Origin of the sequence: Levilactobacillus namurensis DSM 19117 (assembly GCF_001434785.1) — a bacterium.
GTDB classification, from domain to species: Bacteria; Bacillota; Bacilli; order Lactobacillales; family Lactobacillaceae; genus Levilactobacillus; species Levilactobacillus namurensis.
In genome coordinates this window covers 1-57,671 of sequence record NZ_AZDT01000016.1, presented here as the reverse complement: position 1 = coordinate 57,671, position 57,671 = coordinate 1, and the positions used below count along the sequence as shown (strand labels likewise).

General features: G+C 50.9%; 55 protein-coding genes and 2 other annotated features (1 of these 57 running past the window's edge). Of the genes, 49 read left to right on the top strand and 6 right to left on the bottom strand.

Annotated elements, in window-relative coordinates:
- The 21 genes from upp to FD30_RS03270 form a co-directional block, all read left to right on the top strand.
- On the top strand, nt 1–566 hold the 3' portion of the coding sequence (gene upp / locus FD30_RS03370; protein ID WP_024746919.1) for a uracil phosphoribosyltransferase. It extends 64 nt beyond the left edge of the window; 566 of the gene's 630 nt are visible here — the last part of the coding sequence; its start codon lies off the left edge, out of view; its stop codon occupies nt 564–566.
- 350 nt (nt 567–916) lie between these two features.
- A complete protein-coding gene (gene atpB, locus FD30_RS03365) occupies nt 917–1,633 on the top strand; it encodes a F0F1 ATP synthase subunit A (protein WP_024746920.1) in 717 nt (238 codons plus the stop codon).
- Between the two features lie 35 nt (nt 1,634–1,668).
- On the top strand, nt 1,669–1,881 hold the full coding sequence (gene atpE, locus FD30_RS03360) for a F0F1 ATP synthase subunit C (protein ID WP_024746921.1): 213 nt from the start codon (nt 1,669–1,671) through the stop codon (nt 1,879–1,881).
- A 46-nt stretch (nt 1,882–1,927) separates the two neighbouring features.
- A complete protein-coding gene (gene atpF / locus FD30_RS03355; RefSeq protein ID WP_056943884.1) occupies nt 1,928–2,443 on the top strand; it encodes a F0F1 ATP synthase subunit B in 516 nt (171 codons plus the stop codon).
- On the top strand, nt 2,433–2,975 hold the full coding sequence (atpH, locus tag FD30_RS03350; protein ID WP_024746923.1) for an ATP synthase F1 subunit delta: 543 nt from the start codon (nt 2,433–2,435) through the stop codon (nt 2,973–2,975). The genes atpF and atpH overlap by 11 nt, the downstream gene beginning before the upstream one ends.
- A 30-nt stretch (nt 2,976–3,005) precedes the next feature.
- Nucleotides 3,006–4,547 carry a F0F1 ATP synthase subunit alpha gene (gene atpA / locus FD30_RS03345; protein WP_024746924.1) on the top strand — a complete coding sequence of 514 codons (1,542 nt, stop codon included), beginning with the start codon at nt 3,006–3,008 and terminating at the stop codon, nt 4,545–4,547.
- 30 nt (nt 4,548–4,577) lie between these two features.
- Nucleotides 4,578–5,477, top strand: a complete 900-nt coding sequence (locus FD30_RS03340) for a F0F1 ATP synthase subunit gamma (protein ID WP_024746925.1) — start codon at nt 4,578–4,580, stop codon at nt 5,475–5,477.
- A gap of 22 nt (nt 5,478–5,499) precedes the next feature.
- Nucleotides 5,500–6,915, top strand: a complete 1,416-nt coding sequence (gene atpD, locus FD30_RS03335) for a F0F1 ATP synthase subunit beta (protein WP_024746926.1) — start codon at nt 5,500–5,502, stop codon at nt 6,913–6,915.
- 13 nt (nt 6,916–6,928) lie between these two features.
- Nucleotides 6,929–7,348: a F0F1 ATP synthase subunit epsilon gene (locus FD30_RS03330; protein ID WP_024746927.1), complete on the top strand. Its 420-nt coding sequence runs from the start codon at nt 6,929–6,931 to the stop codon at nt 7,346–7,348.
- A gap of 210 nt (nt 7,349–7,558) precedes the next feature.
- Nucleotides 7,559–7,789, top strand: coding sequence for a DUF1146 family protein (locus FD30_RS03325; RefSeq protein WP_024746928.1), 231 nt, complete (start codon nt 7,559–7,561; stop codon nt 7,787–7,789).
- Nucleotides 7,790–7,817: 28 nt separating this feature from the next.
- Nucleotides 7,818–9,131, top strand: a complete 1,314-nt coding sequence (gene murA, locus FD30_RS03320) for a UDP-N-acetylglucosamine 1-carboxyvinyltransferase (protein WP_056943883.1) — start codon at nt 7,818–7,820, stop codon at nt 9,129–9,131.
- Nucleotides 9,132–9,260: 129 nt separating this feature from the next.
- On the top strand, nt 9,261–10,265 hold the full coding sequence (mreB, locus tag FD30_RS03315; RefSeq protein WP_024746930.1) for a rod shape-determining protein: 1,005 nt from the start codon (nt 9,261–9,263) through the stop codon (nt 10,263–10,265).
- Nucleotides 10,266–10,301: 36 nt separating this feature from the next.
- Nucleotides 10,302–10,583: a membrane protein insertion efficiency factor YidD gene (gene yidD / locus FD30_RS03310; protein WP_371862346.1), complete on the top strand. Its 282-nt coding sequence runs from the start codon at nt 10,302–10,304 to the stop codon at nt 10,581–10,583.
- A gap of 12 nt (nt 10,584–10,595) precedes the next feature.
- Nucleotides 10,596–10,820: a DUF2969 domain-containing protein gene (locus FD30_RS03305; protein ID WP_024746932.1), complete on the top strand. Its 225-nt coding sequence runs from the start codon at nt 10,596–10,598 to the stop codon at nt 10,818–10,820.
- Nucleotides 10,821–10,949: 129 nt separating this feature from the next.
- On the top strand, nt 10,950–12,155 hold the full coding sequence (locus FD30_RS03300; RefSeq protein WP_024746933.1) for an FtsW/RodA/SpoVE family cell cycle protein: 1,206 nt from the start codon (nt 10,950–10,952) through the stop codon (nt 12,153–12,155).
- Between the two features lie 16 nt (nt 12,156–12,171).
- Nucleotides 12,172–12,474 carry a glycine cleavage system H family protein gene (locus FD30_RS03295; RefSeq protein ID WP_024746934.1) on the top strand — a complete coding sequence of 101 codons (303 nt, stop codon included), beginning with the start codon at nt 12,172–12,174 and terminating at the stop codon, nt 12,472–12,474.
- A gap of 106 nt (nt 12,475–12,580) precedes the next feature.
- Nucleotides 12,581–13,435, top strand: a complete 855-nt coding sequence (locus FD30_RS03290) for an SPFH domain-containing protein (protein WP_056943882.1) — start codon at nt 12,581–12,583, stop codon at nt 13,433–13,435.
- A 30-nt stretch (nt 13,436–13,465) separates the two neighbouring features.
- On the top strand, nt 13,466–14,440 hold the full coding sequence (locus tag FD30_RS03285; RefSeq protein ID WP_056943881.1) for a DUF2785 domain-containing protein: 975 nt from the start codon (nt 13,466–13,468) through the stop codon (nt 14,438–14,440).
- 73 nt (nt 14,441–14,513) lie between these two features.
- A complete protein-coding gene (locus FD30_RS03280; RefSeq protein WP_056943880.1) occupies nt 14,514–15,656 on the top strand; it encodes a D-alanine--D-alanine ligase family protein in 1,143 nt (380 codons plus the stop codon).
- A gap of 405 nt (nt 15,657–16,061) precedes the next feature.
- On the top strand, nt 16,062–17,312 hold the full coding sequence (locus FD30_RS03275) for a glycerophosphodiester phosphodiesterase (protein ID WP_056943879.1): 1,251 nt from the start codon (nt 16,062–16,064) through the stop codon (nt 17,310–17,312).
- A 329-nt stretch (nt 17,313–17,641) separates the two neighbouring features.
- Nucleotides 17,642–18,493 carry a helix-turn-helix domain-containing protein gene (locus FD30_RS03270; protein ID WP_056943878.1) on the top strand — a complete coding sequence of 284 codons (852 nt, stop codon included), beginning with the start codon at nt 17,642–17,644 and terminating at the stop codon, nt 18,491–18,493.
- A gap of 115 nt (nt 18,494–18,608) precedes the next feature.
- Here the strand turns inward: FD30_RS03270 and FD30_RS03265 are convergent, their stop codons facing one another.
- The 4 genes from FD30_RS03265 to FD30_RS03250 all read right to left on the bottom strand — a co-directional run bounded on the left by FD30_RS03265 (nt 18,609) and on the right by FD30_RS03250 (nt 22,037).
- Nucleotides 18,609–19,088, bottom strand: a complete 480-nt coding sequence (locus FD30_RS03265; RefSeq protein ID WP_024746940.1) for a universal stress protein — start codon at nt 19,086–19,088, stop codon at nt 18,609–18,611.
- Nucleotides 19,089–19,185: 97 nt separating this feature from the next.
- A complete protein-coding gene (locus FD30_RS03260; RefSeq protein ID WP_056943877.1) occupies nt 19,186–19,473 on the bottom strand; it encodes a hypothetical protein in 288 nt (95 codons plus the stop codon).
- 797 nt (nt 19,474–20,270) lie between these two features.
- On the bottom strand, nt 20,271–21,554 hold the full coding sequence (locus FD30_RS03255; protein ID WP_056943876.1) for a replication-associated recombination protein A: 1,284 nt from the start codon (nt 21,552–21,554) through the stop codon (nt 20,271–20,273).
- A 21-nt stretch (nt 21,555–21,575) separates the two neighbouring features.
- Nucleotides 21,576–22,037, bottom strand: coding sequence for a YueI family protein (locus FD30_RS03250; protein WP_056943875.1), 462 nt, complete (start codon nt 22,035–22,037; stop codon nt 21,576–21,578).
- 22 nt (nt 22,038–22,059) lie between these two features.
- Here FD30_RS03250 and FD30_RS03245 point away from each other — a divergent pair, with 22 nt between their 5' ends.
- Nucleotides 22,060–22,716 carry a DUF1054 family protein gene (locus FD30_RS03245; protein WP_225426486.1) on the top strand — a complete coding sequence of 219 codons (657 nt, stop codon included), beginning with the start codon at nt 22,060–22,062 and terminating at the stop codon, nt 22,714–22,716.
- A gap of 60 nt (nt 22,717–22,776) precedes the next feature.
- On the opposite strand, the gene rpsD is transcribed toward FD30_RS03245, so the two are convergent.
- Both rpsD and FD30_RS03235 read right to left on the bottom strand, forming a co-directional pair.
- Nucleotides 22,777–23,382, bottom strand: a complete 606-nt coding sequence (gene rpsD, locus FD30_RS03240) for a 30S ribosomal protein S4 (protein WP_056943874.1) — start codon at nt 23,380–23,382, stop codon at nt 22,777–22,779.
- Between the two features lie 197 nt (nt 23,383–23,579).
- The gene (locus FD30_RS03235) at nt 23,580–24,047 is read right to left on the bottom strand and encodes a GAF domain-containing protein (protein WP_056943873.1); all 468 of its coding nucleotides are present in this window, start codon (nt 24,045–24,047) and stop codon (nt 23,580–23,582) included.
- Nucleotides 24,048–24,229: 182 nt separating this feature from the next.
- Between FD30_RS03235 and ezrA the strand changes: the two genes are divergently transcribed.
- The 27 genes from ezrA (at nt 24,230) to yajC (ending at nt 57,592) form a co-directional block, all read left to right on the top strand.
- The gene (gene ezrA / locus FD30_RS03230; protein ID WP_056943872.1) at nt 24,230–25,978 is read left to right on the top strand and encodes a septation ring formation regulator EzrA; all 1,749 of its coding nucleotides are present in this window, start codon (nt 24,230–24,232) and stop codon (nt 25,976–25,978) included.
- A gap of 159 nt (nt 25,979–26,137) precedes the next feature.
- Entirely contained in the window at nt 26,138–27,283 is a 1,146-nt protein-coding gene (locus tag FD30_RS03225) for a cysteine desulfurase family protein (RefSeq protein WP_024746949.1), read from the top strand.
- Nucleotides 27,284–27,303: 20 nt separating this feature from the next.
- Nucleotides 27,304–28,521: a tRNA uracil 4-sulfurtransferase ThiI gene (thiI, locus tag FD30_RS03220; RefSeq protein WP_056943871.1), complete on the top strand. Its 1,218-nt coding sequence runs from the start codon at nt 27,304–27,306 to the stop codon at nt 28,519–28,521.
- A 269-nt stretch (nt 28,522–28,790) separates the two neighbouring features.
- Nucleotides 28,791–29,300, top strand: a complete 510-nt coding sequence (locus FD30_RS03215) for a thiol peroxidase (protein WP_056943870.1) — start codon at nt 28,791–28,793, stop codon at nt 29,298–29,300.
- 24 nt (nt 29,301–29,324) lie between these two features.
- Nucleotides 29,325–29,535 (top strand) — a binding site (T-box leader).
- Between the two features lie 68 nt (nt 29,536–29,603).
- Nucleotides 29,604–32,270, top strand: a complete 2,667-nt coding sequence (locus FD30_RS03210) for a valine--tRNA ligase (RefSeq protein ID WP_056943869.1) — start codon at nt 29,604–29,606, stop codon at nt 32,268–32,270.
- A gap of 183 nt (nt 32,271–32,453) precedes the next feature.
- The gene (locus FD30_RS03205) at nt 32,454–33,779 is read left to right on the top strand and encodes a bifunctional folylpolyglutamate synthase/dihydrofolate synthase (protein WP_056943868.1); all 1,326 of its coding nucleotides are present in this window, start codon (nt 32,454–32,456) and stop codon (nt 33,777–33,779) included.
- Nucleotides 33,780–34,014: 235 nt separating this feature from the next.
- Nucleotides 34,015–35,019, top strand: a complete 1,005-nt coding sequence (locus FD30_RS03200; RefSeq protein WP_024746954.1) for a rod shape-determining protein — start codon at nt 34,015–34,017, stop codon at nt 35,017–35,019.
- An 81-nt stretch (nt 35,020–35,100) separates the two neighbouring features.
- Complete coding sequence (gene mreC, locus FD30_RS03195; protein WP_056943867.1) at nt 35,101–35,952, top strand: rod shape-determining protein MreC; 852 nt, start codon at nt 35,101–35,103, stop codon at nt 35,950–35,952.
- A gap of 12 nt (nt 35,953–35,964) precedes the next feature.
- The gene (mreD, locus tag FD30_RS03190; protein ID WP_024746956.1) at nt 35,965–36,486 is read left to right on the top strand and encodes a rod shape-determining protein MreD; all 522 of its coding nucleotides are present in this window, start codon (nt 35,965–35,967) and stop codon (nt 36,484–36,486) included.
- An 18-nt stretch (nt 36,487–36,504) separates the two neighbouring features.
- Nucleotides 36,505–37,176, top strand: a complete 672-nt coding sequence (locus tag FD30_RS03185) for a septum site-determining protein MinC (protein ID WP_056943866.1) — start codon at nt 36,505–36,507, stop codon at nt 37,174–37,176.
- 2 nt (nt 37,177–37,178) lie between these two features.
- A complete protein-coding gene (minD, locus tag FD30_RS03180) occupies nt 37,179–37,985 on the top strand; it encodes a septum site-determining protein MinD (RefSeq protein ID WP_024746958.1) in 807 nt (268 codons plus the stop codon).
- A 51-nt stretch (nt 37,986–38,036) separates the two neighbouring features.
- Nucleotides 38,037–38,263, top strand: a binding site (T-box leader).
- A 207-nt stretch (nt 38,264–38,470) separates the two neighbouring features.
- A complete protein-coding gene (locus FD30_RS03175; RefSeq protein ID WP_024746959.1) occupies nt 38,471–39,112 on the top strand; it encodes an amino acid ABC transporter permease in 642 nt (213 codons plus the stop codon).
- Nucleotides 39,113–39,131: 19 nt separating this feature from the next.
- Nucleotides 39,132–39,770: an amino acid ABC transporter ATP-binding protein gene (locus tag FD30_RS03170; RefSeq protein WP_056943865.1), complete on the top strand. Its 639-nt coding sequence runs from the start codon at nt 39,132–39,134 to the stop codon at nt 39,768–39,770.
- A gap of 20 nt (nt 39,771–39,790) precedes the next feature.
- Nucleotides 39,791–40,648, top strand: coding sequence for an amino acid ABC transporter substrate-binding protein (locus tag FD30_RS03165; protein ID WP_056943910.1), 858 nt, complete (start codon nt 39,791–39,793; stop codon nt 40,646–40,648).
- Between the two features lie 220 nt (nt 40,649–40,868).
- Nucleotides 40,869–42,149: an EF-P 5-aminopentanol modification-associated protein YfmF gene (yfmF, locus tag FD30_RS03160; RefSeq protein ID WP_056943864.1), complete on the top strand. Its 1,281-nt coding sequence runs from the start codon at nt 40,869–40,871 to the stop codon at nt 42,147–42,149.
- Nucleotides 42,139–43,446 carry an EF-P 5-aminopentanol modification-associated protein YfmH gene (gene yfmH / locus FD30_RS03155; RefSeq protein WP_082604786.1) on the top strand — a complete coding sequence of 436 codons (1,308 nt, stop codon included), beginning with the start codon at nt 42,139–42,141 and terminating at the stop codon, nt 43,444–43,446. The genes yfmF and yfmH overlap by 11 nt, the downstream gene beginning before the upstream one ends.
- A gap of 91 nt (nt 43,447–43,537) precedes the next feature.
- Nucleotides 43,538–44,479 carry a helix-turn-helix domain-containing protein gene (locus FD30_RS03150; RefSeq protein ID WP_056943863.1) on the top strand — a complete coding sequence of 314 codons (942 nt, stop codon included), beginning with the start codon at nt 43,538–43,540 and terminating at the stop codon, nt 44,477–44,479.
- An 80-nt stretch (nt 44,480–44,559) separates the two neighbouring features.
- Nucleotides 44,560–45,147 (top strand): CDP-diacylglycerol--glycerol-3-phosphate 3-phosphatidyltransferase, encoded by a 588-nt coding sequence (pgsA, locus tag FD30_RS03145; protein ID WP_056943862.1) that lies wholly within the window; start codon nt 44,560–44,562, stop codon nt 45,145–45,147.
- A gap of 177 nt (nt 45,148–45,324) precedes the next feature.
- On the top strand, nt 45,325–46,578 hold the full coding sequence (locus tag FD30_RS03140; protein ID WP_056943861.1) for a competence/damage-inducible protein A: 1,254 nt from the start codon (nt 45,325–45,327) through the stop codon (nt 46,576–46,578).
- Nucleotides 46,579–46,667: 89 nt separating this feature from the next.
- A complete protein-coding gene (gene recA, locus FD30_RS03135; RefSeq protein WP_056943860.1) occupies nt 46,668–47,837 on the top strand; it encodes a recombinase RecA in 1,170 nt (389 codons plus the stop codon).
- Between the two features lie 195 nt (nt 47,838–48,032).
- On the top strand, nt 48,033–49,592 hold the full coding sequence (rny, locus tag FD30_RS03130) for a ribonuclease Y (protein WP_056943859.1): 1,560 nt from the start codon (nt 48,033–48,035) through the stop codon (nt 49,590–49,592).
- Nucleotides 49,593–49,719: 127 nt separating this feature from the next.
- Nucleotides 49,720–50,517 carry a TIGR00282 family metallophosphoesterase gene (locus FD30_RS03125; protein ID WP_056943858.1) on the top strand — a complete coding sequence of 266 codons (798 nt, stop codon included), beginning with the start codon at nt 49,720–49,722 and terminating at the stop codon, nt 50,515–50,517.
- 35 nt (nt 50,518–50,552) lie between these two features.
- Entirely contained in the window at nt 50,553–53,234 is a 2,682-nt protein-coding gene (gene mutS, locus FD30_RS03120; protein ID WP_056943857.1) for a DNA mismatch repair protein MutS, read from the top strand.
- Nucleotides 53,235–53,263: 29 nt separating this feature from the next.
- Nucleotides 53,264–55,270: a DNA mismatch repair endonuclease MutL gene (gene mutL / locus FD30_RS03115; RefSeq protein ID WP_056943856.1), complete on the top strand. Its 2,007-nt coding sequence runs from the start codon at nt 53,264–53,266 to the stop codon at nt 55,268–55,270.
- 76 nt (nt 55,271–55,346) lie between these two features.
- Complete coding sequence (ruvA, locus tag FD30_RS03110) at nt 55,347–55,949, top strand: Holliday junction branch migration protein RuvA (RefSeq protein WP_056943855.1); 603 nt, start codon at nt 55,347–55,349, stop codon at nt 55,947–55,949.
- 18 nt (nt 55,950–55,967) lie between these two features.
- A complete protein-coding gene (gene ruvB, locus FD30_RS03105; RefSeq protein ID WP_056943854.1) occupies nt 55,968–56,984 on the top strand; it encodes a Holliday junction branch migration DNA helicase RuvB in 1,017 nt (338 codons plus the stop codon).
- Between the two features lie 161 nt (nt 56,985–57,145).
- Nucleotides 57,146–57,592 carry a preprotein translocase subunit YajC gene (gene yajC, locus FD30_RS03100; RefSeq protein ID WP_056943853.1) on the top strand — a complete coding sequence of 149 codons (447 nt, stop codon included), beginning with the start codon at nt 57,146–57,148 and terminating at the stop codon, nt 57,590–57,592.
- Nucleotides 57,593–57,671: the final 79 nt, after the last annotated feature.

Below are 57,671 nucleotides of genomic sequence, written 5' to 3'. Positions count from 1 at the left end.
AAAACTGTGGGACCCGCAGTTTTCGGGAGGTCGTTAATGAGATCTCAACTTTAATGGCCTACGAAGTCTCTCGCGATATGCCGCTACAGGACAAGGAAATTGAGACGCCGGTTTCCAAGATGACCGCTAAGGAACTCGCTGGTAAGAAAGTAGCCATTGTACCTATTCTCCGTGCCGGTATTGGCATGGTCGATGGCATTTTGGAGCTGATTCCAGCTGCCAAGGTCGGACACATCGGGATGTACCGGGATGAGAAGACGTTGCAGCCTCATGAATATTTTGTAAAATTACCATCGGATATTAATCAACGTCAAGTTTTCGTAGTTGATCCGATGTTGGCAACTGGTGGTTCCGCCATCATGGCCATCGATGCCCTGAAGAAGCGTGGCGCGACGAATATTAAGTTCGTGTGCCTGGTTTCAGCACCAGAAGGGGTCAAAGCTCTACAAGAAAAGCACCCGGATATTGACATCTACACGGCGGCCTTAGACGACCACCTGAATGAAGATGGCTACATTGTACCTGGTCTAGGCGATGCTGGTGACCGGTTATTTGGGACGAAGTAAACGTTAAAGGAGATCCGACTTTGGTCGGGTCTCTTCTTTCGTTATCATTTGAAACCCAATTGTTTGACTGGTCAACTAATGGGCTGATTGCGCACGCAAATAGCGAACGAAACCGGTTTCGTTGCCCGTAGTACGGTAAAGCTAGCTAGGAGACGGACTTAGTAAATACCCGGAATTTTCGGGAAAATTGTTTTGTTTTTTATGTGAATTGGTGGTATGATTTCCAGTGTATTTGAATGGAGCGCTCGCTTCGTTCACTATTCCGTAATTTCTCGGATGGCAAGCTGGTTAGGCCAGTTTTTGTCTCTTAGCAGTTACGTCCATATAGTGTTGAAAAGAGGTGATATTCGGTGAATGATGGTCCAGTTTCAACCTTCCAATTTCTGGGATTGACATTTAGTACTGCAAATGTCGTGTCCGGATTAGTGGTTTTCCTATTGGTGTTTGCTGTGGTGTTCTTTACATCGCGGCATCTGGCTTTGAAGCCTACCAAGGGGCAAAACTTTCTGGAATGGCTGATTGAGTTTACCAATGGAATTTTGAAAGGGTCGATCCCGGCTAACCAAGTTAGCAGCTTTGGGCTGTACGGGTTTACGTTGTTCCTCTTCCTGTTCTTGTCCAACCAATTGGGGTTGTTCCTTCAATTAACGTTCCATGGCGCTACCATTGTCCGCAGTCCTACGTCAGATCCAATCGTGACCTTGACGTTCTCACTGATGACTTTGATGCTAGCGCAATTTGCAGGAGTACAGCGGCTAGGGTATAAGAAGCATTTTGCTAACTACCTTAAGCCGTTCGTCTTCTGGTTACCAATTAGCATCTTCGAAGAGTTCACGAATTTCCTGACATTGGGTCTTCGTATCTTCGGGGTGATCTTCTCAGGTGAAATGTTGTTAAAACTCATTTGGGGGTTAGCAACGTCTCATGGCATCGCGACGATGATTGTCGCTGTTCCAATTGAAATGGTTTGGCAAGGGTTCTCTGCATTCTTGGGGGCCATCCAAGCTTTCGTCTTCGTCACGTTGTCGTCAGTTTATATTTCTCAAAAGATTGAAGTCGAGGAATAGAATCATTTTCAAAATTTAAGGAGGAAACACACATTATGGGAGCAATTGCAGCTGGTATTGCTATGGCCGGAGCCGCTATCGGTGGTGGTGTCGGTGATGGTATCGTTATTTCTAAAATGCTTGAAGGGATGTCTCGTCAACCTGAACTGTCAGGTCAATTACGGACGAACATGTTCATCGGTGTTGGGTTAGTTGAAGCCATGCCTATCATCGCCTTCGTTGTGGCCTTGATGGTTATGAACAAGTAATTCACTTATTTCTCAGTTATTTGACAGTAAAAGGAGGTGTCAATAGATGCTCTCACATTTAGTAGCTGGTCAAACGCTGTACTTCGGTGACTCGTTGTTCTACATCGTCTGCTTCTTACTGTTGATGTGGTTGATCAAGATCTTTGCTTGGAAGCCTGTCACTAAGATGATGCAAGACCGGTCAGATAAGATTGCCAACGATATCGACTCTGCCGAGAAATCTCGGACGGATGCCGCTAACTTGGTTGCTAAGCGCCAGGAAGCTTTAAACGCTTCTCACGCTGAAGCCCAAACGATCGTGCAAACTGCCAAGACCAATGGTCAACAACAGCGTGATCAAATCGTAGCGCAAGCCCAAACGGACGTGCAAACGTTGAAGGCCACTGCCCAAAAAGACATTGCGCAAGAACGTGAAGACGCGCTGGCCAATGCCCGGGACGATGTTGCGGACCTATCTATTGAGATTGCTTCCAAGATCATTCAAAGAGAATTGAACGCTGATGACCAAAAAGCATTGATTGATTCTTACATTGAAGGGTTGGGGAAGCAACATGAGTCTTAATAGGACAACGGTAGCGAAACGCTACGCACGCGCATTGTTTGAATTGTTGTCCGAAAAAGACCAATTGGAGTCAGTTTATCCTGAACTTCAAGAGCTTCGACGTGTCTTCCAGGACAACCCACAATTGGGTACTGTACTCTCAGACGCTAGTCTACAAGCTGCTGATCGCGAGAAACTGGTTAGCCAATTGGCTGAATCAGCTTCGCCTTACGTTCAAAACCTCATTCACATGGTGTATGACTACGGACGGATGGATGCGATGGTTGCCATTCTGGACCAATTCCAGCGCTTGTATGATGATTTGCATCATACCGTTTATGCGCAAGTTACGACGGCAATTGAACTTTCTGCTGAACAGAAAGATAAGATTGCGGCAGCCTATGCGCAACGGGTTGGCGCTCAGAAAGTTATTTTAGACAGTCAGGTCGACCCAACGATCATTGGCGGTGTTGTGGTTCAATCTGCCGGGATGATCCTTGATGGGAGTCTTAAGACGAAAATCAACAAGTTGCGGCGTCAACTGTTGTCATAAAAAATCTGTAGGTAAAGAGGTGAAACTTTCATGAGCATTAAAGCTGAGGAAATCAGTACTCTAATTAAACAACAATTAGAAAACTATAAAGATGAACTCTCAGTTGAAGAAACTGGTACGGTAACTTACGTTGGTGACGGGATTGCTCGGGCCCACGGCCTGGACAATGCCTTGCAAGGTGAGCTGCTTTTATTTGATAACGGGGTTTATGGTTTGGTCCAAAACCTCGAAGCCAGTGACGTAGGTATCGTTATTTTAGGTGATTACACTGGAATCACTGAAGGCGACACCGTTAAGCGGACTGGTCGAATCATGGAAGTTCCCGTTGGAGATCAATTAATTGGCCGGGTCGTAAACCCATTAGGTCAACCAATTGATGGCAAGGGGGACATTAAAACTGATAAGACACGACCAATTGAACATAAGGCACCAGGTGTTATGGACCGGCAAGGGGTTAGCGAACCTCTGCAAACCGGGATTAAGGCCATTGATGCTTTGGTTCCAATTGGACGTGGTCAACGTGAATTAATCATCGGTGACCGGAAGACCGGTAAGAGTTCCATTGCGATTGATACGATCATTAACCAAAAAGATCAAAACATGATTTGTATCTACGTGGCCATTGGTCAAAAGGAATCAACGGTTCGGTCCCAAGTAAATACGCTGCAACAGTTTGGCGCCATGGATTACACGATCGTGGTTTCCGCCGGCCCATCTGAACCAGCACCATTGCTGTACATCGCGCCTTACGCCGGTGCCGCAATGGGTGAGGAATTCATGTTCAACGGCAAGCACGTGTTGATCGTCTACGATGACTTAACCAAGCAAGCCGATGCTTATCGTGAACTTTCTTTGATTTTACGGCGGCCACCAGGTCGTGAAGCCTACCCTGGGGATATCTTCTACACCCACTCTCGTTTATTGGAACGGGCAGCGAAGTTGAATGATGATCTCGGCGGTGGGTCCATGACCGCGTTACCAGTGATTGAAACTAAAGCCGGTGACGTGTCTGCCTACATTCCAACCAACGTGATTTCCATTACCGATGGTCAAATCTTCCTGAACAGTGATTCATTCTATTCAGGGGTTCGGCCAGCCATGGATGCCGGGACGTCTGTTTCCCGGGTTGGTGGGGATGCCCAAATCAAGGCCATGAAGAAGGTTGCCGGGACTTTGCGGTTGGACTTGTCCTCCTACAAGGAACTGGAATCCTTTGCTCAGTTCGGCTCTGATTTGGATGCAGCGACCCAAGCTAAGTTAGCACGTGGGGCCCGGACGGTGGAAGTCTTGAAGCAAGGCTTACACGAATCCGTTCCCGTTGCTAAGGAAGTTGTGATTTTGTTCGCGTTAACGCATGGTCACCTCGACAAGCTCGAAGTTGAAGATGTTTTACGCTATCAAAATGAGTTGTTTGACTTTATGGACAGTTCGCACAAGGATCTCGAAGATTCCATTACGAAGACGGGGAACTTACCAGAAGGTAACGCCCTCGAAGACGCAATTAAGGAATTCGACCAGACTTTCCAACCGTCCAAGCACGCTGAAGCTGCAGCCAACGACTCAGAAAACTAAGATTGCTTGAAGGAAGGATGGTGAGGAACAATGGCTGAATCGATTCATGACGTTCAACGTCGGATTAACTCGACCAAGGCTACCCGCCAAATTACGGCGGCCATGCATATGGTTTCGACGGCGAAGTTAAACAAGATTCAGAAACACGCGACCGGCTACCAAGACTACGTGTCAAAGGTAAAGGCAGTCGTGATGCACCTTTCGCAGTCTCATCTGTTGGATAATTCCTCAAGCAACCTGCAGTCAGATCGTCCAGTTAAGAAAACTGCCTACTTGGTGATTACCTCTGACCGGGGCATGGTGGGAAGCTACAATAGTAGTGTCCTCCGCGATGCCAACCGGTTTATCGACAAGCGGACGCCGAACCCCGACGACTACATGGTGTTAGCCGTTGGTGGGACGGGTGCAGATTTCTATAAGCACCGGGGAGTCAATGTGGCTTACGAATACCGTGGCGTTAGCGACGTTCCTGAATTCAATGAAGTTCGGGAAATCGTCAAGACGGTTACCACGATGTTCGATAACCAAGTGTTCGATGAACTCTTTGTTTGCTACAACCACTTTGTTAACCGGATTTCATCCCGGTTCCGGGCTGAAAAGATGCTCCCAGTGGATAAGGAAACCCTGACCACTGATGCAGCCAACGATACGCCAACTAAGCCGTTAACGGCGGAGTATGACACGGAGCCTTCTGAAGCAGAAGTGCTGCAGGTCGTGCTACCACAGTACGCGGAAAGCTTGGTATATGGCGCGATTCTGGACGCTAAGACTTCTGAACATGCATCTAGCACCAACGCGATGCAGTCCGCTACTGATAATGCCGATGATTTGATCGCAACGTTGCAACTGCACTACAACCGTGCACGTCAAGCCGCGATTACGACTGAAATCACCGAAATTACCGGTGGTCAAGAAGCCTTAAACAAATAATGACGGGAGGAATTAACGAATAATGAGTACTGGTAAAGTTGTTCAAGTTATCGGACCAGTCGTCGACGTTGAATTCCCATTAAATGATGAATTACCTGACATTAACACCGCCTTAAACATCAAAAAAGATGACGGCAGTGTCTTAGTTACCGAAGTTGCCCTGGAATTGGGTGACGGTGTGATGCGGACCATTGCCATGGACGGTACCGACGGTCTTCGCCGGGGCATGGAAGTTGAAAACACGAAAGCTTCAATTTCCGTTCCTGTTGGTGACGACACCTTAGGTCGGGTGTTCAACGTTTTAGGGGAACCAATTGACGGCGGCGCCGAATTTGGTCCAGATGCTGAGCGGATGCCAATTCACCGTGACGCACCAAAGTATGACGAATTAAACCCTACGACTGAAATCCTGGAAACGGGGATTAAGGTCATTGACTTACTCGAACCTTACGTTCGTGGTGGGAAGATTGGGTTGTTCGGTGGTGCCGGTGTTGGTAAGACCGTTTTAATTCAAGAATTAATTCATAACATTGCCCAGGGTCATAACGGGATTTCCGTCTTCACCGGTGTTGGTGAACGGACTCGTGAAGGGAATGATATGTACTGGGAAATGAAGGGTTCCGGTGTTTTGAAGCAAACCGCCATGGTTTACGGACAAATGAACGAACCTCCTGGTGCCCGGATGCGGGTTGCCTTGACTGGGTTGACCATCGCGGAATACTTCCGGGATGTTAAGGGCCAAGATGTGCTGTTGTTTATCGACAACATCTTCCGGTTCACGCAAGCCGGTTCTGAAGTTTCTGCCTTACTAGGGCGGATTCCTTCAGCCGTTGGTTATCAACCAACGTTGGCGACTGAAATGGGTCAATTGCAGGAACGGATTACGTCAACCAAGAAGGGCTCAATCACTTCGATTCAAGCCGTTTATGTGCCAGCCGATGACTACACCGACCCGGCGCCAGCCACGACTTTCGCCCACTTGGATGCCACGACCAACTTGGAACGTTCTTTGACGCAACAAGGGATTTACCCAGCCGTGGACCCATTGGCTTCAACGTCAACGGCCTTGGCCCCAGAAATCGTGGGTCAAGAACACTACGACGTTGCGACGCAAGTCCAACACGTTTTGCAACGGTACCATGAATTGCAAGATATCATTTCCATCTTAGGGATGGATGAATTGTCTGAAGAAGAACAAACGATCGTTAACCGTGCGCGGCGGATCCAATTCTTCTTGTCACAACCATTCTCCGTTGCTTCTCAATTCACTGGTATGGATGGGAAGTACGTTAAGTTGGATGATACGATCCGGAGTTTCAAGGACATCTTAGCTGGGAAGTACGATGACTTACCAGAAGATGCTTTCCGGAACTGTGGGAGTATCGAAGACGCGGTCGCTAAGGCCAAGGAAATGAACGAAGCAGTTGCCAACGACTAGGGAGGGATTCTAATTGGCTGATAATTCATCAGTATTATCCGTTAGTATCGTCACTCCCGATGGTCGCGTGTATGAACACGAGAGTACCTTTTTAGTGGTCACCACGAAATTAGGACAACTCGGGATCATGCCAAATCACGTTCCGGTCATTACTTCTTTGGAAGTTGACGAGGTCCGGATCAAGCATGATGACACGGAAGACAAGGTTGCCGTTAACGGTGGCTTCCTTGAATTCTCGAACAATACGGCCACCATTGTTGCTGACAGTGCGGAACGTCAAGACGACATTGATGTCGCCCGGGCGGAAAATGCACGTCAACGGGCTGAGAAGACCATCAAGCAAGCGCAAGCGGCGCATGATGCGGACTCCTTAGCACGGGCTGAAGTTGCGTTACGACGGGCCGTTAACCGGATTAACGTCGCAAAGCACTAATGAAAAAATTAACATTTAAATAAATGGATTTTTAATGGCAATTCTCATCTGAGGGTTGCTATTTTTTTATACCTAGATAAGGAGGTCCTTAACGAGTTCGGGATTCATTAGTAAATGTAATATTACAACGGCCGATTTTACGGGAATCACGGGGACAAGTCCTAAGAAATATGCTATAGTTAATGAGAATGTTCAGAAGGGATGGAGTCGATGAAACTAATCGGGATGCAAGGAATTTTAACGATTATCAGTCACTTGTTCTTTATTGCGCTAGCTTTTTGGGCTATTTCAGCGCTGCATATTGAGCGATTGATGACCTTTTATCCGCGGCAGTCACGCGTACTGATCGTCATGTTAGCGGTCGCAATTGGCTTTGGCTGTAGCTCATTCTTTTTGGACTTCATTAACAATGTTCGTAATCTAGGCTACCTGGTACGGTAGACGTATAAAATATTTTTGGAGGTATCCCATGGAAAAAATCGTTGTTCATGGTGGGAACCGTTTAACGGGTGAGGTCCAAATCGAAGGCGCCAAGAATGCCGTTTTACCAATTTTAGCGGCATCAATTCTGGCGAGTGAAGGGATCACGCATTTAACAAATGTTCCGGTTCTATCTGACGTTTATACAATGAACAAAGTTCTGCGGTTCTTGAACCTGCGGGTCGACTTTGATGAGGCCAAGCGTGCGATTACGATTGACGCGACCAAGCAGCTTTCGAGTGAGGCGCCGTTTGAGTACGTGTCGAAGATGCGTGCTTCGATCGTGGTGATGGGTCCCTTACTGGCGCGGTTAGGGCATGCCCGGGTCGCCTTACCAGGGGGTTGTGCCATTGGGACACGACCGATTGACCTTCATCTGAAGGGTTTAGAAGCCCTAGGTGCGCGGATCGAACAGCATGATGGGTTCGTTGAAGCGTTTGCCGACCACCTGACCGGTGCGCACATCTACTTGGACTTCCCTAGCGTTGGGGCGACCCAGAACATCATGATGGCGGCCTGCCTGGCGCAAGGGACCACGGTGATCGATAACGTCGCCCGGGAACCAGAAATCGTAGACTTGGCTAACGTCTTGAATAAGATGGGTGCGCATGTTCGCGGTGCGGGTACGGAAACGTTGCGTATCGATGGGGTTGCTGCGATGCACGGGACGGACCACAGTGTGGTTCAAGACCGCATCGAGGCGGGGACCTTCATGGTAGCTGCTGCGTTGACCCGTGGAAACGTGTTGATCAAGGACGGGATTGTTGAACATAACAAGCCTTTGATCTCCAAGTTGCAAGAAATGGGTGCGCAGGTCATGGATGAGCCAGCGGGAGTTCGGGTTATCGGACCCGATGAACTCGCACCAACGGACGTTAAGACCTTGCCGTATCCCGGTTTCCCTACGGATATGCAGCCGCAGATGACGATTTTACAGCTGGCCGCTAAGGGGACCAGTACCATGACCGAGACCGTCTTCGAGAATCGGTTTATGCATCTGGAGGAATTGCGGCGGATGAATGCCCAATTCCAGATCAATGGTCAGACGGTGGTCATGCATGGGCCGACCGACTTTAACGGGGCCGAGGTCGCAGCAACGGATCTACGGGCTGCCGCGGCGCTAGTTTTGGCTGGGCTGGTCGCAGATGGCTACACGCAAGTCACGAATTTAAAGTACTTAGACCGAGGGTACTACGATTTCCATAAGAAACTCGCAGCACTGGGGGCAGAGATCAAGCGGATCTCGGTTCCGGATAATGACGCCGTGGTGTTGAAGAATGCCCGGGTCGATAACGAAGTCTAACGTTGAAACCTAAAGGGGTGGCATCAAGCCACCTTTTTATTTGGTTTAGCAAACCATTTAGAGTTTACGTGGATTGTGGTATAATGAAACGTTGAAAATTGGCATCTAAAATCAGGAGGATTCAAAAGTATGGCGAAAGACATTGGGATTGATTTGGGGACTGCGAATGTTTTAATTTACGTAGTCGGTAAGGGTATCGTATTGAACGAACCATCAGTGGTTGCGATTGATACGAAGACCGATAAAGTGTTAGCGGTGGGTTCCGAAGCATACCGGATGGTTGGTCGGACTCCCGGCAACATTCGCGCGATTCGGCCCCTTAAGGACGGCGTTATTTCCGACTTTGATATTACCGAAGCCATGCTCTCCTACTTTATCAACAAATTAAGTGTGAAGGGTTTCTTATCCAAGCCTAACATCATGATTTGTGCGCCAACGAATATTACGGAAATCGAACGGAAGGCGATTATTCAAGCAGCCGAAAAGTCCGGTGGAGCGAAGGTTTATCTGGAAGAAGAACCTAAAGTTGCGGCCTTGGGCGCGGGGATGGACATCTTCAAGCCTAGTGGTAACATGGTGATCGACATGGGTGGGGGAACCAGTGACATTGCCATCCTGTCCTTGGGTGATATTGTTGCGAGCCAGTCCATTCGCGTGGCCGGTGACCGGATGAACAGTGAAATCGTCAACTACCTCAAACACAAGCACAATCTTATCGTGGGGGAACGGACGGCCGAAACCATTAAGATTAAGATCGGAACGGCCTATCCAGAACCTGATAACGAGAAGAAGACCATGGCTGTTCGGGGCCGGGACTCCGTTTCGGGGATGCCAACGGAAGAAACCATTACGGCGGCAGAAGTTGAAGAAGCCATCCATGATTCGGTGGAACAGATCGTTTCAGCGGCCATGGCGGTCTTGGAAACTACGCCACCAGAATTGGCAGCGGACATTATCGACCGGGGAATCATGTTGACCGGTGGCGGAGCGTTGTTGGATGGTATCGACAAGCTCTTCTCCGAACGGTTGACGGTTCCCGTCATTATTTCCGAGGATCCTTTGGATAACGTGGCTAAGGGAGCCGGCGTCTTATTGGAACACATGAACACGAAAGTCGCTAAGCAAAACAACTAGGTGAGCCAAGGGGGTGGCCGTGTGCGTCGATTCTTAATGATGATGGTTCGCGGATATCAGCGGTGGATTTCACCACTCTTTCCGCCGACCTGTCGCTATTATCCGACCTGTTCAACTTATATGTTGCAGGCACTGGCGAAGCATGGTGCCTTAAAAGGTGGCCTGATGGGGTTAGCACGTATCTTACGGTGCCACCCCTTTGTTCACGGTGGGGTCGATCCCGTTCCGGATCACTTCACCTTGCGGCGCAACGTGGTGGCTGAAAAGGCCTATCGACAAGCAATGCAACTGGATGACAAGCAATCCACAACTAAATGAAGGAGCGTTGGCATGAGTAAACGAGAAAAATCTGTCCAAGTGACGGTGGACGAACAAAAACAATCTGACGGCACCACGGTGTCTGCTCTTAAAATCGGGGATGACACGATTGGAACGGTCAAGCCAGTAGAAGATCGGTTTGAAGCCCAACTAACGGACGGGGATGTCTACCGCGTCAAGACCATTGACGAAGGGGTCGAATTACTGTTGCGGGATTACCATCTGCACCAGGGTTAATAATTTTTGGTAAAATTGGCCGGAGCGGAACAGACCTGTTCCCTTCGGCCTTTATAATAGACTTATTGAGTACTCGGCAGAGCTTACCAGCTCAACGAGACAATTTTTAGGATTAAGGAGAAATCGATTGTGGCAAAGAATGCGACCAGACAACCAGATGAGACCGACTCGCGAATTGACTGGGGAATCATCTTCTGTGTCTTAATGTTGGCCTTGATTGGTCTCGCGTCGATTTACGTTGCGGCGACGCATGATTCTAGTGCAACGAGTATTACATCCGCCGTGGTTTCCCAACTGGTATGGTACATCATTGGGACGATTGCGATCGTGATCATTATGCAATTTGACTCGGAACAGCTGTGGAAGGTGGCCCCGTTGCTCTACGGGATTGGGCTGTTTCTCCTGTTCTCCGTGTGGGTCTTCTACAGTCGGTCCTACTATGCTAGTACGGGGGCCAAGAGTTGGTTTGCGATTGGACCGTTGACCTTCCAACCCTCCGAAGTCATGAAGCCGGCGTTTATCCTGATGCTGGCGCGAGTTGTGGCGGATCATAATAATAATTTTCCGTTTCATACGGTTAACTCGGATTTCCGGTTAATCGGTAAGATCATTTTGTGGACGTTACCGGTCGCCGTCGCTTTGAAGATGCAAAACGACTTTGGGACCATGTTGGTGTTCTTCGCGATTGCGGGGGGTGTCATCTTAGTTTCGGGGATTACTTGGAAGATCCTGGCACCAGCGATGATTGCCTTAGGGGTCGGCGGTAGTGGGGTGCTCGCCCTAGTAACGACGACCATGGGCCGGAAGATCTTGGAAAAGGTCGGTTTTCAGGCTTACCAATTCGCTCGGGTCGATACGTGGCTCCATCCGTCCGCTGATACGTCCAACCAGGGGTATCAACTCTGGCAGAGTATGAAAGCTGTTGGTTCCGGTGGCATCTTCGGGACGGGTTTCAACGTTTCTCACGTCTACGTGCCGGTGCGTGAATCCGATATGATTTTCTCAGTCATTGGGGAGAACTTTGGGTTCATTGGCGGTTGTGTGCTGATTTTCCTTTACTTCTTATTGATTTACCAAATGATTCGGGTCACGTTCGATACCAAGAACGTCTTCTACGCGTACATCTCAACCGGGGTTATTATGATGATTCTCTTCCACGTTTTCGAAAACATTGGGATGAGTATCGGACTTTTGCCACTAACGGGGATTCCGTTGCCCTTCGTGAGTCAAGGGGGGTCGGCCCTAATTGGAAATCTGATTGGGATTGGACTAATCATGTCAATGCGGTATCATTATAAGAGTTACATGTTTAGTCGTAACGAGTCATTCAAATAAAGGAGATTATGAAATCATGAGTGAAATGGTTAAGTATTTCTGGACGAAGGCTACAAACGATGGTACGCGGATTGGGTTGACCACTGAGGGCCAAGACGAATTGGGAACGGTTAAGTTCGCTAAGTTGCCGGCCGTTGGGGACCAAGTGAAGAAGGGCGAGAACCTTTTGAGCGTGGAAGCTGACAAGGCGGTCTCTGATATTCCAAGTCCTGTTACGGGTAAAGTAACGGCTGTTAACCCAGCCTTGGCTGATAGCTTTGACGCGTTAAACGGCAGTGACACTGATGCTGCTTGGTTTGTTGACGTTCAAGAAGACTAAGTCATTGAAAAACCGGTTATTCTCTACGGAGATTAGCCGGTTTTTTAGTGGTTTCAGGGGTTGTCGGGTATAATAGAGGTATCGTGATAGAAATGGAGTGGGCGATATGACGGAAAAAAACGTGTTTCACATTAACGGCTACCTAGGCTTGTTGCTAGTCCTGGTGCTACTGGCAGGGGGTGGCTTACTGGTGTTCCAGGGAATGGGCATGGCGATTTTAGGAACCCTCTTAATTATCGTGGGATTATTGGGTGCCAGCAGCTTGACTATCGTTGGGCCCAACCAATCGAAAGTCTTAACGTTCTTTGGACGTTACGTCGGAACGATTCGGGAAGCCGGCCTGTACTTGACGATTCCGTTGACCAATAAGGCAACGGTTTCGTTGCGGGTTCGTAACTTTAACAGTGCTATCTTGAAGGTCAACGACCTACAAGGAAATCCGGTGGAGATTGCCGCCGTGATCGTCTTCAAGGTGGTGGATACCAGTAAGGCCTTGTTCGCCGTCGAAGACTACGAACAGTTCGTGGAGATTCAAAGCGAATCGGCTATTCGCCACGTTGCGTCCGAATACGCTTACGATAATTTTGGCGACCATCAAGCGTTGACGCTACGGAGTAATCCCACGGAAGTGTCTAACCATTTAACGGAAGAACTTCAGGAGCGGTTGGATGTCGCGGGGGTCGAAGTGGTTGAGACTCGGCTGACGCACCTGGCCTATGCGACTGAAATTGCTTCGGCAATGTTACAGCGTCAGCAGTCACAAGCAATCCTGTCGGCCCGTAAAATCATCGTGGAAGGGGCCGTCTCGATCACTGAAGGTGCCATTAGCCGGTTATCGGCGGAAACCAATTTGGAACTGACCGATAATCAGAAATTGCAATTGATTAATAACATGATGGTCTCAATCATTAATGAACGGGGTTCCCAACCCGTAATCAATACGGGAAAAGTTGACGATTAAGGATCACGAGGTTTGGTCTGGAGGATTTTGATGGACGAACAGATAAGGACGTTACAAGCAAATTTACGGGCGCTCAATGATCAGCTGCGTCACGGGGAGGTCTACCAATCGTTGGGGGATCGCCTGGGGCAACTGATGGATGGTCTACAGCGGCACCGCCGTACCGCCATTGACTTTCCGGATGATCAAGATGGTATCGAAGAGCTCTTAGACCAGATTCATCAACGGTTAGCGGCTGACCAACCGGCAACGGTCTCACTGGCAGAACTAAGCCAGCTGTTGGATCACCTGCGCTCGGTCGACCCGCGGGTCCGCTATACGGGCGTTCATTTTACGCTGTATGATGCACTGGAAGCTGATACGTTTACCTCGGAGCAGCTCCAGTGGTTGACTGAGCAACTATTAGCCGACCACCGGCTGTTCGCGCACATCTTAGAACCCGCTAACCAAGCCGTTTTTGGTCGGTCAACGACCACGTCCTTTTTAGCCACGGTACTGCACTACGGTCAGGGCCATCCCCAATTATTCCAGATTGACTATGATCGGGTGGTGATTCAGATTGCGACGTACCTGTGTTTGGAGACCGATACGCGGGGGTTCATCAACGGTCAGGGATGGGCTCACGCTTTCACGTCGGTGACCGCTTTAGTGACAGCTTTGAACGATAATACGGTGATTCCCCGGGCTGATAAACTCTTCTTGATGATGACGTTTATTGAGCGGTTTAAACGGTTAGCGACACCGTTGATTTATGGTGAGACTACCCGGATGAGCAATTATCTAGTGTCATTGACCAACCGCCATCCACTGTACACGGACGCGTGTGTGGCGGCCTTGAAGCAGTGGCGGCGTCAGGTTGCCTTACAGCGGCGGTCGACGGAAACGTCGGCGGGCTGGAATCGCTACTACAATCGGCAGCGTTTACTGGATGCCTTGCAGCTCCACCGGGATTTAGCTCCCCAGATTCGAACGTATTTATCCGCAGCCATTGATTTTTTGGCGTAGTTTGTAGGCAGATTTTATCAGAAATGGTATACTGAAGGCTAACCGAAAACTATACGATAGGATGAGTGACATCATGGAAAAAAATAAGTTACACGTAGGTTTACTATTCGGTGGCAATTCCTCGGAACACGATGTTTCCAAGCGTTCCGCACACAACATTTACGATGCGATGGATAAGACCCATTATGATGTGAGTCTGTTCTTATTGACCCGCGATGGGTTCGTGTTAAGTGACGCGGCTTCCCGCCGAGTCTTCAATGGTGAAGATGAGGGGACGGTAGCGGCAGAGGAACAAGCGAAGGTAGATGCTTCTAATCCATTGGCACCCATTTGGAACCTATCCCAAGCGAAGGATATTGATGTTTTCTTCCCGATTATTCACGGTAATCTGGGTGAAGACGGTACGATCCAGGGGCTTTTCCGCTTATTGAAAAAGCCTTATGTGGGGAGTGGCGTCTTGGCATCAGCGACGGCCTTCGATAAGGATCGGACAAAGCAGGTCTTGACGGCGAACGGTATCCGGAACACCAAGTACGTGGTGGTGACGCCGGCTAACCGGGACCACTACGATTACACCACGGTCCAAGCCGAGCTGGGGACGGACGTCTTCATTAAGCCAGCTAACCAAGGTTCCTCCATTGGGATTCATATGGCGACCAACCAACAGGAGTACATCGATGGCATGGCAGATGCCTTCCGGTACGACTACAAGGTCTTGGTTGAAGAGACGATTGCCGGCCCAGAAGAAGTGGAAATTTCTATTCTGGGGAACGAACAGCCCCAAGCTTCCAAGTTGGGAGCAATTCGGGTTCCTAAGCAGGATGTCTTCTACGACTATAACAATAAGTTCGTTGACGCCAGCGGGGTGACGTTCGAAGTACCCGTCAAGTTGGATGATCAGCTCACGCAAGAGATCACGGACATGGGACTCAAGACCTATGCTGCCCTGGGCTTAACGGGGATGGCGCGAATCGATTACTTAGTTTCTAAGGACGGCGTGCCGTACGTGGGTGAGGTGAACACCTTGCCAGGCTTTACCAACATCAGTCTGTACCCACAACTATGGGAAGCCTCAGGCATCAGTTATGCGGATCTGATTGACCGGTTAATCGACTTAGCGATTGCTGAGTTTAACCGTCAGGATCAATTAGCTTATGACTTTATTCCGTTGAGTGATAATTCCGCCGCTTCAACTTATCAACCTAAGCAAAAGTAAGCAATCAACGAAAGCCGGTGGGATTTTCCCAGCGGCTTTTTTCATGGAGGCGAGTAGCGAATGAGCACGGGATTCACAGAATTGAAACGCGCGTGGTTCTGGGGTTGGCGAACCCCTCGCGTTTTAGGGGGCTGGCTACTCCTTGTGGGCGCGTTAGGTAGTTTGCGGTGGTTGGGTCGTTTTCCAGGGTGGCAGCCACTCACAGTCGTTTTAAGCCTATTTACGCTAATCTGGGCCGGTCGGCAATGGTGGTGTCTGTTACAAGCTTGGTGTCCGGAGTTAAGCGTCGCGTGGCGGCCTAGGCGACACTGGCGGGCCTGGACAGGGCTGGTCATTGGCGGTGGTATTTTAGCATTGCCATGGGGGCTCTGGGGATTAAGCAGCCGTTTTTGGGTCCGGTTACCCATGGACGCTCACGTGGTGAACTGGGTTACGTTGAACCGGCGACCGTTTCTGGTGGTCGCGGCGTTGATTTATCTGGGCATCTTGGGGTGGGGACTGCTCTGGGGACCGCAGCACTTGCGAATAACCCCCCGTAATCGACGGGGAACGCCCTTACAAATGTTAGCCGCCGTGGGTGTTCAGGTAGGCCTATTAGCGGTGTGGCTCCTGATGAGCGGGGGCATCATCTGGGGTAATTATTGGCTGGATCAGCGGGCAACGTTACTAACAATTCGTTGGGTGACGGCTGGCTCCTTATTGCTCATTTTACTGGGCTTCACCGTCGCTAGTCTCTTGGGCAGCACGACTCTGGCTTGGAGTTGGGTGGGCCAGCCGAAGTTAGCCGCGTCGATCAAGAAAGATAACCATTATCGCTGGTGGACGTTAAGCTTGGGGGTGGTCTGGCTGGTCGTTAGCGGTGCCGTTGTGATGCAGACCATGACCAGCCCGCGGTTGGGAGCCACGACCCTGATCAGTCACCGGGGCGTCGATCATCATCGCGGGGTACAGAACACGCTAGGGGCGCTACGGGCTGTTCATGCCGAACACCCGCAGTACGTGGAAATGGACCTGCATGAGACCCAAGACCACCAGTGGGTCGTGTTACACGATGAATCGTTACAAGCGCTGACTGGCCGGGATGTCCGGCCGGCCCAGCGGCCGTTGCGTGCTTTAGTGGGTTTACCCCTCCATGAACAGGGGCAGACGGGTCGACTAGTCAGTTGGCAACGGTACTTGAAGGTGGCGGAGGATCTTCACCAGCCGCTACTAGTGGAACTGAAGACCACGCCGCAGGATTCACCGGGAATGGCAGCGCGGTTTGCCCGCCAGTACGGGAAGCGCCTGCGTCGCGATGGCTCAGCAGTACATTCGCTGGACTATCGAGTGGTCGCGACTTTGCGCCAGCGGTGCCCGCAGTTGCGGACGGGGTACATTACGCCCTTCAACTGGGTCGATCCACGCTCCGTGCCCGCGGACTTCTACTCGTTTCAGCGATTATCGGTGAGTGATCAGTTCATCTTGGCGGCCCACCAGCAACACGCGACGGCCTATTTATGGACCCCGGACCAGCCGCTTGCCATGACCACCCTTTGGGCGTTGGGGGCGGATGGCCAGATCACGAATGAGTTAGCCGAATTGCGCAGAGTAGTGCGGCAACGCCCTCAGCAGGCCTATTGGGCAATCTTGTGGAACTTTACCCTTAGTTACATATAAGTTAATGGATAAGTAGCTAAATGGGTTAAGGACGAACAATTGTAAAGGTTATGTAAAAATAGTTTCGTAACGGTGACTTTACTAACAGCTAAATGAAAAAATGGTATAGACAGATTAGAGTTCCTTAATCTAGCAGTTTATTACTTGTGTTTCCCGTTAAATCACTTATTATTATATTTAAAGATAAAATAACGAACCGGCTTGGGGAGAACTATTCGAGAAAAAGGGGGATGATGGGTGGTCACCAATCGCCAGCCTGGTTCTCAATCGTTCGGATTTTATCAATGAGTGATAGAAAAGCAGAGGCTTATCGACAAGGGAGAAATTAGATGCGCTTATTAGGGGATAAGGTAAAGCAATATCGTAAGCAGAAAAATTTGTCGCAACAGGAGTTGGCCAGTGGGATTTGTACGCAAGCAACGGTTAGTTTGATGGAGAAGCGAAACAAGGTACCTAGTATTAAGATCATTCTCCAGATTTGTCGACGGTTGAACGTGTCATTGGATGATATCTTAGCGGGCGTAGGGAGTAGTCTGGATGAACAATTCGACCGGATCTCCTTAGCCGTCCGTGCCGATGACTATGACCATGCCAGTCAGTTGATCGATCAACTGGATATGGGCAGCGTTCAAAATGCTTTCGACCGAGAACGCTACCATTACTACCGGGGATTTGTAGAATTACGGGCCCATCATCGTTCGGGGGAAGCTATTTTTCATTTTAACCTCTTATTACACCGTTCTTACCGGATGCCTTGGGACCTCTATGCCATCGTTGGAAATGTGGGGATGGCGGCGGCCTACTTAGACCGGAACGAGTACGAGAAGGCCCATTATTATTTGCGAGAAGCGATGACTTACCTCGAGAACTATGAGTGGCATGAGAAGGAAGAATTTTGTCGATTGATTTGGGCCCGTTACCAGATTGCGCAACTCTACTTAAAGCTGGAGCAACCGCAATTGGTCAATGAGAACGCTGAGGCGGCACTTCGGGTGGTCAAGCAACAGGCGTCCCTGTACTTAATCGATGTTTTGTATGAATTAAAGGGTGAGGCGGAGACAGCCTTGTTAGCAACGCCGGCGGCTAGACGGAACTTTACGATTGCCAAGACCTTGGCGCTGGTGACCCACAACGTGGCGTTACAACAGCGTTTGGCCCATCAACAGGCCTTAGTTGAATAAATTGAGCCAGCTTTTAAGGGAGTCGTTGATCCGTTACGGGGTCAGCGGCTTATTTTAGTGGCGTCAAAAAAAGCCACACCGCCGAAGCAGTGTGACTTGATGGAATAATAGCTGGTTAATTTTCAGGGCGGGTCGCCTTAGCGGGCTTGTTTTGCAAGTCAGTCCGTACCACGATCACGTCGCAAACAGCCGTCCGAGTAACGTATTCGGTCACGGATCCGATTAAGAGCCGTTCAACCGCGTTCAACCCGGTAGCCCCAATCATGATCAAGTCGGTATCGTTATCCCGTGGGACGTCCCGAGCGATGATAGTCTTAGGTGCCCCGTATTCGATGGCGTAATCGATCTTATCTAAGCCATCGGCCTTGGCATCGGCAACGTACTTATCGAGGGTCTTCTTAGCCGTCTCGGTCACTTGTTCCACCATACTGGTGTCGAAGCTCGAGATGTTCTGAAAAGCGCGGGTATCGACAACGTGAACGAGATGTAAATCAGCATCGTTACGTTTAGCGACCGCTACGGCTTTCTTGAAGGCTAATTCGGCTTCGTAGGAACCGTCAACGGGAACTAAAATGTGCTTGTATTGTTGTAACATAATTATTCACCTCTCATTACTTGATACTTTCATGATACGTTATTTACACTGAAATAAAAAGTAAAATGGCAGAAATTAGGTGAAAATTTGGAACCGGTTACCCCTTAGGGAACCAATGCACTAGGATTAACTGGATGCTAATAATGGCGATGACACCAACCAGTAGAATGACGGAAATGAAGATGGTGTTGTTTAGAATGGTTGCGACAGCCGAAATGAGGCCAATCACCATGAGCACAATTCCGCCGCCGCTGAGAACGTGGCTGAGAGCGGGCGTGTTTTCCGGATGAAAAACTAAGAATGGTCGGCGTCGGTGGCTATAGAAGTACCACCCGATGCCGAATGAGAGTAGGGTGTAAAGAATCATAAGAATGGTGATAACCATGGGTCTGAGTTCCTCCTTAAAAATAGTGACGCTTAAGTATGCGGTTTTTCGGGTTCTAAGTCAAACACGGGGGCTGAGCACGCTTAGTATCGCCAAAAGAAATATCCTGAGATTAGTTCTGTAAAAACCAACCGTTGTGATGGTCATCCGCCTTACCGGACGGCCAGACAAGGCTAGAACGCCGTGGGCACAACTTGGAGCCCCCAGTGCAGGTCTCCAAGCTTGGCCTTTTCCTAGGCGAGCTGAAGAACGCTCACCAAGGAAAATTTTACGGCTGAGCCTTGTCTGACCGTCCTCACGGCTTACAGTTGCGTAACCATGGCGGAACATGATTCGCCATTAGGACGGTTCCTAATCATATTAGTGACGATGATGATTAGTTAAAAAATTTATCTTAGACAGGATAGGGTCACGGTGGTCGTTTGTGTGAATTGCCGTCAACCATTTGTAACATTAAGTGTATGGTGATACATACTATGGATTCGGGGCCCAGTAAGGCTTGCCTGACTAACCGCCTTTGGCCCACTCCCAAAAGAAAAGGGCCATTCAGAGGAATGGCCCTTAAAGCACGTGGCTTTAGAAGATCTAAGTGGTGCCGTTAATTGTCTAGTCATGTTGACCCGCGATGACAATGCAGGGGGGAAAGCCGGTTAAGGCGTCTGACTTCCAAATGAAAAGGCCTGCCATCTTCCTTAACGTTGAGCAATCCCGTTTCAAAATTACTTGATCGGCAACTTGTAGTGAGACAACGCGTACACCTTAGAACAACTGTAGTCTAGCATATAAATATTTAAATATCAATTATCGTGATAGTTGGCTTGGCGTAATCGTTGGTACTGCTCAGCGAACCGCTGCTCAAACTTTCCGTTTTGCTTCGGTTGGTAATATTGCGCGTGCCGCAGGGTATCGGGGAGGTATTGCTGGGCGACCCAGTCGTTAGGAAAGTCGTGGGGGAACTTGTAGGTGGTTCCGTGGCCGAGCTTTTTGGCTCCCGCGTAGTGGGCGTCCTTGAGATGGTCCGGGACGATGCCACTATGACCGCTGGTAACGTCGCTAAGGGCGGCGTCAATGGCGGCGATACCGGAATTCGACTTGGGCGACAGACAGAGCTCGATGACGGCATCCGCTAAGGGGATGCGTCCCTCGGGAAGCCCCAGCTGTTGAGCCGCTTGAACGGCGGCAACCGTGCGGGCGGCCGCCGGCAAGTTCGCCATGCCAACGTCTTCGTAGGCGATGACCATGAGGCGCCGGCAGATGGAGGGTAAATCGCCAGCCGCAATCAATTGGGCCATGTAATGGAGGGCCGCATCGGTGTCACTCCCACGAATCGACTTTTGAAAGGCGGAAATCACGTCGTAGTGGGCGTCGCCATCTTTGTCGCCCATCAACGCCTTTCGTTGAAAGCATTCCTCGGCTACCTGCAACGTGACCTGAATCTGATCAGTGCCGGCTGTGGGCGGGGTGGATTGGGCTGCGAGTTCCAGTCCGTTCAAGGCACTTCGTAGGTCGCCGTTAGTGGCATCGGCCATGAACGCCAGGGCCTCCGGGTCAACGGTGAGGTTGAGCTGACCTAGACCACGGTCGGGGTCAGTGATGGCCCGTTGTAGGGCGGTCACGATGTCGTCGTGGGTCAGGGGATGCACTTCGAAAATCTGGGTTCGACTACGGATGGCCGGGTTGATGTTGAGGTAGGGATTTTCGGTGGTCGCGCCAATCAATACAATGCGGCCACTTTCCAAGTGTGGCAGTAGAAAATCTTGCTTAGTTTTGTCCAGCCGGTGGATTTCGTCTAGGAGCAGGATCACCGTCCCGCTCATTTTCGCTTCTTCGGCGACCACTTGGAGGTCCTTTTTAGAATCGGTGGCCGCGTTGAGTTTGCGAAAAGCGTACTTGGTGGAGCCGGCAATCGCACTGGCGATGCTGGTCTTACCGGTACCCGGGGGGCCGTAGAGAATCATGGATGATAGGAGCTTGGCGGCGACCATGCGACGAATGATCTTGCCGGGGCCCACCAAGTCCTGTTGCCCAACAACGTCCTCTAGTCGTTGAGGACGCATGCGGTAGGCTAAGGGTTGTGCCAAAGTAAAACTCCTTTCAAAAACTTAGTTGTCGTGAAAGAGACGGTCTAGGAGCCCCTTTTTCTTGGGGATAGGTGTTGCGGAAGGCGTCTCGGTCGGATACTTCTGACGTAGGGCGACGGGCGCCACGTTGATGGCCGTCGCATTGGTGCAGACGACCAACCCAATGTCGCTATCACTGATTCCGTAGATCGTATCTTGTTTAATGCTGAATTGAACGTTATTTTGACTGGCGACCTTCATATACGGGCCTAAGTCGGCTTGGTCGATGTGGCCGTTCAAGATGACCTGGTAATCGGGATGGGCCGTGATTTCGGTGATGAAAGCCTCTAGATTGTTACGGTCGCGAACCTCGGCGATGGTCATAGTCAAGGAGACCCGTTCACGAAAGGTCCCTAAGTAGTGGCGCTGTTCGTCGGGATTGATCTTGGGGGTCCCGTACATCGCCGATTGCAAATGTTCTTCCATTGGACTCTTGTCAGTCATGTAAATCCCTCTTTCCAACGTATTGGCATTAGTATACCATGGAATCAACGATGCCGTTGGAAAGACGGTAGGGGGTGATTTCATCTATCAAGATCGAGATTTTGAGATTTTTGCAGACCCAACTCTGCCGGGGCGATTGGGGAAGATTCGGCAGCGGTTGGACCCTAAGTTTGAGCAAACCGTTATCGACCTGCAGGCCACTTTGGCGGCGTTTCCGGTTCCGCTATACGCCCACGTGGCCCAACATCGGCGCCGAACCAAGAATCCGCCGCCGGATAGTTGGGTGGCGTTCAGTACGTCAAAACGGGGGTACAAACGGTTACCACACCTGGAGATTGGCCTCTGGGAGGACCGTCTGTATATCTGGTTGGATGTCTTGGAAGAGGCTACGGATCGACGGGACCACTTAAATCAGTTACCGGCAACGCAGGTATTGGCGTTACCGGCGACGTTTAAATGTGCCGATGATCATACGGATAAGTTAGCGGAACGGCCGTTGACCGCCGCGACTTACCAGGATTTGATGGCAGTTCAAGCCACGCAACGACACGCAGAGTGGTTGGTGGGGCGGACCTTTTTACGGGGCACGGCTTTCTTTGAAACCACGCCGGACCAGCAACGAACCATGATTCAACAGACCGTGGCGGCGTTACTGCCGCTGTACCGGCAATTAATTTAGGACAGCAAAAAACCTTGCCCAAACGGCAAGGTTTTTTGAACAACGATTAAGAAGTTGATCTTAACGGTTGTAGTATTCAACGATTAAGGAATCGTCGAGTTCAGCATCGAGCTCTTCACGTTGTGGTAAACGGGTCAAAGAACCTTCCAGCTTGTCGGCGTCGAAGTCAACGTATTGTGGACGACCCACAACGGCTTCAACGGCACCCTTGATAACAGCTAAGTCCTTGGACTTTTCGCGAACGCTGACAACTTGGCCAACTTCGACTTCGTATGAAGGAATGTCCACACGCTTGCCATTAACAGTGATGTGACCATGGTTAACCAATTGACGAGCTTGACGACGAGTCGTTGCCAAACCTAAACGGTAAACCACGTTGTCCAACCGACGTTCGAGCAAGATCATGAAGTTGGTCCCGTGGGTACCTTCCTTGATCTTACCTGCGCGCTTGAACAGGTTGTAGAATTGACGTTCAGTTAAGCCGTAAGTGAACCGCAGCTTTTGCTTTTCGCGTAATTGCGTCCCGTATTCAGAAAGCTTTTGACGACGGCCTTGACCGTGGTCACCAGGAGCGTAAGGACGACGTGCTAATTCTTTACCAGTGCCGGAAAGGGAAACCCCTAAACGACGTGAAATCCGCCAACTTGGGCCAGTATAACGTGACATAAATTGAAATCCTCCAATAAATATTATTTGGAGTAAAATAAGGCTATTTATGGGTTTAGTATTCGTGCAGGTCATTTTGCAAGTTTCACCCTTGCAGCCGCAGGTTACTCCTTGAGCTGTAAAACGCAATGATCTGTTGACGAGCTTACCGCCCATTGCTGCATTATTTTACACGACGACTAGTATAACCGGAAGACCTAGGCTTTGTCAACATGGGCGACGAAAACCCGGGCAAACTCTTCGAGCACGGCTTGATCTTCGGCTGAAAAACGGTTAGTCGATGGGGAGTCGATGTCTAACACCCCGAGTTTGCCTTGCTGAGTCGTCAACGGGATCACGATTTCGGCGTTGCTAGCAGAATCGCAGGCAATGTGTCCGGCAAATTGGTGGACGTCGGCGACCCGTTGAACTTGTTGTGTTGCCAGTGCGGTCCCACAAACACCGCGGTTGTTTTCGATGTGCATGCAGGCCACGTTACCTTGGAAGGGGCCCAGGATCAGGTCATCGGTGGCCGGTTGATAGAGGTAGAAACCGGCCCAATTAATGTCTTCGATCGTTTGCTTAAGCAGTGCTGAGGCGTTTGCCATGTTGGCAACCAGGTTAGTCTCGCCGTGAAGCAGTGCGTCTAGTTGTTCGGAAATTAATGGATTGATTGAAGCAGTCATATCAGTGACCTCCTTAAAAATGGGTGCCCGTCGGTTTCATGAAAATGCAAACGGAATCACGAAACCTAGTGAAGCGTATGCGGGACTTATGCTATAATCGAAATTAGATTAAATTGTAAAATGAACCGAGTTGTTTTGCAACTCGTTAAACGTTGAAATGTGGATGAAGGATGGGGTCAATCATGTTAGTTGTGCTAATTGGAATCGTCATAATTGCGATTGTTGTCTATATCGGCATTCTCGCTTATCAGCAACGAATTCGGCGCCAGGTCGCAACGTTGGCGGAAAAGAAGGCTTCTTTATTGAAGATCCCGCTAGCTGACGAGTTGCACCTAGTGGGTCAGTTAAGCCTGACGGGACAGTCCCTCGAACAGTTTGAGGCGTTGCAAAGCGACTATGACGAGATTACGAAGCATCGGTTGCCCCGAATCGATGAACAGCTGACCGAGTTGCGAAACGCGTCCCGGGGGATGAACCTGTTACAACTACGTCAAGATCTGGCGAAGGCGGCCTTGCTGGTTGACCAGACTGATGAATTAGTGCAAACGGTCCAGTCCAAGTTGGCGGAGCTTCAGGAAATTGATAAGCAGCACCGGCAGGCTGTGCACGACCTCGAACAAAAGTATCAAGAGTTGCGCAAAACGTTACTGGCTAAAAACTTTGCCTTTGGCCCCAGTATTGATGGCCTAGAAGAGCAGTTGAGTCACCTTGAGGATAACTTTGATACCTTTACCCAATTGACCCAAGAAGGGGACCACGAACGGGCCAGTGATGTTTTGAGCCAGTTAAAGGAAGATACCAGTGCGTTGGAGAACTTACTGACGGCCATTCCACCCCTATACAAGGACTTGACGGCAATCTATCCGGATCAGCTAAAGGAACTCCAGTCGGGTTATCAACAATTAAAGGCCCAAGATTTTCAGTTCAGTGACCACGATATTCCCGGCAGCATTCAGGAGGTCACGGACCAGGTGAAGGATAACGTGGCGACCCTGGCGGCTTTGCGTCCGGATGATGCCAAGATTATCAACGAGCGGATTGCAACGCGCATTGACGCACTTTATGCGGTCATGCAAAAGGAAATCGACGCGAAGGGTCCCGTTGAAAAGAACCTGGATGGGGTGGCTAAGTTTATCGCGCACGCGCAAAATCAAAACCATACGTTGCTCAACGAACTCGACCGCTTGAGTCAAAATTACACCTTGGACCACCAAGAGTTGGAAACGGCTCGGGAACTCAATGAGCAGTTGCGGAACATCGATGGGGTCTACCAACGCGATGTACAGGATCTGACTGGGAAGTCGGCTACTTATTCGGTCGTTTTGGGACACCAAGAGCAACAGCAAAAAGATCTGCACCAGATTGAGGAGCAGCAAGCGCAGATTTTAAAGAGCGTTGCGGGCTTAGCCGATGAAGAACGGCAGGCACGGGAGACGCTCCGTCAATTTGATTTCAAACTACATAGTTTACGGCGTCAAATTGAAAACTTGAACTTACCGGGGGTTCCCCAGAGTTACCTAGATTACTTCTTCGTGGTCCGGGACGAAGTTGAACAGTTGGCGACTGACATGGACCAGCCCCAGATCGACATGGAGCGGATCACCAAGCAGCTCTTGATCATCCAAACGGACTTAGACACGTTGGAAGAGAAGACCAATGACCTGATGGACAGCGCTGAGTTAGCGGAACAGTTGATTCAATACGCCAACCGTTACCAGACCAGTCACGAAGACGTTGCGGCGGCGAGTCAGCAAGCCGCTGAACTATTTGAAAAGCAACACGAGTACGGCCAGGCCTTGGAAACCATCGCTACGGTCTTGGATAAGGTTGAACCGGGTTCCTATAAGCGGTTAGAAGATGCCTATTACGAACGTAAGGGGCGTCAGAAACCAGCGGAACGGGATGCGGCGGAAACCACTAAGAAAAAATAAGGATTGAACGGTCGGTCTGAAGACGCCCAGCGGGTGGTCAGGCCGATTTTTTAATCCGTGAGTCGGGTCTTGGACTTGTGAGATTGACGGATTGTGTTTATAATAGGTGAGAATTTCTATCGGAGTCGAACCAATAGAAAAGAGATAAGAGGGTTCAGCATGATTTATTTTGATAATAGTGCGACAACGAAAGCCGCACCGGAAGCTGTCGATACCTACGCTAAGGTCAGTGCGAACTACTGGGGCAACCCGTCTAGTCTGCATAACTTTGGGGAACAGGCCTTCAACCTCCTAGAACAATCGCGACAACAGATTGCGGACTTAGTCGGCGTGAAGTTGAGCGAGATCCTATTCACCAGTGGCGGGACCGAAGGCGATAACTGGGCCATTAAGGGCACGGCGATGGCGAAACGGGAATTTGGTAAACATCTGATTACCACGGCCGTGGAACATCCAGCCGTGCATAACTCGATGGAGCAGTTGAAACAACTGGGGTATGACGTGACCTACCTCCCCGTCGATGAAAATGGTCGGGTGTCGGCCGATGATTTGCGGGCTGCAATTCGGCCGGATACGATTCTGGTATCGACTATGGCCGTCAACAATGAAATCGGGGCCGTCCAGCCGTTAGCTGAGATTGCGGACGTGCTGCGGGACTTCCCTAAGATTCATTGGCACATTGATGCTGTCCAGGGAATTGGTAAGGGCCTGCATGATCTGATCTTTAATGATCGTGTCGACTTTGTGACCTTCTCTGGCCATAAGTTCCACGCACCGCGGGGCATCGGCTTCATGTATAAGCGGCAGGGTCGGAAGATTGCGCCGCTTATGGCGGGTGGCGGTCAGGAACGGAATTTACGTTCGGGGACCGAAAACTTACCAGCCATTGCGGCCATGGCCAAGGCGTTACGGCTCCTCTTGGCGGATGAACCCGCTAAGGTTGCCCAGCAGCGGGCCATTCGGCTAGCCATCTTGCACCACATCGAGACCTTCGATCACGTGACGGTCTTCTCCAAGGACTTGCCCGTTTTCGCGCCCCACATTCTGTGCTTTGCGATTGAGGGCGTTCGGGGAGAGACCATCGTGCACGCGTTCGAAGAACACCAGATCTATATCTCGACGACCAGTGCGTGCTCCTCGAAGAAGCACGTGGAATCAAGTACGCTGCAGGCCATGCAGATCAACCCAGACGTGGCGACGAGTGCCGTCCGGATCTCACTGGACGAACACAACACCATGGCTGAAGCCGAAGAGTTTAACCGCGTCTTTGACGTGCTTTACCAACAATTTGCGAAGTTACGCTAAATCACGAAAGGGGTTGCGCAATGGAATATAGCGAAATTATGGTCCGCTACGGCGAATTGTCGACGAAGGGGAAGAACAAGAAAGACTTCATCCGGCAATTAGGACACAACGTTAAAAATGCGTTGAGCCAATTTGAGGGCTTAGAAGTACATGCCCAGCACGACCGGTTACACGTTACCCTGAACGGGGCGGATTCTACGGCTGTGATGGACCGATTGAAGGGCGTTTTCGGGATCGAAAACTTCTCGCCATCGGTTAAGACGGAAAAGGATCTGGAAGCCATCAAGGCAACGGTCTTGGCAATGGCTAAAGAGGCCTACCAACCAGGGATGACCTTTAAGATCAACGTTCGGCGGCAAGATAAGAACTTTGAATACGATACCTACCAACTGAATGATATCTTGGGTGGTGTGGTGCTTCACGGAGTACCTGGCATCCAAGTCAAGATGAAGCATCCCGACCTGGAGTTACGGGTTGAAATCCGCTTAAACGGGGTCTTTGTCTCCGGCCAGACCATCCAAGGTGCTGGTGGTTTGCCCGTCGGGACTGGTGGCAAGGCCGTGATGATGCTCTCTGGTGGAATCGACTCACCGGTTGCGTCCTACTACGGGATGCGACGGGGCGTCAAGCTGGATATGGTGCACTTCTTTAGTCCGCCATACACCTCAGAACAAGCGTTGGCTAAGGCCAAAGAACTGACGGCCAAGTTAGCGAAGTACTCGGGGAGTATTCAATTCATCCAAGTGCCGTTCACCAAGATTCAAGAGACCATTAAGGAAAAGGTTCCGGAAGGGTACTTGATGACGATTCAACGGCGGATGATGCTCCGGCTGACCGTAGCGGTGGCCGAGATGCGGCACGCCAAGGGGGTTTTCAACGGAGAATCTCTGGGGCAAGTGGCTTCACAGACGTTGGAAAGTATGGCGGCCATCAATGATGTGACGTCCATGCCGATCCTGCGGCCGTTGTTGTCGATGGATAAGACGGAAATCATCAAAGTGGCGGAGGACATCGACACCTATGACTTGTCGATTCTGCCATATGAAGATTGCTGCACGATCTTTACGCCGCCGGCACCGAAGACCAAGCCCGATTTGGAAAAGTCGCGAAAGTACGAAAAGTTCATTGACGTTGAAGGGCTGATGAAGGAAGCACTCGACGGAATCACCATCACGGAGATTCGGCCCGGCGATAATTGCCTGAATCAAAATGAAGACGTCTTTGCGGAACTGCTCTAACCCGTACGACATTTTAAATAACCAGACACAACCACAAATGACCGCTTTGAGCCTGAATCTTATCAGGTACAAGGCGGTCGTTTTGTGATTATGGCGTTACCGTAGCGGGGCCAGAACTGGTTGGTGGCCCTCACGCTGGGTCACCGATGCACTACATTGTTTTTTCTAAAAATCCCCTTCAAATTACTTGTTTTTTCGGGGGTGCCTGCGTCATAATTAATCTAATAACCAGTGTGATCTGGTTAAACAATCTTTAAGGAGTGATCTGTGTGGAAGTCACGAGACTCGGTAAAAAAATGTCTCTGGCGGGGGAATTACCCGCAGTGGGCGATCGGTTACCCAAGTTTAAGCTTTTTGATCAACAGAATGAAAAGGTGAAGACGGCTGATCTGATTGGCCAAGTTGCCCTGATCAGTGTTGTTCCCGACTTAAATACCCCGGTTTGCACGTTACAGACGCGAAAGTTCACCCAACAGGCGGACCATTATCCAGCCGCTAAATTCTACACGGTGTCGAATAACTCCGTTGCCGAACAGACGGGCTGGTGTGCCGCTGAAGGGGTCAACAACGTCGACCTCCTGTCTGACGAAGAGTTGTCGTTTGGTTACGAAACGGGCTTATACGTGCCGAACCTTGGCAACTTGGCCCGGTCCATCTGGATCATCGATGACACGGGGAAGATTGTTTATCGTCAAGTCGTCGTTGAACAGTCGGATGAGCCAGATTATCTGGCAGCGTTGGCGGCCTTAGAAAAGTTGGTGCCACGTGTTGACGACTAACTAAAAATTCGTTACACTACAAGTTAAATAGCTGTGAGCAAGAGAGTAGCTAGTGGGAACCGCAGTAGAGAGCCGTGTTGCTGGGAGACGGTCGGAACGCACTAGTGAACGTAGCTTGTGAGCTGGTTAGCTGAAATCAGTAGGCTAACACCGGAGCACACTCCGTTAACAACGAAGATAAGTGGGGCATTAACGCCCAATTTAGGTGGTACCGCGAAGAGACTTCGTCCTAATGTTTAGGACGAGGTCTTTTTTTTGTGCCAGTGTGACCGGCGTCGTTTTTGAAGAAAGGGATTGAGAGATATGGCAGATAAGCAAATTGACATGCCGACCAAGTATGATCCGACCGCCGTTGAAGCGGGACGCTACCAGACTTGGTTAGACGAAGATGTGTTCAAACCAAGTGGTGATCCAGAAGCTAAGCCTTATTCGATTGTTTTACCACCGCCGAACGTTACTGGGAAATTGCATTTAGGTCACGCATGGGATACCACGTTGCAAGACATGCTGATTCGGCAGAAGCGGATGCAAGGATACGATACGCTGTGGTTACCAGGGATGGACCACGCCGGCATCGCCACCCAGGCTAAAGTGGAAGCCAAACTGCGTGAACAGGGGATTTCCCGTTACGATTTAGGACGGGAAGCCTTCATCAAGCAAGTCTGGGACTGGAAAGACGAGTACGCGGACACGATTCACAAGCAATGGGCTAAGTTAGGCCTCTCGTTAGACTACTCCCGGGAACGGTTCACCCTGGATAAGGGGCTCTCGGATGCGGTTAAGAAGGTCTTTGTGGCGCTCTACAAGAAGGGCTTGATCTACCGGGGCGAGTACATCATCAACTGGGATCCACAAGCCCGGACGGCCTTATCCGATATCGAAGTCATTCATAAGGATGATAAAGGGGCCTTCTACCACGTCAAGTACCCATTTGTGGATAAAGATCAGACCTTTAACGGTAAGCACTACATTGAGATTGCAACGACGCGGCCGGAAACCATGATGGGGGACACTGCCGTAGCGGTCAACCCTAATGATGACCGGTACAAGGCGTTAGTAGGCACCAAAGTGGTCTTACCGTTAGCGAACCGTGAGATTCCGATTATCGCGGACCAATACGTTGATCCCGACTTCGGAACGGGGATGGTAAAGATTACCCCAGCCCACGACCCGAACGACTTCTTGGTTGGTAATCGTCACAACTTGGAACGAATCAATACCATGAACGAAGACGCGACGATGAACGCTAAGGCTGGTAAGTACGAAGGAATGGACCGGTTTGAAGCCCGTAAGGCCATGGTTGCGGACCTGGATCAACAAGGTTTATTACTGAAAGTTGACCCTATCGTGCACGCCGTAGGTCATTCCGAGCGGACGGGGGTTCAAGTTGAAGCCCGGTTGTCGACTCAGTGGTTCGTTAAGATGAAACCATTGGCTGAGGAAGCCATGGCGAACCAAAAGAGTGACGACGCGGTGGACTTTGTACCGAAGCGCTTCGAGCACACCTTTATGCAGTGGATGGAAAATGCCCATGACTGGGTCATCTCCCGGCAACTCTGGTGGGGACACCGGATTCCAGCCTGGTACCATAAAAAGACTGGTGAAATCTACGTGGGTGAAACGGCACCTAAGGATCCGGAAAACTGGGAACAAGATCCCGACGTGCTGGATACCTGGTTCTCCAGTGGGTTATGGCCATTCTCCACAATGGGTTGGCCCAATGAAGACAGTGCCGACTACCAGCGGTACTTCCCAACCAACACCCTGGTAACGGGATATGATATCATCTTCTTCTGGGTTTCCCGGATGATCTTCCAAAGCCTTGAATTTACGGGTAAGCGGCCGTTCAAACACGTCCTGTTACACGGTTTGATTCGTGACGAGGAAGGCCGCAAGATGAGCAAGTCCTTAGGGAACGGAATTGACCCGATGGACGTGATCAACAAGTACGGGGCCGATGCCTTACGGTGGTTCCTGTCTACGGGTTCGACGGCCGGCCAAGACGTGCGGTTCAGTTACAAGAAGATGGACGCTGCGTGGAACTTCATTAACAAGATCTGGAACGCCAGCCGGTTCGTGATCATGAACTTGGGTGACGACACGAAGCCAGAGGTTCCTGCTGAAGACCAATGGGACTTAACGGATCGGTGGATCTTGAGCCGGTTAAATGCCACGGTCAACCACGTGACGGAGATGTTTGATAAGTTCGACTTCGGTGAAGCGGGGCGTGCTCTGTACAACTTCATCTGGAACGACTTCTGTGACTGGTATATCGAAATGAGTAAGAGTGTGCTGACCGGGGATGACGCTGCGGCGAAGGCCGTTAAACAAGACCTGTTGGCTTACGTTCTGGATCAGACGTTACGCCTCTTACAACCAATCATGCCGTTTGTCACGGAAGCCATCTGGCAAGCAATGCCGCATAAGGGACAATCCCTGGTTACGGCGGCGTACCCGGTTGACCATCCAGAATTCGACAATGCCACGGCTGAAAACGACATGACCAGTCTGATCGACCTGATCAAGGCGGTACGGAACATCCGGGCGGAAGCCAACGCGCCGATGTCTACGCCAATTGATTTACAGATCAAGACTAGTGATGCGAAGCTCCAAGCCGTCTTTGACAACAACCGGGACTACATTGACCGGTTCGTTCACCCTAAGAACTTGGAGATTGGTGCCGACTTAGTAGCGCCGAAGCTCGCGATGACGGCGGTGATTACGTCTGCTGAAATCTCCGTGCCATTGGCCGAGTTAGTCGACTTGAAGGAAGAAGCTGCCCGTCTGGAGAAAGAAGTGGCGAAGTTCACGAGTGAAGTTGAACGCGCGACTAAGAAGTTGAGCAACGAACGCTTCGTTGCCAACGCCCCAGAAGACGTGGTTAATGCGGAACGGGAAAAGCAAGTGGATAACCAAAAGAAGTTAGCCGCAACCAAGGACCGTTTAGCTGAAATTCAAGCCCAACTTTAAGCTAAGTTAAAATGAAGCCAAGCCCGCCGATTCCCGGTGGCTTGGCTTTTTTGTCGTGCTGAAATCTGCTAAACTGGATAAGGATTTTGCGGTCTAAACGGGGCTAAATTGGTACCCGGCAGACCGTTTTAACGGAAAATTAGTTAATCGAGACGATTAGCGGGATGGTAGGAGGCCAAAATAGTGGTTAGAACTTATCAAGAAGCTTTAAACTTTATTCATGGTCGGGACCGGTTCAAGAAGGCGCCGACCCTAGAACGGATGCGGCATTTTATGGCGTTGTTGGGGAATCCCCAAGAACAACTACAAATGATCCACGTTGCGGGGACCAACGGTAAAGGGTCAACGGTGGCGTTCTTACGAGATCTGTTGATGGCCGATGGTCAAACGGTCGGGACGTTTACCTCGCCGTTTATTACGCGGTTCAACGAACGCATCAGTCGCGATGGGGAACCGATTTCGGATGACGAATTGGTCGCGTTGGTGCAGCGAGTTGAACCCGTGGTGGCGCAGCTGGACCAGGAGTTAGCCGAAAAGGGCCCTACCGAGTTTGAAATTGATACGGCCCTGATGTTTTGCTACTTTGCCAGTCATCCGGTCGACACCGTGGTGGTCGAAGTGGGGCTAGGCGGTCTGTACGATTCGACAAATATCATAACACCGTTAGTTTCCGTGATTACCACAATTGGGATGGATCACATGAAAATTTTGGGCGATACTATCCCTAAAATTGCGGCGCAAAAAGCGGGAATCATCAAACCGAACGTTCCCGTGGTGTGTGGTCGCTTATCCGCAGATGCCTTGGCTGTGATGGATCAAACGGCTGCTCGTCAACAGACTCAAGTCGTTGCGTTGGGTCGTGACTATACGGTGACCAACCAGCCACACGAGGCGTGGGGGGAACGGTTTGCTTACCGGTATGCGGCGTGGCATTGGCAACATTTGCAAATTGATCTTTTGGGACCATACCAGATGGATAATGCTGCAACGGCGCTGACGGCGTTTATTACCTACCAGCAGCTCCGGCACGGGGCGGTAACGCCGGCGACGATTCGTCAGGGATTGGCCCACACGGCTTGGCCGGGGCGCTTTGAACGGTTGAACGACCAGCCGTTGATCGCTATTGACGGGGCCCATAACGAACCCGCTATGGTCGAAATGGCCGCGCTGTTGCGCCGCCACTTCGCGACTAACGAGGTCTACATCGTGTTAGCGGTCCTCGCAGATAAGCAGTACACCCAGATGGTTCGGACGTTGTTGACCGTTCCGAACGTTCACTTAATCGTGACCCAGTTCAGCGGACCAGGCAAACGGGCGGCAGCAACGCCCGTTGAATTGGAAGAGGCGGTAACCGTCCATGACCGGGTGACCATGGCCGCAGACTGGCCGACCGCTTTGCGGGAAGCGTTAAGCAAGATGTCGGCCGAGGACCTGTTGTTGTTGACGGGGTCGTTGTACTTTATCTCGGAGGTTCGGCACTACTTCAAGGATCCGGATGATCCGGCCTAATCAAGCGGAAGCGGGGGGCTGATAACTGATGAGCGGCGGCCCCGTGACCGGGAAAAGGTGGGGAACCCTTAAAATCTAATTAAAATCATCTTTAGGTATTTCTTTCTGCTTAAAAGTTCGGTATTCTTAACGTTGACGACGTGTTTTCACGTAGATAGGTATGTTATAATACGTCTATCAATGAATAAGACAAAAATCCATTAATATTTTGTTGACAATGAAGGGATGAAACACAGTGTTCGGATTAGGAACGAAAAATATTGGAATCGATTTGGGTACCGCCAATACGATTGTCTACGTTGACGGTAAGGGAATCGTTCTACGCGAACCTTCCGTTGTCGCCAAGAACACAAAGTCTGGGGAAATTGTGTCCGTTGGTGAAGACGCACGCGCAATGATTGGACGGACGCCAGCTAGTATTGTGGCGATTCGCCCAATGAAAGACGGGGTCATCGCTGACTATGACACGACGGTTGCCATGATGAAGTACTTCATCGAGAAGACGGTTGGGCGTTCAGGCGGTAAACCTTATGTCATGGTCTGCGTACCTAGCGGCGTTACGGAAGTTGAAAAACGGGCGGTCATCGATGCTACCCGGGTTGCAGGCGCACGCGATGCTTACGTGATTGAAGAACCATTTGCCGCAGCGATTGGTGCTGGTCTCCCCGTCATGGACCCAACCGGGAGCATGGTTGTCGACATGGGTGGTGGAACCACCGATGTGGCCACGATTTCCTTAGGTGGGATCGTTTCCAGTCGGTCCATTCGGATTGCTGGGGATAAGTTGGACGATGCTATCTCGACTTACGTTCGCTCTAACTTCAACCTGTTGATTGGGGAACGAACGGCTGAAAAGCTGAAGATGGACATTGGTTCGGCTTCCGTCAAGGACGCTGAAAAGATCGAGGGTGCCACGATTCGTGGCCGAGATCTGGTTACGGGCTTACCCAAGGCCGTTGAAGTCTCCGCCATCGATGTGGCGAAGGCCATTCAAGAACCCGTTCAAGCCGTGATCACGGCGATCAAGGAGACCTTGGAAGAAACGTCGCCTGAAATCGCTGCCGATGTGATCGATCACGGGATCGTCTTGACCGGTGGTGGCGCATTATTGAAAAACTTATCTGAAGTGATTGCTGATGCAACCAAAGTTCCGGTTTCCATTGCGAACGACCCATTGGATTGTGTGGCTGCAGGTACTGGAGAATCCTTAAAGAGTATCGATGTCATGAAGAAGAAATAGGGACTAGCGGGAAGGCAGCTTCCCGCTTCTTTATTGTTTAAGGTCGGATCCTCAGTGGATCGAACCAGATGGAGGTCAAACATGCAGAAATTTTCTTTCAATCGGCGGCTGGTCATCATCATCGTCTGCTTGATTGTTAGCTTTGCTTTGATGACGTTGTCCGTAGCCATTCGGAATAAGCGTTCGACGCCGCCATTGATTCAACAATTCGGTAACGATATTGTCGGGTTAGCCGACCGGGTGGTGGCTTTACCAGCCAATGGGTTGAGCGGGTCCGTCAGTTCGCTTTCAGAACTCTTAAATACGTACCAAGAAAATCAACAGTTAAAGAAACAAGTCGGTGAATTGGCCCAGACGAAGGTTCGGGACCAAACGTTGGCTAAGGAAAATAAACAGCTGAAGAAGCAGATTGGGTTAAACGCCTCGTTAACGGACTACACCGCAATTACGGCGGCGGTTATTACCCGGACGCCTTCATCCTGGCAGAATCAAGTCGTCATCAATAAAGGTTCTTCCGCGGGCGTGGTCAAGAACATGCCCGTCATGTCCGGTTCTGGATTAGTGGGGCGGATTGCGGAAGTCAACAAGACAAATTCGAAGGTTGAACTGATTACGGATAATAACGACTCGGCGAACCGGTTCGCCGTTCAGATTACTACCAAATCCGGCAAGACGGTCAACGGTGTTTTGAGCGGGTTCAATGCGAACAGTGGCGAGATCACCATGAACAACCTGACGACTAAGGCTAAGATCAGCAAGGGCGACAAGGTCGTCACCAGTGGTTTGGGTGGCGTGACACCTAAGGGCTTATACGTCGGCCAAGTCGCGAAGTCAACGGGTGACGATTACGGACTGTCGACTAAGCTGTACATTACGCCAGCAACCGACTTAAGCAGCCTGAACATTGTAACGGTTGCCGTTACCAAACAGTAGGGGGGACGCGGCGTGTATCGACTATCAAAGTTACGATTTGGCTTTCCGATTGGCCTCTTTTTGTTTCTGTTTTTAGACGGGTCAATCAGTCAGGTCTTTAGTACGCACCTCTTTCGTTACTCGGCGGTTATGGTCAGTCATCTGGTGGTTCTGTGGCTAATTTGTGCCATTTTGTTTGAAGACCGGATCGACATGCCGTTAGCACGGTGGGCTGCCGTGATGGGGGCCGTTTTCGATTTGTACTATACGGGCATCTTCGGGGTCTACGTCTTCATCTTTCCGTTAGTGGTGTACTTGACCCGGGTGTTAACGCGGTACATCAGTCCGAACTTTTTGAGTGGACTATTGATTTACTTTATTGATATCACGTTGGTTGAGGCCTTAGGGTACTTGGCTAGCCGCATGGTTCATTTGACCAATATGGCAGGGAGCACCTTTCTAGTCACGACGCTGGGGCCCACATTGGCCTTGAATCTTGCGTTGTTTGTGATTTTATATTTTCCCATTCGATGGGTGTATAATTGGTTAAACTAGGTGGAGGGAAAGAACGCTATGCAAGCTGCCGTATTACGTGGAACGCAAAACGGCTATGATTTAGTCCTCAAGCAATCTGCAAGTCTGGACCAGATCCTAGTCGACTTAAAGACTTTACTCGAAAATCTCAAGGTTGATCCGCAGGCCCAAGAAACCAGCAAGGTATCGCTGGACGTGTTAACGGAAGATCGAATCTTGACTGCGGAAGAGAAACAGCAAATTGAACAAATGGTGGGGAACTATCCCCGGTTTGAAATCCATAAGATTGCCGCCAACGTCATCACGGTTGCGGACGCACAACAGTTGCGGGAACGGGAAAACGTCCATTTGCTCAGTAAGGTGATTCGTAACGGCCAAGAGGTCTCTATGCAGGGGGATGTCCTGTTTTTAGGTACCATCCATGAAGGGGGCAAACTCTGTACGACCGGAAATATTTTTTCCATGGGTAACGTTAGCGGTATCTTGCAGGCGGGGTATCCCGACGACGAGTCAAAATTGGTCATGGGAAATTTAGAATCTGCTCAACAAATTCGAATTGCCGAACAATTTGATATTATTGAACCTGATGAGTTACAACCTTCACCCCAGACCATTGCCTACGTGAATGACCTTCACGTGTTGAGCTATGGTCACTTGGATAAACTAAAAAAGATTAATCCCAAGCTGTATAACCAGATCGGAGGAATTTAGAAATGGGAAAAGCAATTGTCATTACCTCTGGTAAGGGTGGCGTTGGTAAGACCACGACCAGTGCGAATATCGGGACGGCGCTTGCCTTAATGGGCAAGCGGGTCTGCCTGATGGACCTTGATATTGGGTTACGGAATCTAGACGTGGTCTTAGGCCTCGATAACCGAATCATTTATGATATCGTGGACGTGGCGACGGGCCGGGCGAAGTTACCGCAAGCTCTGGTGAAGGATAAGCGCTTTGATGATAAGCTATACCTGTTACCGGCCGCACAAAATACGGATAAGACGGCGTTGCAACCAGAGCAGGTCAAGGAAATCGTAGACGAATTAAAGCCAGAGTACGATTACGTGCTGATTGATTGTCCTGCCGGTATCGAGCAAGGTTTCATGAACGCGGTCGCTGGTGCGGATGCGGCCATTGTGGTCACAACGCCAGAAATCTCTGCGGTTCGTGACGCTGACCGGGTCGTTGGTCTGTTGGAACAACACCCATTGACCGAAGCGCCCCGGTTATTGATTAACCGGATTCGGCGTAACATGATGCAGGATGGTTCGATGATGGACATTGATGAGATTACGCACCATCTGGGGATCGAACTCTTGGGCATTATCTTTGACGATGATGCGGTCATCACCACTTCTAACCAAGGGGAACCTGTGGTCTTGGATACGGATAACCCGGCTGCTCAGGGCTACCGGAACGTGGCCCGGCGTCTTGAAGGGGAGACGGTGCCGTTGATGAAGTTGGAAGACCAACCGGAACCGGGCTTCTGGCACCGGGTCAGCAACTGGTTCCATCGCGGTTAAAAATTAACGCTTGACGAACTAGGAAAAACATCGTAGTATATTGTCAATGAATTTAAAACGTTGAACAGAAGAGTAGGACTCACAAGCGTCTCCAGAAAGCCCGGCCGATGGAAGCGGGTGACCTTGTTGTTTCGAAACACATCTGTGAGTGGTTGTCTGAATCTTAGTAGGATGGCTCGGGAAAGCCCGTTACAGCTGGAGTTGCTTGCAACTCACTGAGGTCGATTCAGTAATGGATCGGCGAACAGGGGTGGAACCACGATGTGATCGTCCTCTTAGGCCAGTTAGGTCTAAGAGGACGTTTTTTATTTCGGGGAACTGGTGCAGGTAACTCCACGAGTCGGTCGATGTGAGTCGATCGAGAATTGAGGTGGCACCGCGGTGAAACGTCCTCTTGGCTTTAAGCCAAGGGGGCGTTTTTTAGGTTCAGCGCCGATTTGCTGGCAGGTACTGGTTAACGTGGATAAAGGAGGAAACAAGTGATGATGACTTATATTAGTGAAATTTTACCGTCGTTGATTTCTGGGACGGGGATGACGTTGTCGATATTCTTCTGGACGGTGATTATTTCCATCCCCTTAGGTATCTTGGTGGGCTTGGGGATGTTGACCAAGTTCAAGCCCTTAACTTGGGTGATTAACGTCTACGTCTTACTGATGCGGGGAACCCCCTTGTTACTGCAATTAATTTTTGTTTTTTATGGGTTACCCATCATCGGTATTGTCTTTCAACGGTATGACGCGGCACTCTTCGCGTTTATCTTGAACTACACGGCGTACTTCGCCGAAATCTTCCGGGGGGGCTTGCAAGCCATTCCGGAGGGACAATATGAAAGTGCCCGGGTTCTCCGGTTGACAAATTGGCAGACGTTACGGCGCATCGTGATTCCTCAAGTGGTAAAGATCGTTCTTCCGTCCATTGGGAATGAAGTTATCAACTTAGTCAAGGATTCGTCCTTAGTCTACGTTATCGGGTTAGGTGACCTGTTACGTGCAGGGAACGTCGCCATGGCGCGTGATGTGACACTGTTACCGTTGGCCTTAGTCGGCGTGATCTACCTGTTACTCACGGCGGTCTGCACCCTGGTCCTACGGCGGTTGGAAAAACACTACAGTTACTGGCGGTAAGCTAAAGGAGGTCGTCTAAATGTTAGAACTTAAAGGAATTACCAAGAAGTTTGACGGTAAAGTCATCTTAGATAATGTGAATCTCACCGTGCAAGATGGTCAGATCTTGACCATTGTAGGCCCTTCTGGTGCTGGGAAGACCACGTTGCTGCGGTGTATCAGTGGTTTGAGTCCAGTGGATGGCGGTCAGTTTCGGTTAGATGGTCAGGCATTTGACCCAGCGACCAACCGGGATAACGACGCGGTGATTGGGGTAGTCTTCCAAGACTTTCAATTGTTCCCGAATTTAACGGTCTTACAAAACGTGACGTTGGCCCCGACCATGGTTCTGAAGAAAACCACGGCTGCGGCCGAACAGGAGGCCCGGGAGCTGCTCAAACGGTTGAACCTGGATGGCAAGGCTGACTTGTACCCGTACGAATTATCTGGGGGGCAAAAGCAGCGGGTTGCCATCGTGCGCGCTTTGGCCATGCACCCGAAGCTGTTATGCTACGATGAACCAACGTCTGCGTTGGACCCGGACTTGCGGAAGGAAGTCGAGCAGATCATCCTTTCTTTGAAACAGGAAGGCATGACACAGATCGTGGTCACCCACGACATTCCCTTTGCGGAAAATATTGCGGATCAGATGTTACGGGTTGAACCCAAGCAAGCTTAGAGAGGGGGACCAGAATGAGTATGAAACGACTGTTACGGTTGCTGGTCGCCGGTCTGCTGGTGATTAGCCTGGGAAGTGTCTTAGCGGGATGCACCAACGTGACCCAACGGGCCAACACCCAGGATACTTGGCCGAAGATCGAAAAGCGGCAACGGGTGGTTATCGGGTTAGATGACACCTTTGTCCCCATGGGATTTCGTCAGAAGAGCGGGAAGTTAGTGGGGTACGATATTGACCTCGCCCGCGCGGTCTTTAAGTTGTACCACATCAAGGCTGATTTCCAGAGCATCGATTGGAGTATGAACGTGACGGAGTTGCACAACGGGACCATTGACTTGATCTGGAATGGGTTCTCGATTACCCCGCAACGGCAAAAGCAAGTGGCCTTTTCGGACACTTACCTCAACAACGACCAGGTTTTAGTTACGTTGAAGAAAAATCACATTACGTCGTTTGCAGGGATGCAGGGGAAGGTCTTGGGGGCCCAAAGTGGGTCGTCGGGCTTCAACGACATCGATGCTTACCCAAAATTACTGAAGAACCGGATTAAAAATCACAGTGCGATTCAGTACGATAACTTCACGAACGCGTTTATTGACTTGAACGCTGGTCGGATTCAAGGCCTGTTGATCGATAGTACTTACGCGAATTACTACATTAAGCACCAGAAGAATCCTGGTGCTTACCAGACCACGGTCGGCAGTTTCCCTAAGGAAAAATTTGCGGTAGGGATGCGTAAGGGCGATACGACCATGCGCAAGAAGATCAATGCAGGGTTGAAACGTTTGGCGGCTAACGGGACGTTGGCGAAAATCAACGAGAAATGGTTCGGTCAAAACGTGGATACGCCATTATTGAAGAATCAAAAGACCCAATAGGGATTACTAAAAGTTAAATAAGCTGAGACTTAAACGGCGTGCTACGGATTGGTTCCGTAACACGTCGTTTGATTTATGCCGGATAATTGGGATTCAGAGAGGAAAATAGTGGGTAAAACCGGTGTCATATCTCGCACATTTGGGGGAGGTCGGCTTGTATTTAAGCGTTATTTCCCTTATCATTAAACACCGTTAGTGATTTGTTAAGGAGGGCCCACGCGTGCATTTACAGATAAAAGACGGGGTAACGTTAGACTTGTTACCTTCGAAGCAATTCAAGACCATCGGCATCAAGGTGGACTTTGTCACGCCGCTGAAAGCAACGGCGATTACCGCCCGCGCCTTGTTGGCTCAGGTCTTAGAGACCAGTACGGCAGACTATCCGACCCAAACGGCACTGGCACGTCAGCTTTCGCTGATGTACGGGGCAAGCTTTGGGATTACGGTGTTGAAGGTGGGGACCCAACACATTCTGCGGTTAACGTGTTCGGTAGTGGATGAACAGTACCTGACGGCCTATCAAGACGACCAGCCGCTTTTTGAGCGGGGAATGGCGTTATTGCGGTCGGTCTTATTTGCCCCCTTGTTACCACAGGGGAGTTTCGATCCTACAACGTTTACACAGCAACGGCAGAATTTATTGACAGCGATTAAGTCATTAGACGATGATAAACAGTATTTAGCTAATCGCCGGTTACAGGAGCTACTCTTCGCGGGTCAACCCACGCAAGCAATGAGTGCGTTGGGGGATGTGACCACGTTAGGGGCGTTGACGGCTACGGACGTCTTGGGGACGTACCACGAGATGTTGGCTCATGATGCCGTTCACGTGGCAGTGATTGGTGACGTGACGGCAGAACGCGTACAAGCGGCACTAGCTCAGTGGCCACTAACGCCACGGACGGTGGCTGATCAGTCTCCGTATTACCGGTGGACGCCCAAGTCCCAAGTTCAAGTGGGGGATGATTTAGCGCCGGTCGTGCAAGCCAAGCTGAATCTAGGCTACAGTCTGCCCATCTATCGGGATGATCCCGACTTCATGGCAGCGGTGGTCTTCAACGCGGTCTTCGGGGGAACGCCCCTGTCCCTGTTGTTTACCAATGTTCGTGAGAAGGCGAGCTTGGCCTATTACGCTAGCAGCAGTTACAATCCTTTTACGGGGACGTTGAGCGTCCAGACGGGGATTCAAGCGCAAAATCAGCAACGGGTGGAGACCATCGTCCAAGAGCAATTGGCTGCGTTGCAAGCAGGACAGCTTGAAGCACAACTCTTGGCTGAGGTGAAGGCGAGCCTACTGAATGCGCGGTTATCCGCGCTAGACAGTCCCCAGCGGTTGTTGAATGAGCGGTTGAGTGCCCAACTAACACATGCGGGCCTATCAGTGGCTCAATGGCAGACGGCGTTGGCAGCGGTCTCGGTGGCGGATGTTCAACGGGTCGCGCAGCGAGTTCACCTGCAAGCGACGTATTGCTTACACGGAGGTGTTGCGGATGCTGACTAAGCAAAATTATGAACAATTAGGCGAAGCCGTTTACCGGACGACCCTGGCCAATGGGCTCAAGGTGGTGTTGGTTCCTAAAGCGGGCTTCCATAAGACGTTTGCCATTATGACCACGAATTACGGTTCGATGGATAATGAATTTGTACCTCGCGGGCAAGAAACGGCTGTCCGGTATCCGGACGGAATCGCCCATTTTCTTGAGCATAAGTTATTTGAAAAGAAAGACCACGATGCGTTTGACCTGTTCGGAAAATTTGGGGCAAGCGCCAACGCGTTTACCAGTTTTACGCAGACCAGTTACTTGTTTGCGACGACCAGTCACCTGCATGAGAACTTAGATATTTTGTTAGACTTTGTGCAGGATCCCTATTTTACGCCGGCTACGGTGAACAAGGAAAAGGGGATTATTGGTCAGGAAATTCAAATGTACGATGATGATCCGGGATGGCAAGGGTACTTTGGGATGATCGGCAACCTCTACCCTAAGGAACCGTTGCATATTGACATTGCGGGAACGGTGGCATCGATTGACCAGATTACGGCGGATGACCTATACGCGGCTTACCAGACTTTCTATCATCCTAGCAATATGAGTTTGGTGATTACGGGCCAGTTAGAACCTGATGAAACATTGGCGTGGATCACGGCGAACCAGGCCAAGAAGACCTTCGCACCAGTAACGCCGATTCAACGAATTGCAAGCCCTCAGGCGGCGCCAACGGAAGTGATTGCGCAAACCACGCGGCACTTAGCCGTAACCCGGCCTAAGGTCAACATTGGGATTCGTGGCTATGACCCGGCACCGACGGGAACGGCAGCCCTAACGTATAGTGTGGCCGTTTCGTTGATTTTTGACTTGCTTTTTAGTGATACCAGCGACCATTATTTGCGACTTTACGACGCTAACGTGATCGACGACAGTTTTGGTTATGATTTTCAGATTCAACGGGGCGCGCACTTCGGGCAACTCGCGGGAGATACCGACCATCCGGAAGCCTTTGTGAGTGAATTAAAGGCGATTTTGGCTGATGCGCCTGCGCAGGTTCAAGCAGCTGAACCACAGTTTGATCTGGTCAAGCGTGAGGCCATTGGCCGGTTGATAGGCGCTATTAATTCACCAGAAGCGATTGCCAATCAATACTCGGGGCCGCTCTTTGGCGAGACCATGTTGTTTGACGAACTAACCGTATTGGAGCAGATGCAATTTAGCGACCTGTTACCCGTTGCCCATGCGTTCTTTGATCAGAGCGTTCAAACGGTTGCAACGATTTTGCCGGAAGAGTTAAGAAACGGTTAAATCCTGATTTATGGGGCTTGTGGCTGAAAATGGGGCGGTGCCTATGCTATACTTCAATAGAGAAAACTTAAATAGGTGGAGAGTTTAAAAAATGAGTGAGAACAAGATTACGCTGGGAAAGACGTTAAAGGATGCGCGGATTGCCAAGGGGTTTACCCTGGATGACTTGCAACAAGCCACTAAGATCCAAAAGCGTTATCTGATTGCGATTGAAGACCAGCAATTTGATGAGTTACCTGGGGATTTTTATGTCCGGGCGTTCATCAAGCAATACGCGGATATGGTCGATTTGGATGGGGGCGAGCTGTTAAAGCAATTTGACAGCGCGTTGCCCAGTACGCAGACACAAGAGTATGTGGATAAGGTCAACGAGAACAATCCAGAGACCCGTTCCCAACAACGGAAGGTGGATGACCGGTCCCTACGGTTACGGCGGTTGATTCCGTTAACCGGAATCGTGGTCGTGGTTTTGGCCGTCTTAGTGGGTATCTGGATCGCTGCTGCGCGGAGTGGCCACTCAACGGCGCAACAGAACGTTGACAGTAGCTCCGTGAGTGTTTCGGGCAGCTCGAGCAGTAGTTCTAGCAGTTCTAGCAGCAGCTCGGCGGCAAAGAAGTCTTCTTCTAAGAAGAAAGCAACCAAGAAGGGCACGTTCAAGCGACTGAGCGCGACGACTTCCGGGTCAACTTGGCAGATGACTAACGCATCTAGCAAGCCGAAGATTAACCTGTCCGCAACCGGGAACAGCTGGATGTCCGTTTCCGTTGGGGGCTCCACGACTTGGCAAGGTACGTTAACGTCGTCGACGACCCACGCGCTGACGCTCCCTAGCGGCACCACTAGTGTGACCTTCAACTTTGGGAACGCCCCTGTGACCACGGTGAAGGTCGATGGTCAGAAGTTTAACTTCAATTCGGCCACGGCAACTAGTAATGTGTCCAGCAGTAGTAGTACTACGACCACAACGACTTCGACGAGTTCAAGCACCACGACCTCATCGCAAGTTCAACGGGTCACGTTGGAATTTAAATAAACAACCTGTCAGCGGGTCGGTCATTGACGACCGGGCCGCTTTTTGGTGAGAAATTAGCTTTTTAAAAGGAGGAGTTAGTTGTGAACGTCCCGAATCGGTTGACGATCATGCGAATCATTTTGATTCCAATTTTCATCTTGGTATTAGTGTTGCCCCTTGATTGGGGAACGGTGACTTGGTTAGGTACCGATATTCCAGTTACCCAAATTTGGGGGGCCTTGATCTTTGCGGTGGCCTCAATTACAGATTTCCTAGATGGTCAGATTGCGCGGCGCCAGCACTTGGTCACGAACTTTGGTAAGTTTGCGGACCCCCTGGCCGACAAAATGATCGTCATGACGGCGTTCATCATTCTGGTCGCCATGGGTGCAGTTCCAGCATGGGGTGTGGCCATCATCGTCTGCCGGGAATTGGCCGTAACGGGATTACGGTTGATTGTCGTGGAAACCGGGGGGCGGGTCTTAGCTGCGGCTTGGCCGGGCAAGATTAAGACCACGACCCAGATGGTCGGCATCATTCTCCTCTTGTTGAACAACGTTGGCTTTGGGACGATTCACGTGCCAATGGCTCTGATTTTCTTCTACATTTGCTTATTCTTCACGATTTACTCGGGAATCGATTACTTCGTGCAGAACCGGCAGGTCTTTGCTGAATCTTCGGCTGAATAGGTTAAACACCCCCGTTGGCTAACGGGGGTGTTATACTTTGACCAGCAGGTTTTGTCCGTGATGACCAGTTAATGGCTGAGTGCGTCCGGACGATGAATGAGCAAAAATAAACCCGTTATCGAAAAACGGTCACCCGTTATCGGAGTTATCAGGTGTGACCAGCTAGGAGGACATGGCGTGCAAGCAGAAATTATTGCAGTGGGAACGGAAATTCTATTGGGACAGGTCGCGGATACGAATTCTGCGTTTATTGCGCAGGAACTCGCGAGTGCCGGTATTGAAGTCTACTATCATTCGCTGGTTGGCGATAACGCAGATCGGTTAACCGCACTGGTGACGCAAGCTCGTTCGCGGAGCGATTTAGTCGTGATCAGTGGCGGCCTGGGCCCCACTAAGGATGATTTGACTAAGCAGACCGTCGCTCAGTTGTTGGGGGTCAAGTTGGTGCAAGATGATTCGGCGATGGCTAAGATTCGTGACTTCTTTGCAACGACTGGTCGAGAAATGACGCCTAATAACCGTTTACAGGCGTTATACCTCGCGGGTAGTCATCCCCTGAAGAATGAGACGGGGATGGCCGTAGGGGCCTTTTATCAGGCACCAGACGGCGCTGACGTGATCCTGTTACCCGGACCGCCTAGTGAGATGCAGCCAATGATGGTCCACCAGGTGTTGCCCCTGATTCGGAAGACGTATCAGCGGCAAGAGTATCTGACCTCTCGGGTCTTGCGCTTTTACGGGATCGGTGAGAGTCAACTCGTGACAAAGTTAGCGGACTTGATCGACCAACAGACGAACCCGACGATTGCCCCTTACGCTAAGCGTTATGAAGTGACGTTACGGCTGACAGCTAAGACCACCCAACAAGCGTCGACGGAACAGTTATTGACGACCATGATTGCGGAGATCAAACGACGGGTTGGAACCTACCTGTATGGCTATGGCGATGAAAATAGTTTGGCTAACGTGGTAGTCCAACAGCTTATCGAGCGGCACCTAACCATTACGGGGGCGGAGAGCCTAACTGCTGGTGAATTTCAAAGTACCTTGGGAGCCGTTCCGGGGGTTTCGGCGGTCTTTCCGGGGGGCTTTGTGACTTACGCTAACCGCGCGAAGCATGACCTGTTAGGGGTCCCACAGGCCACCATTGACCACGATGGGGTCGTCAGTGAAGCCGCGGCTAAGGCGATGGCGGAACGCTCGCGACAGATCTTAGATACGGATCTAGCGGTCAGCTTTACGGGAGTTGCGGGTCCGGACAGCCTGGAAGGCCAGCCGGCGGGAACCGTTTGGCTGGGCTTGGCCCAACGGGGACGGGCACCACAGGCAAAGCTGGTCCATCTGGCGGGTAACCGAGCAGATGTTCGGATGCGGGCCGTCATGAGTGGCCTGGATTGGGTCCGGCAGACGGTGCAAGCTTCTAAAAAATAGGGGAACTATTGTTCTGTTTTCGCTTGCATTTTGTTCGTTAAATCGGTATAGTGTTACTTGGAAATGAGAGCAACTAAAGGAGGATTTGGATGGCTGACGAACGACAAGCGGCGCTGGACAAAGCGCTGAAAAAGATTGAAAAAGACTTCGGTAAGGGGTCGATTATGCGGATGGGTGATGACACCAAGACGCAGATCCTGACAGTTCCATCTGGCTCCCTGGCGTTAGATGTCGCCTTGGGTGTGGGTGGTTATCCCCGTGGTCGTATCGTTGAAATTTATGGTCCTGAATCTTCAGGGAAAACCACGGTTGCGTTACACGCGGTAGCGGAAGTGCAAAAGCGCGGTGGTACGGCAGCGTACATTGATGCCGAAAACGCGTTGGATCCGGCGTACGCGACGGCCTTAGGGGTCGATATCGATAACTTACTGTTATCACAACCAGACACTGGGGAACAGGGGCTGCAGATTGCGGATGCCTTGGTTTCCTCTGGTGCGGTGGATATCGTCGTGGTTGACTCCGTTGCGGCTTTGGTTCCCCGTGCCGAAATCGAAGGTGAGATGGGTGATGCCCACGTGGGGTTGCAAGCCCGACTCATGTCGCAAGCGTTGCGGAAACTTTCGGGAACTATTAACAAGACCAAGACGATTGCCCTATTCATTAATCAAATTCGTGAAAAAGTGGGTGTGATGTTCGGGAACCCTGAAGTGACCCCTGGTGGTCGTGCCCTGAAGTTCTACTCGACGATTCGTTTGGAAGTTCGGCGAGCTGAACAGATCAAGAACGGGACCGACGTTATCGGGAACCGGACGCGTATCAAAGTGGTCAAGAACAAGGTTGCGCCGCCATTTAAGAAGGCTGAAGTGGATATCATGTACGGTCACGGGATTTCCCAGACCGGTGAACTGCTGGATATGGCGGTCGAAAAAGACATCGTGGATAAGAGCGGGTCTTGGTACTCTTACGGTGAAGATCGTATCGGCCAAGGACGTGAGAACGCTAAGCAGTACCTGGCCGATCATCCGGATATGATGGCAGAAGTTAACCGCCGTGTGCGGGTAGCCTATGGTGTTGCGGATGAGGACGAGACTGCTACGACGGCTAAGGATACCAAGGCAACCGATAAAAAGGCGGACCAGGCGGATTCGACAGCCAAGGCTGCGGATAAGTCAATGGTTAAGCAAACGTCGTTGGATACCGATACCCCTAAGGATACAACCCCGGGGGCCAAGGTGATTCAACCTAAAACCCATAAGTAATTCAAGGACACGATGTGGTGAAGGCCACGTCGTGTTTTCTTTTGACCATCCAGCGAACTTAGCGATAGTTTCTGATGAGTTTAGTTGACAGTCTTTGTGGCAACTATTAAAATTGAGTTTGTGTCAGTTATCATACAAACATCTTGAAAAGTCTGATTACAAATTAGTCATTTTTGATGATGCGGAGGTGGAATCATGAGTGTTCCAATTATAATCCTCGCAATCATCGCTATCGTTGTTGGTGTCGTGGGTGGTTATTATTTTCGGAAGTCCGTCCATGAACGCAAGTTAGATGCTGCTAAGTACACGGCCAAGGGTGTGCTGGCGGAAGCGCGTAAGCAAGCGGAGACGTCGACTAAAGAAGCACTGTTGAGTGCGAAGGAAGACAGTCATAAGTATCGTGCAGAAGTTGAACAAGAGCTCAAGCAACGGCGAGCGGAAGTTCAAAAGCAAGAAGACCGGTTAATTCAACGGGAAGAAACGCTGGATCGTAAGGACAGTTCCTTAGAGAAGCGGGAAAATTCATTGAATCGACGGGACAAAAAGCTGAGCGCTGAAGAGCAGAACTTAACCAAGAAGCAACAGCAAGCAGACTCACTGATTGAAAAGCGGCAAGCAACGGTGGAATCCGTTGCGGCGCTATCCCAGGATGATGCACGTGACCTGATTTTATCTGAGGCGAAGCAAGCCTTAGCGGGTGAACGTGCTAAAATGATTCGAGAAAGCGAAGAGACTGCGCGAAAGACGGCTCAAGAACGTGCCAAGGATCTCATCGTTTCGGCAATTCAACGGAGTGCCGCGGATATGGTCACAGAGACCACCATCACGGTCGTGACGTTACCGAACGATGACATGAAAGGGCGCATTATTGGCCGCGAGGGTCGCAATATTCGGACCTTAGAAACGCTGACCGGTATCGATTTGATTATCGATGATACGCCGGAAGCAGTCGTCTTAAGCGGCTTCGACCCCTTACGGCGCGAAGTTGCCAAGATTGCGCTTGAAAAGCTGATTCAAGACGGGCGGATTCATCCCGCGCGGATTGAAGAAATGGTGGCCAAGGCGAAGAAGGAACTCGGCGAACACGTTCGGGAACTGGGCGAGCAGGCGACCTTTGATTTGGGAATTCATTCCATGCACCCCGAGCTGATTAAGCTGGTCGGGCGGTTGAATTTCCGGATTTCTCATGGGCAAAACGCTTTGGCCCATTCAATTGAAGTTGCGAAGATCACTGGGGTCTTAGCAGCGGAACTCGGTGAGGATGTTACGTTAGCAAAACGTGCAGGATTATTACATGATATTGGCCGCGCTGCAGAGCATGAAGATGATAGTTCGTACATTACCTTAGGAACGGAACTGGCAAAGAAATACCGGGAAAGTTCCACGGTAGTGAACGCCATTGCTGCGCAAGCGGATCAAACGGCGCCGCAATCTGTGATTGCGGAACTGGTCGGGACAGCTGATACGATTTCAGCGACTCGGCCAGGCGCACGTTCAGACTCCTTAGTAAGCTACATTCACCGCTTAGACAAGCTGGAAACTATCGCCAATAGTTTTGATGGTGTGGATCACAGCTTTGCCATTCAGGCGGGACGTGAAGTTCGAGTCATCGTGCGGCCCGAGAAAATTTCCGATACGGATGCCGTGGTCTTGGCCCGCGACATCAAGAAACAAATTGAGGGTGATCTGGATTATCCAGGACACGTCAAGGTTTCGGTTATTCGGGAAGTTCGGTCAGTTGAATATGCGAAATAAGTCAGAGAAGCTAGGCCTTAGGGTCCTAGCTTTTTTACGTCACTGCCGGAACAATCATGGTAAAATAAGTAGTATTTATAAGGGCGTCGTCTGAAAGTAAGGGGCGCGCCAAGATAGGGGCATAACGATGCGGATTCTTTTTGTTGGCGACGTAGTTGGTGATATGGGGATGGCGATGATTCACGAGTACCTTCCTCAGTTGAAGCGGGACTTAAAACCCCAAGTTACCATTGTGAATGGTGAAAATTCAACGCCGGTAGGTCGCGGCATTAGCTATAAAATTTATAAACAACTCCTGAAAGACGGAGCTGACGTGGTGACCATGGGAAACCATACCTGGGATAACGCCGAATTATTCGAGTTCATCGATGACGCTAAGCGCCTGGTCCGGCCCGTGAATTTTCCGGGAAAGACGCCGGGACAAGGTTGGACTAAGGTTAAGGTCAACCAGCAGACGTTGGCGGTCGTGAATATTCAGGGCCGGGTCTTTATGAACCAACTGGTCGATGATCCCTTTGCCACGATGGCTGACCTGGTACCGGAACTCGATACACCGTTCGTGTTCGTAGATTTCCACGGTGAGGTGACCAGTGAAAAGCGGGCTTTTGCGATGCGCTTCACGGGGGATGTCTCAGCCGTTGTGGGGACCCACACGCACGTTCAGACCAGTGATGCCCAGGTACTCGACCACCAGACGGCCTTTTTAACGGAAGTGGGTATGACGGGCCCGGCAGACAGTATCTTAGGGATGCAGGCGGATAGTGTTATCACCCGTTTTGAGAATCAGCGCCCCGCACGGTATACGGTTCAGACGCAAGGCCCAGGCCTGTTGTCTGGTTGCGTCATTGACCTGAATGATCAGACGGGGCATGCACGGTCGATTCGGTCGATTCTGATCAGTCCCCAACACCCCTATCAAAGTTAACCAAGTGTTTTTAACGGAAGGATGACTCACGCTTCATGACCAAGACAAAATTGACACCCATGATGGAACAGTACCAAAAGATTAAAGATCAATACCCGGATGCGTTTTTGTTCTATCGCCTAGGGGATTTTTATGAAATGTTTAATGACGACGCCGTGAAAGGGTCACAGTTATTGGAACTCACGTTGACCACGCGGAGTCACAGTGCGAAGAATCCCATCCCCATGTGTGGGGTGCCTCACAAGGCCGTCCAGAACTATATTGATATTCTGGTGGACCAAGGGTATAAAGTGGCCATCTGTGAGCAGATGGAGGATCCTAAGCTGGCCAAGGGCATGGTCAAACGGGAAGTGATTCAACTGGTCACGCCGGGGACCCAAACGGATACGGGGGCGGCGGGCGCCAAACGGAACAACTATTTGACCGCCTTAACCATGCCCACGGCGGACCACTACGGCTTAGCCTATACGGACCTTTCAACGGGTGAGTTGAAGGTGGCCGCAATCGACAACCTCACTACGGTCATGAACGAGTTGATGAGTCTTCAGACCAAGGAAGTCGTGGTTAACGAAAGTATTCCAGCGTCTCTGACGGAGCGGTTCAAGAAGCTAGGACTGCTGGTCTCACGGCAATTGGAGATTGAGCCTAGCTCTGAATTGAGTTACGTGCAACAGGACTTGACGGATGAACGAATGATCCAGACGGTGGGGATGCTGGTCACCTACGTGACGGTCACGCAGAAGCGGAGTTTGGCGCATCTTCAGCGGGCGGTGGCGTATCGGCCGACCGCTTTCCTTAAATTTGACCATTCATCACAAGCAAACCTTGAGTTGACGCAGAACTTACGGACCAAGAAGAAGTCGGGGACCCTCCTATGGCTGCTTGATGAAACCAAGACGGCCATGGGTGGCCGGCTGTTGAAGCAGTGGCTAGACCGGCCGTTGATCGATCAAGCCATGATTGAGGACCGGCAGGCTAAAGTTGGGGCGCTCCTCGACCATTATTTTGAACGGAATAGCTTACAAGCCGAACTGGTCAAAGTCTATGACTTGGAACGGTTGGCTGGCCGGGTCGCTTTCGGCAGCGTCAACGGCCGAGATCTGATTCAACTGCAGACGTCGTTGGAACAGGTTCCCCAAATCAAACACACCCTCAGCGAACTGGATGAAGCCGTTTTTGATCCGATGCTGGACCAACTAGATCCCGTTGAAGACGTCGCAACGGCGATTCGCGACGCCATTGTGCCGGAAACACCTTTATCGGTCACGGATGGGGGCGTGATTCGCGACGGCTATAACGACCAACTGGATGACTATCGGGATGCGATGCGCAATGGCAAGCAATGGCTGGCCGAACTGGAAGCACACGAACGCGAAGTTACGGGCATCAACAACCTAAAAATCGGCTATAATCACGTCTTTGGGTACTACATCGAAGTCACCAAGGTCAACTTGGACAAGTTGCCAGCTGACCGGTATCAGCGCAAGCAGACCTTAGCTAACGCGGAACGGTTCTCAACGCCAGAGTTGAAAGAAAAGGAACGCCTGATTCTGGAAGCGGAAGAAAAATCCACGGCGTTGGAATACCAGCTTTTCGTGGATCTACGGGAGCAGGTCAAGAAGGCCATTACGCGATTGCAGAAGTTGGCGGCGGCCATTGCTAGCCTGGACGTTCTCCAGAGCTTCGCGGTGGTCAGCGAAGACTACCATTTCGTTAAGCCGACCTTTACGCAGGGCCACCAGTTGGCAATCAAACAGGGACGGCACCCCGTGGTTGAAAAGGTCTTGGGGCGGCAATCTTACGTTCCTAACGATGTCTTGATGGACGATCAGACCAATATCCTGCTGATTACCGGACCGAACATGTCCGGGAAGAGTACCTACATGCGTCAGTTGGCGTTGACGGTCATCATTGCGCAGATGGGGTGCTTTGTGCCCGCCGAATCCGCACAGATGCCGATCTTTGACCAGATTTTTACCCGTATCGGGGCGGCAGATGACCTGATTTCCGGGCAGAGTACCTTCATGGTCGAAATGCAGGAGGCTAACCGGGCACTCAGTCAGGCCACGGCCAACAGTTTGATCTTATTCGATGAGATTGGTCGAGGAACGGCCACCTACGATGGGATGGCGTTAGCCCAAGCCATCGTGGAATACGTTCACAACAAGGTTCACGCCAAGACTCTGTTTTCGACCCACTACCATGAGTTGACGGCGTTAGACGACGTGTTACCGCAGTTAAAGAACGTTCACGTCGGGGCGGTCGAACAAGATGGGGACTTGGTCTTCTTGCATCAGGTTCAACCAGGTCCAGCTGATAAGTCCTACGGGATCCATGTCGCGAAGTTGGCGGGGATGCCGGATTCCTTACTACAACGGGCAGACGTGATCTTACAGCAACTGGAACAACAAGCGGCGGATGCGCCGACCGTTGCTAAAGAAACTGACAGTCAGACCAAACCCGCAGCACAGTCACCGACTGCCACAGCGCCAGAACCGGCGACTCCCGTGGCACCAACTCAACCAGCAGCGCTCGTGAGTGAAACACAGCCGGTGGCAGATACGGATCAACAGCTGTCGCTCTTTACGGATGAGCCGGAGCTGAATCCCGTTCAGGCTAAGGTATTAACGCAATTAAAGGATTTAAACCTGATGGGGATGACGCCAATGGCCATCATGAACCAGGTTTACCAGTGGCAACAGAAGCTAAATAAGTAATTGACCGTACACGGAAAGGATGAGCAGCGATGGCGAAAATACATGAACTCGCATCGGTCTTAGCGGACCAGATCGCGGCGGGAGAGGTGGTCGAACGACCAGCTTCAGTCGTGAAAGAACTAGTGGAAAACGCCATTGACGCCCACAGTACCCAGATTGATATTGTTGTCGAGGAGTCTGGCTTGAAACGAATCACGGTGGTAGACGACGGTGACGGGATTGCCGACGAAGATACCGAGATGGCTTTCAAACGGCACGCTACCAGTAAGATCACGGACCGCCGGGACCTCTTTAAAGTGAAGTCGCTGGGGTTTCGGGGCGAAGCCCTTCCCAGTATTGCGTCGGTGGCGGATGTGACGCTGACCACCTCGACGGGTGGCGTCGGGACCCTGATTCACAACGTCGGCGGTCAGATTGTGGAACACGCACCGGCCGCGGCGCGCAAGGGAACGGAGATTACCGTGACGGACCTGTTCGGTAACGTTCCGGCACGCTTAAAGTACCTAAAGTCCCCCACGACGGAGCTGGCAAAGATCACGGATATCGTGAACCGAATTGCCTTGAGCTATCCGCAGATTGCCTTCTCGCTGGTGCATAATGGTCGCGAACTGACCCGGACCAGTGGCCGGGGGGACCTGCAACAGGTGATTGCGGGGATCTATGGGGTCCAGAGTGCGCGAAAGATGGTGGCCATTAACGGCGAGAATCCCGACTTCAAAGTGACTGGGTACGTCAGCTTGCCAGAATTGACCCGCGCAAGCCGTCAGTACATCTCATTGCTCCTGAATGGTCGGTACATTCATAACTTTCATCTCAGTAAAGCCTTGATTGCCGGGTATGGGTCTAAATTGATGGTGGGGCGTTATCCGATTGCCGTTTTAGCCATCACCATGGACCCCTTACTGGTCGACGTGAACGTCCATCCGACCAAGCAAGAGGTTCGGATTAGCCAGGAACCGGAATTGACCAAGCTTATCGAGACCACGGTCTATCAGCGTCTGTCACAGGAGAACTTGATTCCGGACGTTTTCAGTGAGTTGCCTCGTAAACGGCAGAACCAGCCCGCTAGTGATCAGCTGACCATGGCCTTGAATCAGGCGTCCCAGAAGCATCCGTTGCCGAGTGCCCGGGAGACGACGCCAGCGACCACGGTTGACACCACCGCTGAAGCGACACCGGTGGCTCCTAAGCAACCAGTAGGTAATGCGGTCGATTATACGGGACCGGCACCGCTGACGACGCCGACAGCCAGTCCGGTGGAACCGGTGATGATTCAAGCTGAATCGGACCTCCAGTTACCGGCCGTTCAGGCGTTTGATCAGAAGTATCAGACGGAGACGCCGGCGGCTCCCTTAGGCCGACCGGCCGCACAACCGGCACCGGACTCCTCGCTGGCGGCGTCGCCCGCCCCGGAACAGCCGCGGTTCCCACAGCTACGGTATTTAGGCCAGGTTCATGGGACCTATCTGTTAGCTGAAGCCGACGATGGACTATACTTGGTCGACCAACACGCTGCCCAAGAACGGGTCAACTACGAGTATTATCGGCAGGCCATTGGGCAAGTTAGCGACGATGAGCAGAAGCTGTTGGTGCCCATCGTTCTGGACTACCCAACCACCGATATTTTGGCGTTGAATGACCACCTGGAGACTTTGGCAAGTGTTGGGGTCCACCTGGAGTCGTTTGGCCCGAACAGTCTGATTGTGCACGAGCACCCGACTTGGTTTAAAGCGGGGCAGGAGACGGCGACGATTAAAGAAATGATCGATTGGGTCTTAAAGGACGGTAAGCTATCCGTTGCCGCTTTTCGGGAGAAAACGGCGATTATGATGAGCTGTAAGCGGGCCATTAAGGCCAACCATCATCTGGATGATCAACAAGCACAAGCCTTGCTCGCTAAGCTGGCAACGGCGGAGAACCCGTTCAACTGTCCGCACGGCCGCCCCGTTTTGGTCCACTTTACGGATCAGGATTTGGAACGACTATTCAAGCGTATTCAGGATCCACACCAGAGTGGGGATGACTGGGAAGCCTGATGGGGATACTCTTTGACGGACGAGTATGGTACAATTTAAAGGCAAACATATGTTTTTTTAAAGGAGCTTACAACCCATGTATGAATACCTACGAGGGACCGTTGCGGCGGTAACGCCGGACCACATCGTTGTGGACGTGAACGGGGTCGGGTACTTAGTCAACACGGCGAACCCGTACCGTTACACGGAAGACCAGACGGTGACGATTTATGTTTATCAGGCCGTTAGTGATACGGCGCAGACTCTATATGGGTTTGCGGATTTTGCTGAAAAGCAGTTATTCTTAAAGCTGATCAACGTCAGTGGTATCGGGCCGAAGAGTGCCTTGGCGATTCTGGCGAATCCAGATCACGATGGTCTAATGATGGCCATTAAAACCAATGACGTGAGCTTCTTGACTAAGTTCCCTGGCGTGGGAAAGAAGACGGCTGGGCAATTGGTCTTGGACTTACAGGGTAAGCTCGATGACCTCACGCCGGCTGCGAGTTCGCAGCTCTTTGAACCGGAAGCCGTGGCAACCGGCGAAGGCAATCCGCAATTGGATGATTGCTTAGCAGCGTTAGCGGCTTTGGGGTACCGGGAAGCGGCCATCAAGAAGATTACCCCGCAATTGCGTCAATTTGCGGGTCAGAGTACGAACGATTACTTGAGTGAAGGCTTACGGCTCTTAACCAAATAAAGAAGGGAGGGGTCGCCCATGGCAGATGACGACCGTCTTGTATCACCAGAACCGGCCGATGATCGTGAAGATTCCGTTGAAAAATCATTACGGCCCCAAACGCTGGCCCAGTATATTGGCCAGGCGCCCATTAAACACGAGTTACGGGTTTATATTCAAGCCGCGAAGCAACGGGAGGAATCCTTAGACCACGTGCTGTTGTACGGACCACCGGGTCTTGGAAAGACCACGTTGGCCTTGGTGATTGCCAACGAGATGGGGGTTCAGATTCGAACCACCAGTGGTCCCGCAATCGAGAAGCCGGGAGATCTGGTTGCGTTGTTGAATGAGTTGCAGCCCGGCGATATCCTGTTTATTGATGAAATTCATCGGCTGCCTAAAGTGGTGGAAGAAATGTTGTACTCCGCGATGGAGGACTTCTATATCGACATTGTGGTGGGGCAGGGCCCGACCGCCCATCCGGTGCACTTTCCGTTACCGCCGTTTACCCTGATTGGTGCGACCACCCGTGCTGGGCTGTTATCGGCGCCGTTACGAGACCGCTTCGGAATCGTTGAGCACATGGCCTACTATGATGCCGATGATTTAGAAGATATCGTGGTTCGGTCAGCGGAGATCTTCCAGACGCCGATTGCCCCGGCAGGTGCCAAGGCGATTGCGTTGCGGTCACGCGGGACACCCCGGATTGCGAACCGGTTGTTGAAGCGGATTCGGGATTTTGCGGAAGTGTCACCGGATCACGACACCATTGATCCTGTAATCGTGGACCACGCCCTGACCCTCTTGCGGGTTGATTCGGCGGGACTAGATCCCATTGATATCAAGTTGTTGACCACCATGATCGATTATTACAACGGGGGGCCGGTTGGCCTGAATACGTTGGCGGCAAATATCGGTGAAGAGACCGAAACGGTCGCCGCCATGTATGAACCGTACTTACTTCAGCGGGGCTTCTTGAAGCGAACCGCGCAGGGACGTGTCGTGACCCCCGCTGGGTACGAACATCTGGGTCGGCCCTATCCACAGCAAAATTAAGGAACGACTGGCGGAGTGGCCGTCATTGATGTTGGGGAGGCGTGCAGTGTTTTTGCGGAGATAATGCCGAACATCCTTAGAATTTTTAGAAATAATTGGACGGATTCCCCGGATTCTGGTAAAGTTGTCCATTAGATAGGACACGAAGGAGTGAACGAATAGTGTTAGGAAATCTTGCAATCGCTGCCGGTGCTGGCGGCTCATACTCCACGTTGATCATTTTAGTGGTCTTCTTGGCGTTGATGTACTTCTTGATGTTACGGCCACAACAAAAGCAACAAAAGCAACACCGTGACATGATGAGTAAGTTAAGTAAGGGAGACCACGTCATTACGATTGGTCGTCTGCACGGGGTCATTGATGAAATCAACGACGCTGACAAGACGGTTACGTTGGACTGTGACGGAATCTACTTGGTCTTTGACTTACGGGCCATTGCCCAAGTAACGGCCCAGGCACCCCAAGCTGTCACGACACCAGCTGCTGATAAGGCTGATGACGCGGCTGACAAAGATGCTCAGGAAGACACCAGTGCTGCTGAAACGTCAGCAACTGATGATGCCGCTAAGCCAGCTGACGACTCTGCCGCTGACGATACGACGAAATAAGCCGATAAAAACGACTCCGTGGGGGTCGTTTTTCTACGTCTTGTCAATAAGAATGTTGTTAAATCAATGTTTTATGATG

What these genes read in the sequence shown, in the direction of transcription:
- atpE (WP_024746921.1), top strand. Translation starts at nt 1,669, where the DNA reads ATGGGAGCAATTGCAGCTGGTATTGCTATGGCCGGAGCCGCTATCGGT.
- atpF (WP_056943884.1), top strand. Translation starts at nt 1,928, where the DNA reads ATGCTCTCACATTTAGTAGCTGGTCAAACGCTGTACTTCGGTGACTCG.
- atpH (WP_024746923.1), top strand. Translation starts at nt 2,433, where the DNA reads ATGAGTCTTAATAGGACAACGGTAGCGAAACGCTACGCACGCGCATTG.
- atpA (WP_024746924.1), top strand. Translation starts at nt 3,006, where the DNA reads ATGAGCATTAAAGCTGAGGAAATCAGTACTCTAATTAAACAACAATTA.
- FD30_RS03340 (WP_024746925.1), top strand. Translation starts at nt 4,578, where the DNA reads ATGGCTGAATCGATTCATGACGTTCAACGTCGGATTAACTCGACCAAG.
- atpD (WP_024746926.1), top strand. Translation starts at nt 5,500, where the DNA reads ATGAGTACTGGTAAAGTTGTTCAAGTTATCGGACCAGTCGTCGACGTT.
- FD30_RS03325 (WP_024746928.1), top strand. Translation starts at nt 7,559, where the DNA reads ATGAAACTAATCGGGATGCAAGGAATTTTAACGATTATCAGTCACTTG.
- murA (WP_056943883.1), top strand. Translation starts at nt 7,818, where the DNA reads ATGGAAAAAATCGTTGTTCATGGTGGGAACCGTTTAACGGGTGAGGTC.
- mreB (WP_024746930.1), top strand. Translation starts at nt 9,261, where the DNA reads ATGGCGAAAGACATTGGGATTGATTTGGGGACTGCGAATGTTTTAATT.
- yidD (WP_371862346.1), top strand. Translation starts at nt 10,302, where the DNA reads ATGATGATGGTTCGCGGATATCAGCGGTGGATTTCACCACTCTTTCCG.
- FD30_RS03305 (WP_024746932.1), top strand. Translation starts at nt 10,596, where the DNA reads ATGAGTAAACGAGAAAAATCTGTCCAAGTGACGGTGGACGAACAAAAA.
- FD30_RS03295 (WP_024746934.1), top strand. Translation starts at nt 12,172, where the DNA reads ATGAGTGAAATGGTTAAGTATTTCTGGACGAAGGCTACAAACGATGGT.
- FD30_RS03290 (WP_056943882.1), top strand. Translation starts at nt 12,581, where the DNA reads ATGACGGAAAAAAACGTGTTTCACATTAACGGCTACCTAGGCTTGTTG.
- FD30_RS03285 (WP_056943881.1), top strand. Translation starts at nt 13,466, where the DNA reads ATGGACGAACAGATAAGGACGTTACAAGCAAATTTACGGGCGCTCAAT.
- FD30_RS03280 (WP_056943880.1), top strand. Translation starts at nt 14,514, where the DNA reads ATGGAAAAAAATAAGTTACACGTAGGTTTACTATTCGGTGGCAATTCC.
- FD30_RS03275 (WP_056943879.1), top strand. Translation starts at nt 16,062, where the DNA reads ATGGACGCTCACGTGGTGAACTGGGTTACGTTGAACCGGCGACCGTTT.
- FD30_RS03270 (WP_056943878.1), top strand. Translation starts at nt 17,642, where the DNA reads ATGCGCTTATTAGGGGATAAGGTAAAGCAATATCGTAAGCAGAAAAAT.
- FD30_RS03265 (WP_024746940.1), bottom strand. Translation starts at nt 19,088, where the DNA reads ATGTTACAACAATACAAGCACATTTTAGTTCCCGTTGACGGTTCCTAC.
- FD30_RS03260 (WP_056943877.1), bottom strand. Translation starts at nt 19,473, where the DNA reads ATGGTTATCACCATTCTTATGATTCTTTACACCCTACTCTCATTCGGC.
- FD30_RS03250 (WP_056943875.1), bottom strand. Translation starts at nt 22,037, where the DNA reads ATGACTGACAAGAGTCCAATGGAAGAACATTTGCAATCGGCGATGTAC.
- rpsD (WP_056943874.1), bottom strand. Translation starts at nt 23,382, where the DNA reads ATGTCACGTTATACTGGCCCAAGTTGGCGGATTTCACGTCGTTTAGGG.
- FD30_RS03235 (WP_056943873.1), bottom strand. Translation starts at nt 24,047, where the DNA reads ATGACTGCTTCAATCAATCCATTAATTTCCGAACAACTAGACGCACTG.
- ezrA (WP_056943872.1), top strand. Translation starts at nt 24,230, where the DNA reads ATGTTAGTTGTGCTAATTGGAATCGTCATAATTGCGATTGTTGTCTAT.
- FD30_RS03225 (WP_024746949.1), top strand. Translation starts at nt 26,138, where the DNA reads ATGATTTATTTTGATAATAGTGCGACAACGAAAGCCGCACCGGAAGCT.
- thiI (WP_056943871.1), top strand. Translation starts at nt 27,304, where the DNA reads ATGGAATATAGCGAAATTATGGTCCGCTACGGCGAATTGTCGACGAAG.
- FD30_RS03210 (WP_056943869.1), top strand. Translation starts at nt 29,604, where the DNA reads ATGGCAGATAAGCAAATTGACATGCCGACCAAGTATGATCCGACCGCC.
- mreC (WP_056943867.1), top strand. Translation starts at nt 35,101, where the DNA reads ATGCAGAAATTTTCTTTCAATCGGCGGCTGGTCATCATCATCGTCTGC.
- FD30_RS03185 (WP_056943866.1), top strand. Translation starts at nt 36,505, where the DNA reads ATGCAAGCTGCCGTATTACGTGGAACGCAAAACGGCTATGATTTAGTC.
- minD (WP_024746958.1), top strand. Translation starts at nt 37,179, where the DNA reads ATGGGAAAAGCAATTGTCATTACCTCTGGTAAGGGTGGCGTTGGTAAG.
- FD30_RS03175 (WP_024746959.1), top strand. Translation starts at nt 38,471, where the DNA reads ATGACTTATATTAGTGAAATTTTACCGTCGTTGATTTCTGGGACGGGG.
- FD30_RS03170 (WP_056943865.1), top strand. Translation starts at nt 39,132, where the DNA reads ATGTTAGAACTTAAAGGAATTACCAAGAAGTTTGACGGTAAAGTCATC.
- FD30_RS03165 (WP_056943910.1), top strand. Translation starts at nt 39,791, where the DNA reads ATGAAACGACTGTTACGGTTGCTGGTCGCCGGTCTGCTGGTGATTAGC.
- yfmH (WP_082604786.1), top strand. Translation starts at nt 42,139, where the DNA reads ATGCTGACTAAGCAAAATTATGAACAATTAGGCGAAGCCGTTTACCGG.
- FD30_RS03150 (WP_056943863.1), top strand. Translation starts at nt 43,538, where the DNA reads ATGAGTGAGAACAAGATTACGCTGGGAAAGACGTTAAAGGATGCGCGG.
- recA (WP_056943860.1), top strand. Translation starts at nt 46,668, where the DNA reads ATGGCTGACGAACGACAAGCGGCGCTGGACAAAGCGCTGAAAAAGATT.
- rny (WP_056943859.1), top strand. Translation starts at nt 48,033, where the DNA reads ATGAGTGTTCCAATTATAATCCTCGCAATCATCGCTATCGTTGTTGGT.
- FD30_RS03125 (WP_056943858.1), top strand. Translation starts at nt 49,720, where the DNA reads ATGCGGATTCTTTTTGTTGGCGACGTAGTTGGTGATATGGGGATGGCG.
- mutS (WP_056943857.1), top strand. Translation starts at nt 50,553, where the DNA reads ATGACCAAGACAAAATTGACACCCATGATGGAACAGTACCAAAAGATT.
- mutL (WP_056943856.1), top strand. Translation starts at nt 53,264, where the DNA reads ATGGCGAAAATACATGAACTCGCATCGGTCTTAGCGGACCAGATCGCG.
- ruvA (WP_056943855.1), top strand. Translation starts at nt 55,347, where the DNA reads ATGTATGAATACCTACGAGGGACCGTTGCGGCGGTAACGCCGGACCAC.
- ruvB (WP_056943854.1), top strand. Translation starts at nt 55,968, where the DNA reads ATGGCAGATGACGACCGTCTTGTATCACCAGAACCGGCCGATGATCGT.